We start from the raw sequence: 57,671 nt of genomic DNA, 5'->3' as shown, positions 1-57,671 counted from the left end.
TTTATTATGCATTACCATGGTTGTGGAAATTGTATATTTACTGGGCGTTTTTTTGAAGAAAGACAACCTGCTTTTTATAGGGATTATGTTGCTGACCTTATGTGCTACCGCCGGAATCCTGTACATTGGTCTGGAAAGCATAAATGTTTTGCAGCGGGATCTGAACACGAAACAAAGCTATATGTTGTTTCTTACCCCAAGGAGCAGTTATCAGATCCTTGGAGCCAAGATTTTGGAAAATGGAATTTCTATTTTGCTGACAGGAGTATTTTTTGCAGTTCTGGCAGTGATTGATATAGCCGTAGGCAATTATAAAGAACTTTGGGATATGTTGTACAGGTTCCTGGATATGAATATGAATATATCCATTGATCCCTGGATGATCGCTTTTAACTTCTTCTCAGCTTTGGCCGGCTGGATCACATGTATTGTAAGTGCGGATTTAGCTGTGATCTTATCTGCCAGTGTGCTTGCTGGTAAGAAGGCTAGTGGAATCATAGCCTTTATTATTTTCATTATCCTGACCACCATTCTGGGAATGGGTATGGATATGCTTCCGGAACTGAATAGTATAGAACTTACCTTTGCTCTTGATATAGCGGTATCTTTCCTGGCTGCTGCGATTTTTTATCTGATCAGCGGCTGGATTATGGATAAGAAGCTAAGCGTATAGAAAAAGTAAATTCATAAAAAATCAATAAAAGAAATCAGCAAAAGAAATATCAGTACATTCAGTAAAAGTAAAGTAAAAGCAAAATTAGTAAAAGTAATATCAGTTAAGCTCTTTCTGTGATAAAATCAGAATCATGGAAAGGGCTTTTATGTATACTTGAGCTGAGACAGAAATGATGTGTAGAAAAGAGGTATGAGATGGAGCATCTGCGCTGCGTGGTGGAGAGAATTACATATCAGAATGAAAATAACGGCTATACAGTGCTGAAATGTGCAGTGAAGGATTACAGTGATCTGGTCACAGTGGTTGGCGCTATGCCGGATACTCACGTAGGTTCGGTTCTTTCACTGGAAGGTATGTGGAAAGTGGATGCCAGATATGGGAGACAGTTTTCTGTAGAAAAATTTGAAGAAACACTTCCGGCAACGGTTTACGGGATTGAGAAATATCTTGGTTCCGGACTGGTGAAAGGGGTTGGCCCAAAGTTCGCAAAAAAGATCGTTGAAACATTCGGAAAAGAAACTTTAAATGTGATTGAGGACACACCAGAGGAATTGCTGAAAATACCAGGGATTGGGAAAGTGCGTGTAGACAGGATCACAACAAGCTGGCAGGAACAGAAAGAGATTAAGAACATTATGCTGTTTCTTCAAAGCCATGAAGTGAGCACTTCCCATGCCACAAAGATTTTTAAAACCTACGGAAGTGAAAGCATCGCCATTGTAAAAGAAAATCCATATCGCCTGGCTGACGATATCTGGGGGATCGGGTTTAAAACAGCAGATTCCATTGCACAGAAGATGGGTATTGATAAGGGGAAATTTGTCCGTCTGCGCAGCGGTATTTTTTACACTCTTAATAAGCTGGCAGAGGCAGGGCATTGCTATGCGACAAGAGAGCAGCTGATCAGCAAAGCAGGAGAACTTCTGGAGGTAGAAGAACCGGAGCTGGAGATCACTTTGGATGAAATGCTGCGTACCAACGATGTGATCCGGGACCAGGCCGAGGAACAGGAAGCTATCTATTTGCCGCCTTATTATTTTGCTGAAAGCGGATGTGCCAGAAGACTGATCCGTCTGATGAAGGCTGATGCCGCAAAGCGAGAAGATCCGGAACGGATTTTATCCAAGGTGGCGGATGCATCAAAAATCACCTATGATGAGACCCAATGGCTGGCAGTTAAAACGGCGATTTCTTCTAAAGTAATGGTGCTGACAGGAGGGCCAGGCACAGGCAAGACCACTACAACACTGGGGATCATTTCAGCATATCAACAGGCTGGCTGTAAGATCATTCTGGCTGCACCTACAGGACGAGCTGCAAAAAGAATGAGCGAGGCTGCCGGCATGGAGGCAAAGACCATTCACAGGCTGTTAGAATATAAACCGCCGGAAGGGTATCAGAAGAATGAGGAGCACCCTCTTGAGGGAGATGTGCTGATCCTGGATGAGTGCTCCATGATCGACATTATGCTGATGTACAATCTTTTAAAAGCATTGCCGGAACAGATGTCATTGATCCTGATTGGAGATACAGATCAGCTGCCCAGTGTTGGTGCTGGAAATGTACTTCGGGATATTATAGCTTCCCAAAGGGTTCCTGTGGTGCGTCTTACACAGATTTTCAGGCAGGCACAGGGGAGCCGGATCATTATGAATGCTCATCGGATCAACCGGGGGGAGTCGATTGATATGCGTGGCGGGAAGGAGTCAGATTTTTTCTTTGCTTCAAAGACAACCAATCAGGAAGTTGTGGATACCATTGTCCAGTATTGCAAAATGAATCTGCCTAGGTATTACCATGTAGATCCATTTACAGATATTCAGGTGCTGACACCTATGCAGCGGGGAGAATGCGGGGCGGTTCATTTAAACCAGGTGCTGCAGGAGGCTATGAATCCATCCAGGATCTTTTTGCGGCGAGGTGGGACACAATATCGGCTTAAGGATAAGGTGATGCAGATTCGTAACGATTACGATAAAGAAGTATTTAACGGGGATATTGGCACCATTACCAAGGTGGATATGGAAGAGCGGGAACTGACGGTTCTTTTTGACGATCGTGAAGTGGTTTATGATGTGACAGAACTGGAGGAGCTTTCCCTTGCCTATGCAGTAACCATTCACAAGGCACAGGGAAGTGAGTATCCTATTGTGGTTATGCCGTTTACTATGAGCCATTTTGTGATGCTGCAAAGAAATCTCCTTTATACAGGTGTGACCAGGGCAAAAAAGATCCTGGTGCTGGTGGGGGAGAAAAAAGCTGTATATTATGCTATCAAAAATGAAACCACTGCAGGGCGGAATACATGTCTGGCCAGGCGGCTGCAGGAAAACAGCAGGGAATCCAAAGAAGCACAGTTTGCAGATAAAACTTCCAAAGAAAAAATGATCGTTTATAAAGGTGGTATTCAACCTTCCATGATATGTGAGACACCAACGGTCTATGAAGGGGATTTGTGGAAACGCCTTTCTCAATCCAAATTCAGAAGCAGTTTTTCCTTAAAGGCGAACGACAGGAATTATGTGTCAGAAAAAGGGATGGCTAAGGTACGGGAACATGCAATTGATTTTATAAGTAAAAGACTGGCACCTGCCAATCTGCCAAATGATGGCAGGCAGACCCCTATGCGAGGTCATCCGGTGTTTGTTGCTCAGCATGCAACGGCTACCTGCTGCAGAGGATGTCTGGAAAAATGGCATCGTATTCCAAAAGGAAGAGAACTGACGTGGGAGGAGCAGGAGTATGTGGTGGATGTGATCATGGAATGGATCAGCAGGGAAATGAAAAAATAAAAATTGCAGTTTATTAGTCTATAATGTATAATAAAGATGACTGCTCACTGAGGGGAGAATCATTGTAAAAGTGAGCAGTCATCTTTATAAGATATATAAAGCGATATAATATATTATATAATGTTTTATATATCTCAAAATTGTGAGGAGGGTACCGAAAGAAAAGGGTTTATGACAGGAAACAAAAGTATGGTAAACGGGAAACCAAAAATAAATCAGGATGCGATGGAAGGACTGAATGAAACACAGGAACTTAAAATCTTTTACCAGAGGATCATGGGGATCCGGGAAGAGACAGCAGTGCAGGAGCTGGCAGAGCATTCAGAATTATTAAAACTGAAAGCAAAAACAATACTGTTAAAAGAGAATGACAAGGTGGATAGGATCCATTTTCTGTATAAGGCAGGCGGAATCGTGAAAGCTTACTATGATACCCGCAAAGGGAAAAAACAGATCCATTGCTTTGCATACCTTCCAGGTGAGCCGTTGGTAGGAATCATGAATATAGACAAAAATATGACTTCTTTTGTGACCACTGAACTGGTAACAGACTGTGAGATTGTGAGCGCTTCAGCCGATGATATCTATCGGCTGTCAAGAGAAAGTGTAGACGTAGCATTGGCCTGTACACGGATGCAGGGGATTTCCTCCATAAGAGAATTTGAATATGAAAAGATGATACTTTCCTATAATCCATTGGAAAGATATGAATATTTTGTTGAAACATATCCGGAAATTGTGGATAAAGTAAGCAAAAAAGAAATAGCATCCTATCTGAATATGACTCCCGAAAGTTTGAGCAGAGTATTGAAGAAATATAAGGAATTGCACGGGTGATACGATGAAATAACAATTGGGGAAGAGGATGCTCGACTTGAATTTTGTTATTTGGTATGATTTGTATTATTCATAATGCATGAAAAGCTCTTCTGTGATAAAATGAGATCACAGAAAGGGCTTTTTTAGATGTGAGCGGTCAAACGGAGGTGGCTGATGTATAAGTCAAGAAATGATGAGTTATATCATGTTTTGAAAGAAAAAGGTTATCCTGAGGACTTTTGCAGGGAAATTGCATATAAACAGATGAATACCGATTATACGGCAACGAGAATGCTAGGCTATTTGTATCGGATTACAAATCCCCGTCCTGAAGATGTTGTGGATGAAATGCTGGCGATCTTAAGTGACCGCAATGCGATCATTCAGAAAAAAGAACTGGAACATGCACAGGCTACAATTAATCAGGTATATCGGAATGGCCTGTAGATTTTTTTATATGGAAGATAATGGAAATGGTTAGAAATATTATGAGGAATCTATATATTCAACAGCGAAGGAGGTATTAGGGATAAATTTGCGGGTATTTTATCAGAAGTAGTCAGTATTTTACCCTATGCACAAAGTGTAAAAGCTGATGTGGAAATTCACGAGATAAAAAAGTAAAGGAGTAAAAGGAATATGAACAGTATTTTTCACAGAGTAAGTATCAGAAAATATCAGGATAAAGAAATAGAGCAGGAAAAGATTGAGAAGCTGTTAAGGGCGGCTATGGCGGCACCATCTGCACATAATCAGCAACCATGGGAGTATTATGTTGTCAGCAATAAGAACATTATTGAGCAACTGTCACAGGCTTCCCCTTATACAAAATGTGCAAAAGATGCACCAGTGGTATTTGTTCCATGTTATCGGTCAGAGGGGGCTGCACCGGAGTATTTTCATATTGATATGAGTGCTTCTGTGGAAAACCTGCTGTTAGAAGCAGATGAGCTTGGACTTGGGGCTGTATGGATGGGAATTGCACCAGGCACAGACCGGATGGATACTGTAAGAAAAATCCTGAATCTTCCGGAAAATCTGAATGCCTTTGCGATTGTGCCCTGTGGCTATCCGGCAGAAGAAAGAAAACAGCAGGATCGTTACGAGGAAAGCAGGGTTCACTATATCCGATAAATCCAACTGCTGTGCGAAAAGGTTTTTTCTATGATCTGTGGCGTATCAGCGGGAAAAAGATTTCTATACAGAAAATAAAAGAACAGGATGACAAAAGAAGAAAATGGGTTGTGTATATTTTGTAAGGCATGGACAGACTGTGTGGAATGTAGAAAATAAAATATGCGGTGCTACAGATATAGCGCTTACAGAACTGGGACATCAGCAGGCGATAGAAACAGGGGAAATGCTTCTGGAGCAGGGCATCCAGGCAGATGAGATCCTGTATTCGCCTTTGATCCGTGCAGCAGAGACTGCCCGGCATATCTCAGAGATCACCGGCATTCCAGGAAGGATGGAGCCAAGGCTGAAGGAACAGAATTATGGCAAATGGGAATCAACGGCCCGTGATGGTCTGGCATTTAGAAAAGCCAAGGAAGATTTCTGCTGCAGATATGAAGGCGGAGAGTCAATGCTCCAGCTGGCACAGAGGATTTACAATCTTTTGGATGAGATTAAAGAAGAAGCTGACAGGAAGACATATATCTTGGTTGCACACAATGGGATTGCACGAGTGGTAAACTCCTATTTTTATGAGATGACCAATCAGGAATATGCAGCATTTGGAGTGAAAAATTGTGCTGTTGTCAGATACGATTTCTGATATGGTTATGGCAGGCGCTGCAGAATAGGGGCAGGGCAGGAGAGAACCAGATACATAGGTGGGAACCAGATACATGGGCAGGAACCGGATACATAGGTGGGAACCAGATACATGGGCAGAAGGCGGATACGTTTTCCTTGCTTTCCATAGGCAGAAGGTCTATACTAAACAGATAACTATGCATTGAAATGGGAGGTTTCAAATGAAAATTGCAGTAACTTATGACAATGGAAACATTTTTCAGCATTTTGGAAAAACGGAGTATTTTAAGGTATACGAGACAGAGGATCAGAAAGTAGTATCCAGTGAAGTGATCAGTTCCAATGGGAAAGGACATGGGGCACTTGCAGTGCTTCTTGAAGAACAGGGCGTGAATGTACTGATCTGTGGCGGCCTTGGAGGTGGAGCACAGACTGCTCTTGCAGAAGCAGGGATCGAAGTTTGCTCAGGTGCCAGCGGAGATGCTGACCAGGCAGTAGAAAGCTATCTGAAGGGAGAACTGGCATCTGCAGGTGTCAACTGTGACCATCATCACGGGGAAGGCCATTCTTGTGGAGATCATGAAGAAGGTCATTCCTGTGGAGGCCATGAAGAAGGCCATTCCTGCGGTGGATGCAGCAGCTGTGGCTCACAGCCTACGATTACAGGTAAAAATGTGGGAAAAACCTGCAGAACGCATTACAGAGGAACCTTTAATGATGGTACACAGTTTGATTCTTCTTATGACCGGGGAGAACCTTTGGAATTTACATGTGGAGCGGGCCAGATGATCAAAGGCTTTGATGCAGCAGTGGCTGACATGGAAGTTGGAGAGATCGTAGATGTACACCTGATGCCGGAAGAAGCTTACGGTATGCCTAATCCTGATGCTGTTTTTACAGTTGAGATCGCACAGCTTCCAGGTTCAGAGGATCTGACCGTAGGCCAGCAGGTATATCTGTCTAATCAGTACGGTCAGCCATTTCCTGTAAAAGTAACAGCAAAGGACGAGACAAATATTACTTTGGATGCCAATCATGAAATGGCAGGCAAAGAATTGAACTTCAGGATCGAATTAGTAGAAGTAAAATAATTTTCGGAATTAAATTAGTAGAAGTAGAATGATTTTCAGAATCGAATTAGCAGAAGCAAAATAATGAGGTATTTTGCATCGTAACTATGAGGGTGATGAACGGTTATGATCATTCTTGGTGATATACTACAAAAATTCAGGAGGATTAAATCATGGTATACAAGAAGGAAAATATGACCACTTCGGTGCGGAGCAATTTAAAAGGCGGCGAAGGAGATATTTCTTTTATTAATTTTGCAGACTGTACTGACTTTAAGAACTGTCGTCTGCTGTCTCAGATGACGATTCCGGTAGGAGGAAGCATTGGAGAGCATACCCATATTAATGAATCTGAGTATTACATTATAACTGAAGGAACCGGTATGGCAGTAGATAATGGAGTTGAGAAAGCAGTGGAAAAAGGTGATCTGGTGGTAACAGCCCATGGAGAATCCCACAAGCTTGTAAATACCGGAGATATTCCCATGAAGGTAATTGCGATTATCATTACATATTAATCATGTTCATTATGAAAAGTCCCATCCGTCAGGCTATGGAGCCATCCGGATGGGACTTTTCTGATAGAGTAGAGAAGAAATATCAGCCAATCGGCTCGAAATCAATTGCACCATGCTTGCAAAGCGGACAGATGAAGTCTTCCGGAAGCTCATCTCCTTCGTAGATGTAGCCGCAAACTTTACAAACAAAGCCTTTTTTGCCCTCTGTCTCAGGCTGAGGTTTTACATGTTTCTGATAATAAGTATAAGTCATAGTATCCTGATCACTCATAACACGGGCTTCAGTTACCTGACAGATGAACATTCCGTGAGTGCCAAGATCCACGTATTGCTCTACTTTCAAGGACATAAAAGCATTAATATATTTATCCAGGAAAACAAGACCATTGTCTGAGCGACAGATTTTCTGTCCTGCAAATTTGTCCACGCTTCGCCCTGTCTGGAATCCAAACTGCTGGAAAACAGAGAATGGTGCATCCACAGACAGGCAGTTTACATTCATGACGCCGGTCTGTTTGATAATATGGTGGGAATAATTTTCTTTATTAATATTTACAGCCACACGGTTGGGGGTATCTGTAAGCTGTGTGACAGTATTGACGATCAGGCCGTTATCCTTTTTACCGTCATTGGATGTAACTACATACAGACCGTAGCCGATACGGAATAAAGCAGTCAGGTCATTTTTGTTGGCAAGCTGGTCATTCTGGGCAATATATTCCTTGCAAAGCTCAGCTGCCATAGCTTCCAGCTGATCCATATTTTCCTGATTTACTGCAGACAGGATCTTTACTGTAGTATCCAGCCAGTTGATCTTTTTGCATCCGGAAAGAAGCTCTTTCATCACCTTTGCTGCCAGAGGAGCCCAAGAACCATTCTCGATCAGACCAACAGTACGGTTCTGGAAATTATGCTCAGCCAGGCGGGTAAGATAGTCATGCATAAATGGATAAACACTGGCATTATAGGTGGTAGTTGCAAGAACCAGTTTGCTGTAGCGAAAAGCGTCAGACAGAGCCAGAGACATGTCGTCTCTTGCAAGATCATAAACCACAACCTTGGGACAGCCTTTGCTTTTCAGTTTGTCTGTCAGGATTTCAACTGCCTTTTTGGTATGACCATAAACAGAAGTGTAAGCGATCACAATTCCTTCTTCTTCAGGGGTATAGGAGGACCATTTGTCATAAAGACTGATATAATGACCAAGATCCTGGGAAAGAACCGGGCCGTGAAGAGGACAGATCACCTGTATATCCAAAGTTGCGGCAACCTTCAGAAGAGACTGAACCTGCGGGCCATATTTGCCTACGATCCCAATAAAATATCTTCTTGCTTCATCATCCCAGTCCTCATCCACATCCAGGGCGCCGAATTTGCCAAAGCCATCTGCCGAGAATAGAACCTTGTCTGTGCTGTCATAAGTTACCATTACTTCCGGCCAGTGAACCATAGGAGCAAAAACAAAAGTAAGATTATGAGAACCAAGGCAAAGAGTGCCTCCGTTTTTCACTTCCAGCTTCTGACCGTCCAGATCCAGGTCAAAGAAGTTCTTGATCATGGTGAAAGTTTTCGCATTTGCAACTACGGTAGTATCTGGATAAACTTTCAGAAAATTTGCTACATTTGCAGCGTGGTCCGGTTCCATATGCTGGACGATCAGGTAATCAGGCTTCCGGTTGTTCAGTACTTGCTGAAGATGATCCAGCCATTCATGGGTGAAATTAGCATCTACAGTATCCATAACTGCAATTTTGTCGTCAAGGATCACATAGGAATTATATGCCATTCCATTAGGAACAGCATACTGTCCTTCAAAAAGATCTACCTGATGATCATTTACGCCAACATATTTAATGCTATCTGTGATTTTCATGCTTTTGCCCTCACTTTTATTTCTTGATTTATATTTATGTGCCTTAAAAATTTTATGAGTTTCTGTTTTTTATGTTTCCTGATGATGAAAGTATACCCTGAAACAGGAAAAAAAGCTGTTGCAAATGCAACAAAATCTATATTTTTTTATAAAAAAGAATGATATACTGTAACCAGGGAGGAATATCATGGAACATATTACACTTTTTACAAAAATTTCACCAGAGGAGCAGGAGTTGATGCGGGTTTGCTTCTGTGCAAGGGAAACAACCTATCAGAATAATGAAACCATCATGGAATATTCTTCTGTTATGAAAAAGATTGGGCTGATGATGGAGGGACAGGCGCTTTTGTACTGTTGCGACGCAGATGGGAATGAATATATTATAGATGAATTGAAGAAGGACAGTGTTTTTGGGGAACCTTTTCTATTATCCGGGGATTCACAGCATTATTATGTGCGCGCCCAAAAAATGGCACGGGTAATGTTTATTGATTATGAACATGTGATCAAGCGATGCGAAAAAGCCTGCTGGCATCACAGCCAGATGGTCAGCAATCTGCTTCAGATGACTGCCCTGCATGCCGGGCAGCAGACAAACCGGATTTATATGCTTTCCAGATCGACTACACAGAAGAAGCTTCTTGCTTATCTGAACTGCATAGCCGCTGAAAAGCATAAAAAAGATATTACAATATCAATGTCCTATACAACTCTGGCCCAGTATCTGGGAGTGGACAGAAGTGCTATGATGCGTGAGCTGAAAAGCCTGGAGGATCAGAAGATCCTGCACAGGGAAGGGCGCATCATCCATCTGCTGACAGAATAAGCGCTCCTGTTCCTTGGCACAGAGCATTAAAAGGACGTATTTATATATTTTTACTGGATTACTTTTTTGATGGCATCATAAAGCTCATCATAAGTCTCAAAAGCAGGAATGTCCGGGTATTCAGCCTTAATAGCATCTGTGCTCTTAAACAGGAAGCCTGCTTTGCTGGCCTGGATCATGCCCAGATCATTATGGCTGTCTCCGCTGGCAATAGTGTCATAGCCGATAGACTGAAGGGCTTTTACAGTAGTATATTTTGATTTTTCGCAGCGCATTTTAAAATCAAGGATCTCACCATCAGGGGCAACTACCAGAGAGTTGCAGAAAATGGTAGGATATCCCAGCTTTTTCATTAAAGGTCCTGCAAACTGGGAAAAAGTATCACTGATAATGATCACCTGGGTCAGTTCTCTTAACTTGTCCAGAAATTCTTTTGCTCCGGGAAGCGGATCGATCTTTGCGATGGTTTCCTGGATCTCTTTCAGGCCAAGGCCATGCTCTTTCAGAATCCCAATACGATATTTCATAAGCTTATCATAATCCGGCTCATCTCTGGTGGTGCGCTCTAATTCAGGAATGCCGGTCTCTTTGGCAAATGCGATCCAGATTTCCGGTACTAATACACCTTCCAGATCTAAACATACGATTTCCATTTTTCCTCCGTTCTGAAGGGGCTGTAGTGTGTCAGTCCCATCCTTGTAAGTATTTTATTAAAACATCCTTATTATAGCGAAAAAAGACAGAATCCGCTATATAAAATTGTAGTTGGTTCATTTTAGGTCCGAAGTGGTTCTGAAAAAAATATGAAGAATAACTAGATGAATTATGATAGAATAAAAACAGTTAAAAGGAAAAATCCTGTAATTTTGGGAAACGACCTAAAAGTGCACATGTTCAGTAGAAATATGCTATACTTGTTTTAGATTAATTTTTATGAACGTATGATGGAGGAGAGAAAATGGCTGAGGTGGAGAATGGCAAGGATTTAATTAGTGTATTATGGAGTGGAGCAGATATACTTCGTTCCAAGATGGATGCAAATGAGTATAAGAATTATCTTTTGGGCATTGTATTTTATAAATATTTATCGGATTCATTTCTTATCAAAGTATATGATCTGATTTGCGATGCCCGTCCACAAACATTAAAGGAAGCATTGGATGCTTATGTAGAAGAATTAAAAGGAGAAGATGCAGAAGAACTGAAAAAAGAAATGCAAGATCAGTACCATTACGTGATTGAACCTGAACTTACATATACTTATTTTGCCGATGCAGCCAGAAACAATTCGTTTAATCGTGAACAGCTTCAGAAGGCATTTAATAATATTGAGCAGAGTGATCAGATATTTGCAGATTTGTTCGCTGATATTGATTTGTATTCCAACCGCCTGGGAACAGGAGATCAAAAACAAAGTGATACGGTTGCCAGCCTGATTAAGGAAATTGATAAGGCAGATTTGCTTAATTCAGATGCAGAAATATTAGGAAATGCTTATGAATTTCTGATTGGACAATTCGCCTCTGAAACAGGAAAAAAAGCCGGAGAATTTTATACACCGCAGGCAGTATCAAAAATATTAACTAAAATTGCCATTGCGGGACAGGAAGATAAAACCGGATTGTCTGTATATGATCCTTGTATGGGATCCGGTTCACTGCTTTTGAATGCAAAGAAGTATTCATCCGCACCTGGATACATTAAATATTACGGGCAGGAAATGAATACATCCACATATAATCTGGCAAGGATGAACATGTTTTTACATGGGGTTGATCCGAATAACCAGCATTTGAATAATGGAGATACTCTTGATGGAGATTGGCCTACAGATGAGGAAACTGATTTCAATATGGTTCTTATGAATCCTCCATATTCAGCAAATTGGAGTGCAACAGCTGGCTTTTTACAGGATGAAAGATTCAGTGATTACGGTGTATTGGCACCAAAATCAAAAGCAGATTATGCATTTTTGCTTCATGGATTGTATCATTTGAAAAGTAATGGGACAATGGCGATTGTTCTGCCCCATGGAGTCCTTTTTCGTGGTGCGGCAGAAGGCAAAATCAGAGAAAAACTGCTTCGTTCCGGAAATATATATGCCGTGATCGGATTGCCTGCAAATCTGTTTTATAATACATCAATTCCTACCTGTATCATTGTGCTGAAAAAACACAGAGACGGCAGGGATGTATTGTTTATAGATGCTTCTAAGAAATTTAATAAAGGCAAGAAGCAAAATGAAATGACCGATGAGCATATTAATGCTGTGATTGATTTATATAGTCAAAGAAAAACAGTAGAAAAAGAGGCTTATCTTGCCAGCTTTGAGGATATTGAAAAGAATGATTTTAACCTTAATATTCCCCGGTATGTTGATAATTTTGAAAAAGAAGAAGAGGTTGATTTATCCGCACTCTTATCAGATATGAAAAAGACTGATGATGAACTGGAACAGGTGCAGGGAGAGTTTGTGTCACTTCTTAAAGAATTGACGTCAACCGATGAAACAACAATGTCGCTGTTGAATGATTTGATCGAGAAGATGGGGGTATAATTATGGGAAAACCTAAGATCAGATTTAAAGGTTATACCGATGAGTGGGAACAGCGTAAGTTGGGTGAAGTAGCACAATGCCTAGATTCCGAACGAATTCCAATAAACGCTGAAGAAAGAGAAAAAATTCCTGGAGAAATTCCATATTATGGAGCTGGTAATATACAAGGGTATATAAATAAGTTTTTATTTGATGAGGAACTCGTTTTATTATTGGAAGATGGAGATGCATTTGATGATTTTAGAACAAAGGAAATTGCCCAGTATATATGTGGAAAAACGTGGGTAAATAATCATGCACATGTGTTGCGTCCGTTGGGAAGTGCATATTTTTTATATAGCATTTTAGCACATAAAGATATACGAAATTGGGTTCAGTTAGCAGGTTCAAGCAGGAAAAAACTTGTTCAAAAATCCATGCTTAATATAGAATTAATTATGCCAAAACTCAAAGAACAGCAGAAAATAGGCAACTATTTTAGAAATCTCGACCACCTCATCACTCTTCACCAGCGAAAGTATGAGAAAACTCAGAAATTAAAAAAATACATGTTGCAAAAAATGTTTCCTCAAAATGGGAGAAAAGTTCCGGAAATACGATTTTCTGGCTTTACTGAAGAGTGGGAACAGCGTAAGTTAGATGATGTAGTTGAATTTCTTGATACAATGCGAAAACCTTTAGAAGGTGCAAAACGCATTCCTGGTCCTTATCCATATTATGGAGCCTCTGGAATTGTTGATTATGTAGATGGATATTTGTTCGATGAAGAGTTGATATTGTTAAGTGAAGATGGTGCCAATATTACCGACAGAAATTATCCGGTATGCTTTCTAGCAAGCGGAAAATACTGGGTAAATAACCATGCTCATGTTCTTCGTACAAAGCAAGAAAATGAAAATAATTTTATTTGCAATTCATTAGAACGAAAAGACTATACACAATACAATACAGGAATGGCAATGCCAAAACTTAATAAGGAAACATGTAAAAAAATCCCTATTTCATGCCCTAGATTTGAAGAACAGAAAAAAATTGGAGACTATTTCAGAAGCCTCGACCACTTCATCACTCTTCACCAGCAGAAGTGCGATGAATTACGAAATGTTAAGAAATTTATGCTGCAAAACATGTTTATATAGAAAACTATGATTATCATATTGAGATTGAGACAAGAATAAATAATCCTAATGAGAGAGGCGTTTTTGGCAGCAAAACAGGAGGACTTACGATATGCTTAAACGAAAGCCTATAGTTAGGCATGTTAAAGACATAGAAAGAGTGAGGCGATCAATGGCAATAGTTTCGTGGAATGAGGATGATTTGTTTTATTTATGTTCGATGATTGAGTTTGTAGCAAGAAAAACATGTAATAAAAGAAAAGATATTGTGGCAAAAATGTCAGATAAAGCGTTAGAACATCAATGGAAAGTAGCAGGAGTAAATCACTGTCTTTCATTTGAACAGGTATGTGATGAATGGATTGAGGAATATGGAATAGAAGAAGGTGAATTTGATAATGTTGCAGCTTGCAGATATAGCGTTCCAACTGTAACTTCCATAGGACGTGTATACCAAACATTAATTTTGGATGTTATGGGATTATACGAAAATGTAATTGAAGCAATAAAAAAAGTTTTTGGCTCGTTTATTAGTGATGAGATATCTAATTTTAATTCAAATGTGTATTATAGCAATCCGGATTATATAAAATGCTCATATGAAGCAGGAATGCTATTAGACTAAAAATTTATCATTATTATGTTACCAATATGTACTTACAGTGTTTTATGATTACAGAAGTTCAGCATAATGAGGAGATTTTGAATGAGTGAGCAGAAAAGGAAAATTGGATTTACAGTTGCATGTGTAAATGAATTTGCCAATAAGCATGATTTGAGTATTCAAGAGGCATTTCAATACCTTTTCCAATTTAAAGGTATAGCTTTTATTAAGGAAAACTATGATGTGGAGCATACTTTGGATTTTGAAACAATATTAGAAGATTTAGGGATTTTATGTAGGAAAAACGGAGGTACATTATGAGATTGTACCATGGGAGTAATATAGCGATTGATAATATAAATCTGGCAATGTGTAGACCATATAAGGATTTTGGACAGGGATTTTATTTGACAGATATTGAAGAACAAGCAAAAAAAATGGCGGCAAGAGTAGCCAGAATTTATGGAAAAACGCCGATTATAAATGTTTATGAGATAGATGATGATTTTAAAGCTTTAGATAATCTCAGGATCAAAGATTTCGGTATACAGACAACAGAAGAATGGGCAAGGTTTGTAATGAATAACAGAAGCAGGGACTTCATAGATGTAAAAGATATTTTGTGTAACAAAGATAATAAGTATGATATTGTTATAGGCCCTGTTGCAGACGATAATATGGCATTATTGTTTCGGCAATATGAAAATGAAATTATTGATTTTGAAACACTGTTAAAGGGAATGATTTATAAAAGAACTTCTTCTCAGTATTCTTTTCATACGGAAAGAAGTGTGGCATTTTTGCGAAAGGTGGCGAGTAAAGTTGTCTAAAAAGGATCAGTTGGTGGAATATGCTGTACAGGATATTGTTGACATGATTAGCATCGATCAAAATATAGAATATGATGAGGCTATGAATAAATTTTATAATTCTGAAGTCTTTGTAAAGCTTCTGGATAAGGAAACGGGATTGTATTTGGAAAGCCCTGAATACGTGTACGATTTATTTAAAGATGAAATGAATTTTGGACACATTATCCAGGCGGAAATTTAATAAAATAATGCGATTACTGATTTTCAGTGAGAGTGTTTGAATTAGTAGTTTTGAGGCTCAAACGATTGGGAACAGCGTAAGTTCTCGGATGTGGTAGACATTGGAAGCGGAATGGACTACAAACATCTTGAAGAAGGCGATATTCCAGTATATGGAACAGGTGGATACATGCTCAGTGTAAATAAAGCGCTTTCAGATGATAAGGATGCCGTTGGCATTGGACGAAAGGGTACAATAGATAAGCCATACATTTTAAAAGCACCATTTTGGACCGTAGATACGCTATTTTATTGTATTCCGAAGGAAAACTACGACTTGGATTTTACAAGCTGTATTTTTCAAAATGTTGATTGGAAGAAAAAGGATGAATCCACAGGTGTACCAAGCCTTTCTAAAGTAATAATAAATAATGTTGAAACAGCAACACCAACATTTGATGAACAGAAGAAAATTGGAAATTATTTTAGAAGTTTCGACCGCCTTATCACTCTTCACCAGTGTAAGTTATATTTTTTTCATGGAAAAAGAAAATTCTCTTGGGAACAGCGTAAGTTCGGAGAAATAGTAGAAAAATATGAAGATCCGGTAGAAACTCCAACAGAAGGTTATACGAGACTTGGAATTAGAAGTCATGCTAAAGGAACATTTCATAGTTATGTTGAAAAGGGAAAAGAACTTGAGACAGCTAAAATGTTTCGAGTAGCAGCGGACAAATTCATTGTGAACATTACATTTGGATGGGAACATGCAGTAGCAATTACTGATGAAAATGATGCTGGAAAGCTTGTTTCTCATAGGTTTCCACAATATAGCTTCAACGCAGGGATGGTTCCAAAATTTTTTAGGTATCTGATTCTTGATGAAAACTTTAAACATCATTTGGAATTATCCTCACCAGGAGGAGCCGGAAGGAACAGGGTTTTGAAATTAAGCGATATGCTTGAATACAAAATGAATTTTCCATCTGAAGCAGAGCAGAAAAAAATAGCTGCGTATTTTGATGATTTGGACAACCTCATCACTCTTCACCAGCGCCAGCTGAATAACTTAAAAAAACTGAAAAAAATATGCCTTAAAAAGATGATGTACGAGAATAATACAAAGGAGAAGGAAATTATGCCAGAATTAGAATCAATGATAGAGCAAAAACTGATTGAACAATTAATTTACGGCGATTCTCAATGGACATACAGGGGGGATTTAAAAACGGAAGCTGATTTGTGGGCGAATTTCCGATATATCCTTGAGCAGAATAACAAAGAAAGACTGGATGGAGAAAGTCTGTCAGATTCTGAATTCGAGCAGGTAAAGAACCAGTTGCAATTTTCTTCATTTTATAAAGCCGGGGAGTGGCTGGTTGGTGAAAACGGAAAGGTGCAGGTTCATGTGCAGCGTGATACGAAAAGGCTGCATCTGGTCGTAATGAATCATGAGCATATAGCCGGTGGCAGCAGTGTATACGAAGTAATCAATCAGTACGAGGCACTGAAAACGGATGAGGAGACTACAGGTCCGGGGAGAGACCGCAGATTTGACGTAACATTGATGATCAATGGTTTGCCTATGATACATATTGAATTGAAAAATAAGCAGCATTCCTATAAGGATGGTTTCAGACAGATAAAGAAATACATTGGCGAGGGAAAGTTTACTGGGATTTTCTCAGCAGTTCAGATGTTTGTAGTCAGCAATGGGGTAGACACCAAGTATTTTGCTGCGGCCAGTGATACAGAATTAAAACCTGAATTTATGAGTGGCTGGGTGGATAAAGACAATAATCCGGTGTCAGATTATCTTGAGTTTGCAAAAAGCGTGCTCCGAATTCCGGAAGCACATGAAATGATTGCAAAATATACAGTCTTGGATGAAGATGCGAAAAGGCTGATATTACTTCGACCGTATCAGATTCATGCGATTGAATCCATACGTGAAGCATCTAAGGAAAGCAAGTCAGGATTTGTATGGCATACTACAGGTTCCGGAAAAACCTTAACATCCTATAAAGCCACAAGAAATCTGTTGATGGATATTCCATCTATTGATAAAGCAATATTTCTGATTGACCGTAAAGATTTGGACATGCAGACAACGATGGCATTTCAGGCGTATGCAAATAATGATTTGATAGATGTTGATGCAACAGAAAATGTAAATGATCTCAAAAAGAAACTGAAATCAGATGATCGCCAGGTTATTGTTACGACGATTCAGAAAATGCAGATTCTGATCAGCAAGAGATTGCAGGAGGGAACAGCAGAATATAGAAAAATCAGGAATCTGAAGATTGCTTTTGTAGTAGATGAATGTCACAGAGCGGTTGCACCAAAAACAAAAAGAGAAATAGAACGATTTTTTGGAAGGTCCTTATGGTATGGCTTTACCGGAACTCCCAGATTTGCAGAAAATCCATACCCACAGATGGGAGATTTACCTAGAACAACGGTAGAACTGTATGGCAACTGTCTTCATAGATATACGATACAAAATGCAATTCACGATAATGCTGTGCTGGGATTTCAAGTAGAGCACAATGGACCTAAAAATATTGAAGATGAGACAGACAGCAATGCATATGATAATGAAGCGCATATGTTAAAGGTTTTGGATATTATTTTGAACAAATCTTTTTATAAGCTGGGATTTCAAAATGGAAAAGGGCAGACTTATGAAGGAATGCTTACTACAAGCTCTATTCAGATTGCACAGAAATATTATGATTTACTGACAAAGGTCAAAAACGGTGAAACATCTCTTACAATTGATGAGAAAATGAAACAGGTGCTTCCTGATTTTCCTAAATTTGCCATCACATATTCTGTGACAGAAAATGATGAAAGTTCACATGTTAATCAGCAGAAGATGCAGAAGTCGCTGGATGATTATAACAAAATGTTTAATACAAAATATGATCTGTCCCAGATCCAGGCATATAATGGCAATTTGAATAAACGCTTGGCAAGAAAGGATGCAAAGTTCAAAAGCAGAAATGAACAGCTGGATCTGGTTATTGTGGTAGACCGGCTTCTGACTGGGTTTGATGCGCCATGTATGTCCACTATATTCATAGACCGGCAGCCTATGGGACCACATGATTTGATTCAGGCGTTTTCAAGAACAAATCGTATTTTTGACAAAAATAAAACATATGGGCAGATTGTTACTTTCCAGGCACCAAAGCTTTTCAAAAAATGCGTGGATGATGCAGTAAGGCTGTATTCTGCTGGAAGTACCGAAAAAGCAATTATGTCAGAATGGAATGAGATTGAACCTGCATTTCGGAAAGCACTTTCTGCACTTAGAGTTTGTGCCAGGACACCTTCGGAGATTGCAAATATGTCTTTGAAAGAAAAGAAAATTTTTGCGAAAATTTTTCAGTCATTTGACAGCCTGTTTGCACAGTTAAAGTCATTTACAAGATATGATGACAGCATGCTTGAAAAATATGGCATAACAGAAGCTGAATATGATGATTATGCAGGGCATTACAAAAATGTGATAGAAGAGATCGCTGATGATAAGTCAGATACTCAATCAGAGAATGCGGAAGATGCAGGAGTGGATCAGGATTATGAACTTATGGCATACAGCAGCACGAAAATTGATTATGAGTATATTATCAACCTGATTCAGAATATTGTGAATCCGTCAGAAGATGAGGGGAATATAACACCTGAAGAAAGACAAAAGAAGATTGATGAAGTAAAACAGTATGTGGAAGAACTGCGTAAGGATAATGTGAAGATAGCAGATCTTATGTCAGACTTGATTGCGGAAATTGAGAAGGATGATACAAAATATAGAGGACAGTCAATTCTCAATATTGTAGAAAATATGAAGCACGATTGTGTGAATAAAGTTATTTCGGATTTTTGTGTAACCTGGTATGCATCAAAAAATGATGTTTTGTATGCTGCGGTCCATTATAGAAACGGAGTAATTCCAAATGAAAATGAGATAAAGGCCACCTGTAATTATGCAGGTTACAAAGAAGAACAGGAAAAGCCATTGCCAAAATTTAAATATTATAACCGAATGATGGCAGAATTGAGAAAAGTTCTTGATGAAGAAATAGAACCTCTTATGAGAACTGCCTGAAGTGGACTTAATTATATACATGTATGTATCAGCGTAAGCAATTAAAAGGAAAAGGAGAATGCTTATGCTTAGTGATACAGGAAATTCAATGCTTTTTTGCGAATATTATGCACAGTGGGTTGAGGTATATAAAAGAGGTGCAATCAGAGAAGCAACTATGGCAAAATATTTGATGACCCAGAAATGGGTGGAAAAACTGGCTCCAAAGGTGAAGGTGTCTGAACTGACGCGGACAAAATATCAGCAGCTTCTGAATGATTATGCAAAAGAGCATGAAAGACAGACAACTCTGGATTTTCATCATCAGCTGAAAGGTGCAATTCTTGATGCGGTTGATGAAGGAATGATTGAGAGAGATCCAACCAGAAAAGCAATTATTAAAGGAAAAACACCAAGGGCAAAAAAGATAAAATATCTGAATCAATTTGAACTGCATACACTGATTGCTGATCTTGATATCAAAGAAGAACCTAATTGGGACTGGTTTATACTTCTGGTTGCAAAGACAGGAATGCGTTTTTCGGAGGCTTTGGCAATTACACCCTCAGATTTCGATTTTGCCAGACAAACATTGTCAATCAGCAAAACATGGGATTATAAAGGTGATGGAGGTTTTTTGCCAACTAAAAATAAATCATCGGTAAGAAAGATTCAGATTGATTGGCAGATTGTGGTGAAATTTGCAGAATTGACAAAGGGATTACCAGAAAATAAACCGATTTTCATTGATGAAACCAAAATTTATAATTCTACGGTGAATGATGTGTTGGCAAGACATTGCAAGAGATGTGGCATTTCAGAGATTTCCATACATGGACTTCGGCATACCCATGCATCATTGTTGCTGTTTGCAGGAGTATCAATTGCCAGTGTTGCACGAAGACTTGGACATGCCAGTATGACCACAACACAGAAAACGTATCTGCATATTATTCAGGAATTGGAGAATAAAGATGTAGATTTGGTAATGAGGACTTTGTCAGGGTTATAAAATTAAATTAGGTATAATATGCTTACGCTGATTTTGAAATTGATATGAAAAAATGAAACCAAGAAAGAATGAAACCAATGAATCAAAGTGAAACACAATGGGATAAGCTTCTAAAAATAAAAACCACAGGCAGGGATGATGCACATTCCGACCAGTACAGGTATCCTTATGAACCGACTGCATATACGGTGTTGGAGCGTCTGGCGAACAGTGGATTGATCAGGAAAAATAACATGCTGCTGGATTATGGTACCGGCAAGGGAAGGGTATGCTTTTTTCTTTCCTATCAGACCAGATGCAGGTCCATCGGCGTGGAATATGATGAGCGCATCTGTCAGGAAGCAGAGGAAAACAAAGCGTCAGCAGTATCGGGCAGCCGTATTTCTTTCGTACTGGGCAGTGCCGAGAATTATGAAGTACCGGTGGAAGTAGACAGATGCTATTTTTTTAATCCTTTTGCTGTGGAGATTTTACGGCCTGTTCTTGCAAGGATATATGAATCATATTACAGGAATCCAAGAAGCATGCTGCTGTTTTTCTATTATCCATCAGAAGAATACGTCAGTTTTCTGATGACGCAGGAGCAGTTGATGTTCTATGATGAAATTGATACCAGGGATTTGTTCCCAGGGGAAGATAGCAGGGAAAAAATTCTGATATTTGAAGTGATCTGATATGGCTGACATAGATGTGGATAATCCGCATGACAGAAATGTAGGGAAAGAATTGCGCACCAATGATTATGGGCGAAATGCGGTTATGTAACGATTGTTGGCGAAATGCGGTTATGTAACGATTGTTGGTGAAATGTGGCCATGTAATGATTGTTAGTGAAATGTGGTCATGTAATGATTGTTGGCGAAATGCGGCTATGTAATATTATGGGCAAAATGTGGCTATGTATTGCAGGTAAAATGCGGCTGGCGGTTGCCGAGTGAACAAGAATATGTTATATTACAATTAAATGTAGTTTGTTAAGAGTAATTTGTAAGTGCAGTTAATTTGAAACTAATAAAAATGAAAAGTGGGAGTGGTGAAATGTACAAAGAAGAATATGAGCGCTGGCTGGCAGCAGATCTGGAAGATGCGGATCTGAAACCGGAATTATCAAAGATCAATGGAAATGACGAAGAGATCAAAGAGCGTTTTGCAGTAGCACTGAAGTTTGGAACTGCCGGACTTCGAGGCGTGCTGGGCGCAGGTACCAACCGGATGAATATTTATGTGGTACGTCAGGCTACACAGGGACTTGCCAACTGGGTAAAGACACAGGGCGGTTCCCAGACAGTTGCCATCAGCTATGACAGCCGTATTAAGAGCGATGTTTTTGCCAAAACAGCAGCTGGCGTGCTGGCAGCCAATGGTATTAAAGTGCGGATTTATGATGCACTGATGCCTGTACCGGCTCTTTCATTTGCAACCAGATATTATGAGTGTAATGCAGGAGTTATGGTAACTGCATCTCACAATCCTGCGAAATATAACGGATATAAGGCATACGGTCCTGATGGATGTCAGATGACCGATGATGCTGCAGCGATCGTGTACGAAGAGATCCAGAAGACAGATGTGCTTACCGGTGCAAAATACATGTCTTTTGCAGAGGGCGTAGAGGAAGGTCTGATCCGTTTTGTAGGAGATGACTGTAAGAAAGCTCTTTATGAAGCAATTGAGTCCCGTCAGGTAAGACCAGGTCTTTGCAGCACTGCAGGCCTGAAGCTGGTGTACAGCCCGCTGAATGGCTCCGGACTGGTACCTGTTACACAGGTTTTGAAAGATATCGGCATTACAGATATTACTATCGTACCGGATCAGGAATACCCGAATGGTTATTTTACAACCTGCAGTTATCCTAATCCTGAGATTTTTGCAGCCCTTGAGCAGGGTCTGAATCTGGCAGAGAAGACAGGCGCTGATCTGATGCTTGCCACAGATCCGGATGCTGACCGTGTGGGTATCGCCATGAAGTGCCCGGATGGTTCTTATGAGCTGGTAAGCGGAAATGAAGTAGGAGTTCTTCTTCTTGATTATATTTGTGCAGGACGTATTGAGAAAGGCACTATGCCGAAGAATCCGGTAGCTGTGAAGTCTATTGTTTCCACACCTCTTGCAGATGCAGTAGCTGCCCATTATGGTGTAGAGATGCGTAACGTACTGACAGGCTTCAAGTGGATCGGCGATCAGATCGCACAGCTGGAAGAGGCAGGAGAAGTAGACCGCTTTATCTTTGGATTCGAGGAGAGTTATGGATATCTGGCAGGACCTTATGTAAGAGATAAGGATGCTGTGATCGGTTCCATGCTGATCTGTGAGATGGCTGCATATTACAGAAGTATCGGAAGTTCCCTGAAGCAGAGACTTGAGGAAATTTATGCAGAGTATGGCCGTTACCTGAATAAGGTTGACAGCTTTGAGTTCCCAGGACTTAGCGGTATGGATACTATGGCAGGAATCATGCAGAAGCTTCGTCAGGATCCGCCGGCAGAGATCGCAGGCTATAAGGTAGTCAGCGTTGCAGACTATGAGAAGCCAGAGGAGACAGGGCTTCCGGCAGCGAACGTACTGATCTATAAACTGGAAAATAATGAGACAGTTATCGTTCGTCCGTCAGGAACAGAGCCAAAGATCAAGATTTATTACACAACTCTTGGAAAAGATCTGGAAGAGGCGCAGGCAGAGAAGGATAAGCTTGCAAAAGCATTGGAGCCCATTCTTGCCTGAGTAAGCAGAGTATAAATAGATACGTGGCCTTTTGCGCCATCCACATAACCATATATGAAATAATGATCCCCTGTGCAGAATTTGGACAGACTTATGTCTGAGCCGATTCTGTATAGGGGATTTTTGCGCTATAGCCCAAACCTATTCCTGATTATCTTATTTCGGTATAATCAAATGCATAAAAAATATTGACTTGATATGAAAAATAGGATAATCTTCAGAAATAGAAAAACAACGCATAAAAGTGGCTTGATAAGGAGGATACACTATGAATCCAAGAATTGTTTATCCGGATATATTTAACATAAATATAGCAAGAATTCTCCTTCCTCTGCAGGTGGGAGGTGAACTGCGAAAAAACAAAAAGAACACTTGTTCTGTGGCGCAATCCGTGGTATAATAGAGTCAGTCGAAAATACAAATTGTTAGAAAAAGGACTGATTTGTATGGGAAAAACAGATCATAATGCGCATTCAGTATATCAGCTGGGAGTAAATCCCCCAGCCGATATAGCCTCCGGCAGGATTGCAGAGGTGCGCAGGAGAAGTATGTCATGCAATTGCATGACGCGCACCTCGCAGCAAGAATGCCGAGGCATTCTTGAACGGGTGTATTATCATCTGATCATGGTAGTGAAATATCGATGAAAAGTGATTGATAATCCAATTTCAGAAAGAGCAAAAGAGATATGGGAATATATTGTTCCACGGTAGGGAAAAGTTCTGGAAGAATGGAGTCAGAGTTTCTGCCTACTGACAGCTGGAGGTGCTCCGGTAGAAGTAATCCGTCAATGTATTGAAAGCCAGGGAGAGAAAAAGTATTGAACATAGCATATCGTTTCCGAATTTATCCGACAGAAGAACAGAAGATACTTTTGGGCAAAACATTTGGCTGTTGTCGTTTCCTATACAATCAGATGCTTAATGATAGAATCCAGGAGTATGAAAAGACAAAGAAAATGTTAAAAAATACACCGGCCATGTATAAAAAGGAATATCCATTTTTGAAAGAAGTCGATTCGCTGGCGCTGGCAAATGTCCAGCTTCATCTGGAAAAGGCATATAATAAATTTTTTCGGGAACCTAAGATTGGATTTCCAAGGTTCAAGTCAAAGCATCATTCCAGAAACAGCTATACAACAAATGTGGTCAATGGAAATATCCTGGTGGAAAGTAAGCGAATCCGACTTCCTAAATTAAAATGGATTGCCATGAAAAAACACAGGAAGCCAGCAGAAGACCTTCGTCTGAAATCAGTGACAATCAGTATGGAACCATCCGGAAAATACTTTGCAAGTCTGTTGTATGAAGGATACAGATGTGAAAACCAAGCAGCTGAACCAGATTACAGTACTGCAAAGATACTTGGAATTGATTATGCAATGCAGGGAATGGCAGTATTTTCAGAAAAGATTGAGACGGGAGAAGCAGGTTTTTTCAGAAAAAATGAAAAAAGGCTGGCGAGGGAGCAACGAAAGTTGTCAAGATGCGTACGAGGAAGCCATAATTATGAACTGCAAAAAAAGAAAGTTGCCAGATGTCATGAAAAGATACGAAATCAGCGAAGAGATTATCTGCACAAACTTAGTCGAAAGATCGCAGACAGTTATGATGCAGTCGCAGTGGAAGATATCGATATGAAAGCAATGGGGCAGTGTCTGCATTTCGGAAAAAGCGTACAGGATAATGGATATGGAATGTTCAGGGAAATGTTAGACTATAAACTGGCGTGGAAAGGAAAGAAAATGGTAAAGGTAGACCGTTTCTTTCCTTCCAGTAAAAAATGCTGTAAATGTGGAAGGATAAAGAAAGAACTGAAATTATCCGAAAGAGTCTATCGCTGTGCGTGTGGAAATGAGATGGATAGAGATCGTAATGCAGCAATCAACATCCGAGAAGAGGCAAGAAGGATGTTGATTGCATAAACTGTCCGTATCCGGACAATAGAAAAATAAGAAAATATGCCCGTGTCCGGGCAAAAGAATCGCGGGGCACGCGAGGATAGCTTGTAGATACTTGGCTCAGTAGAGCCATTGAGCAAGAAGCCCCCACTTCAAAATTAGAGATTTAAGTGGTGGGAGTATGTCACTCCGCAAAATAATCAATCTGCATTGCATGACGTACATCCTGCATAGTTCTGGCAGCTGCTTTTCTCGCTTCCTCGCTGCCCTTTTTCAGGATCTCATAAACCTCCGGTATTCTCTGCTCCCAGGCCTTTCTGCGCTCTCTGATTGGTGCAAGTTCAGCCTGCACTACATTGTTCAGGAATTTCTTCACCTTTACATCTCCAAGCCCGCCTCTCTGATAATGGGCTTTCAACTCATCCATACAGCTGTATTCAGGCAAAAATTCCTGGAAATGCTCCGGTCTGCAGAATGCATCCAGATAGATAAATACTGGATTTCCCTCAACCTTACCCGGATCCTGCACCCGAAGATGATTCGGATCAGTAAACATAGACATGATCTTCTTCTTGATCTCTTCCGGCTCATCTGAAAGATAAATACAGTTCCCAAGAGATTTACTCATCTTAGCCTTTCCGTCAATACCCGGAAGTCTGAGGCATGCTGCATTATCCGGAAGGATGATCTCCGGCTCTGTCAGGGTCTCTCCGTATACAGTGTTAAACTTATGCACGATCTCCTTACACTGCTCCAGCATTGGAAGCTGATCCTCGCCTACCGGAACTGCAGTAGCATGAAATGCCGTAATATCTGCAGTCTGACTTACCGGATATGCCAGAAAACCTGCCGGAATGCTTGTCTCAAAATCACGCATTTTGATCTCTGCTTTTACGGTAGGATTCCGCTGCAGTCTGGATACAGTTACAAGATTCATATAATAAAAGGTAAGCTCTGCCAGCTCCGGAATGGTAGACTGTATAAAGATGGTGGATTTCTCCGGATCAAGCCCGCATGCCAGATAATCAAGTGCTACCTGGATAATATTCTGCCGTACCTTTTCCGGATGCTCTGCATTGTCTGTCAACGCCTGCGCATCTGCGATCATAATATATACTTTATCATAATCTCCTGAATTCTGAAGGGCAACTCTCCCTCTAAGTGAACCTACATAATGTCCTACATGAAGTCTGCCTGTAGGTCTGTCTCCTGTTAAAATGATCTTTTCCATTTGTCCTGTCTCCAATCCTCTTATCTGTCGTTTCTCACTAATCATCTGCAAGTACCATAGCCGAAAATCTTTATCCTCAGCCTTATTTTATTCCTGTATCAGATATACTTCTGTGTAGTACACACCCTTGCTTTCCCCTTCTGCATGGCTTCCTACATAAATATCAATGCAATTCTCCTTGATCGCACCACCGCAGTCTTCTGCCACATATACCTGTCCGTCGATCACAACCTTGGAGCCATATGGGATCTGGGTAGGATCCACAGCAATGGTACGGTTGGTCACTGCAGTAACACCGGTAGATGTGATCCCATTGGACCATGGACCACAGCAGATACTGCATGGACAATAATGTGTGATACGAAAAGTGCCAAGAGACTTCAGTGATGCATCTGCTGATACGGAAATAGGAGTGCCTACCTGTACGCCATCTGCGGCGGCACCGCTGCCATTGACAGATGTCACACCGTCAACAGCCTCAGCGAAAACACCTTCTCCTGCACTTTTGTGGATGCTTCCTGCCTGGATGTCTCCGTTCGAAGTAGAAGTATCTGCTTTTGCCGTAAGGCTTTCATCCTCATAACCTTCCAGCACATTGGTAGGTATATATCCTGTACTGGATGTGCCTTCCTCATTTTCAAAAATGATCCGGCTCCAGATTCCATCTACAATGCCGGTTCTGGTAATCTGATCCTCTTCCAGGACTTCACCTGTTACTTCACCGTCTTTTCTTCCCGGAAAATCAAGAACATCACAGTCCCTGGCAACAGTAACCGTGTCATTCACCTCTTCCAGTGCTGTACCCTGGCCAAGCTGTGTATCTGAAACAAAGCCACTGATCTGTTCTCCTGTATCGGATGTGTATTCTACCTTGCTCCAGCCATTATCACATACTGCAACCCGTTCCAGCTCTGTACCAAAGACAGCCGTATCAAGCACATCTCCTGTCTCTCCTGGCTTGGAATGTATCTGGGCACTCTTGGATGTAATATATAAATCCTCTGCATCCGCCAGCGCTGTCACAGTGCCTCCTGCCCCGTCATCCAATAAAAAGCGCTGCAGTGCTTTATCTTCCTGTTTGTATTTATCAACAATCCCAGCATAATCCAGTACCTGAGCTGAAACAGGGATGGGTGTTAAAAGAGCTGTACATAAGCCAGCCAGAAATATTTTTCTTTTCATGGTCAGTCTCCTCTCTGTCAAGAAACCCATAAGCTTGTCTTCTGTCCCTACTCTGCCTTATCATAGCACAGAACAGTGTCTCATTCAATTTTCTGACCCATGTTCACAGAATTTTTATAAAATCAGCTGCTTTCTCCATCATTTTCCAGAACCTGAATGGCCCTCTGAAGCTGATTATCCTCTTCATGGCTGTAATCACTTTTGTTCAAAAGATTGGAATCCAGCTTCTCTTCTACATCCGGGGTGATCCCTGTCTTATGGATATTATTGCCTTTTGGAGTATAATATTTGGAAACTGTAAGCTTCACTGCACTTCCATCCGAAAGAGTACGTATGGACTGTACGATCCCCTTTCCATAGGTAGTAGTGCCCACAATTGTTCCGATCCCGTAATCCTTAACTGCCCCTGCAAAAATCTCGGATGCGCTGGCGCTGTTTTCATTAACAAGCACTGCCAGGGGGATATCAAGGGCATTTTTCCCGTCACAGGTTTCTTCTTCCCGGTTTCCGTTTTTATCCTCAGTATAAACGATCAGGCCTTCCGGAAGGATCTGCCTTAAGATATCACAGACAGAATCCAGCAGTCCCCCTGGATTATCCCGAAGATCTACGATCATCTTCTCCATACCCTGATCCTTCAGATCCTGAAATGCGGTTGTATATTGTTCCTCAGTAACCCCTTTAAATTCTGTGATCCGGATATATCCAATCTTAGGCTCCAGCATCTCATGAAAAACAGATGGCAGTTCCACATCTGTAATAGGGACTGTAATGGTAAGAGGCTCATCTGCATTTTCTCTGTGCACCGTAAGGATAACATTCTCGGCATCACTGTCCCGGATCATGGACGCCACTTCAGAAACAGAGCTTTCTGTAATATCCTGTCCGTCAACAGCACTGACCACATCCCCTTCCTTAAGACCTGCTGCTTCGCCTGGTCCTCCCTCATAGCACTGAACGATCTGCACGCCTCCTTCTTTATTCTCCTGCATCACAACGCCGATCCCTACATAGGACCCCTGAGAACTGGTATTTTCCTCCTGATATTCCTTTGCTGTATAGTATCTGGAATAAGGATCCCCAAGGCCATAGATCAATCCTGCATATAGCCCTTCTGCCAGTTCGTCTTCATCCTTATCCTCAAGATAATAAGTATCGATCAGTTCTTCCAGGTACTCCAGCTTCTGGACCCTGGCACTATCAGAAAGCACTGTCCCATCTGCTGGTACCTGTGCATATTTGTATCCTGCATATCCTCCTGCTGCCACTGCAACTGTAAAAGCTGTACCAAAGGCTGCACCTTTCCAGAAATTATTATCTGCCATCATTCCTCCTGCAAAAGAGGGATTGACGCATCTGCATCAATCCCACATTCTAATACCTTATACTTTCAAATGCTTTCTGGTTGTCCAGAAGCTTCCCAAAAGACCGATCCCGATCCCCAGTGCCAGACCGATGGGCAGAAGTGTCATGTAGATCCTGCCTACTGGTATGAACTCAACCACGCCCATAAGTACATTAAACCTGGTCAGTACATAAGTAACTGCACTATTATAAGCAAAATACAGGATCACAAGGGGAATAGCCGCTCCTATCACTCCAAGCACCATACCTTCCAGAAGGAACGGTGCACGTACAAAAGCATCTGTGGCTCCGATATATTTCATGATCCCGATCTCATCCTTACGCACAGTTATACCTACGGACACTGTATTGCTGATCAAAAATACAGAGATCAGAAGAAGGATCACAATGATCACAATGGAAATACCGGATACCAGCTTGTTAATGGAACCAAGCGTCTTGGCTGCCTGCTCAGACTGACTAACCTCTCTTACGTGATCCAAAGTCTGGATATACGCTACGATCACTGCCTGTTTGGAAATGTCCTTCAGATATACCTGGTAGTTGGAGGAATTCACCAGCGGATTGTCATCCTTAAATCCGTCAGCTACATCTGTATCTCCAAAATATTCTTTCTTCATCTTTTCCCAGGCATCATCTGCAGACTCATACTGAATCTGTGCTACTTCAGGACGTTCCTGGATCAACGCACCGATCTGCTGGATCTGCTCATCCGTAGTCCCTTCATCAAAAAATACTGTGATAGGAACCTCCTCTTCCACCTTATGTGCAATATTATTCACATTATTCACAATAGAATAAAAAACACCAAACAATAGTATACAGGCGGACATGGTAAGAACTGATGCAATGGAAAACATCATATTTCTTTTAATATTTTTTACACCCTGCTTCAGGGTATACCAGATCGTACTAGGCCTCATGATATTCTCCCTCTTTCTCGTCACTGATGATCACGCCATTATGCATGGTAACTACCCTTTTCTTCATGGCATTGACGATCTCTTTGTTGTGGGTAACTACCAGTACGGTTGTGCCTCTCTCATTGATCTCTTCCAGAAGCTTCATGATCTCCTCAGAGGTCTTAGGGTCAAGATTACCGGTTGGCTCATCTGCCAGGAGAATATCCGGACGGTTTACGATCGCTCTTGCAAGAGCCACTCTCTGCTGCTCTCCGCCGGACAGTTCGTCTGGAAATGCCTTATATTTCCCTGCAAGCCCTACCTCCTGCAAAACCTCCGGCACTCTTTTACGGATCACTCTGGTAGGACGGTTGATCACACGCTGTGCAAAAGCAACATTCTCATAAACATCCCTGTCCTTTAAAAGACGGAAATCCTGGAACACAACTCCCAGCTTCCTGCGGTATTTGGCTACTCTGCGGTGCTTCATCCCTTCCAGACGTTCTCCGCTTACAATGATCTCACCTGAAGTAGAATCCAGTTCCTTCAGTAAAAGTTTGATCAGTGTGGACTTCCCGGAGCCGCTGCTCCCTACCACAAATACAAATTCCCCTTTATCAACATGCAGGTTGGCATGATTCACAGCCGGAAGACCCTGCCCATAAGACTTGGTTACATCCATTAAATCGATCATAATGGTCTCCTTTGTTATGCGTAACTTTTATGTAACATTATTGTAATATATCTTTTATTAAATTGCAACTGCTATTTTCCGGTAATTTATTATACATGCACCCTTTTCCAAAAGCAAGGCATTTCACAGCTTCTACATAAAAAAGCACCCGGTTTTCCGAGTGCCTTCTTCTTATTATTTTCGGCCAGCTCCTACTTTTTCCATCAGTGCATCCTGTAATACCTGAGAAAAATTCAACCCCATACTTGTTGCTGATTCATTCAGCCACTCTGGAATCGTAAGAGTTTTCTTCACAGCCCTGTTGTTATGGAGCTTGCGATATTCAAGTGTATCACATGCAACGTAATTAATAAATTCCTTTCCTTCCAATGTGATATCGTCTTGTACTGACGGTTCAGGAATTGCCTTTCCTTCTCTCTCATAATCATATAAAGTAAATGCCAATGCATCCTCTGCCATAATCAATGCATCTTTCATATCATCGCCACATGTATAGCAGCTTTCCAAATCCGGAAAGTTCACTGAAAATCGTCCGCTCTCCTCCGGTGTAAATACAGCCGGATATGCATATTTTGCCATGTTGCACCTCCCAATCTTTCCTGTGCTATTCTTTTATATTTTGCTATGCCAGGTCTTATTTAATCCCCGCATCCCTTAATATTCTGTTTGCTGTGCCAGTTGGTATTTCTTTTCCGCCATGTCGTGGGATCATGAATGTTTTGCCTGTTATCTCACTATACCACTTGTCATGTTCTTTACCATGCTCTGCCAAGTGGCAGTGGTTCTTCTTTAACAATTTGATTGGCTCTGATGTTTTCATCTTTTTTCTCCTTCCATAGTTATATTATAGCACGTATTTACACGTGTGCCAATATGATTCACACATATTTACACGTATTTTTTTAAGAAGTACATAAGGAAGACATCAAAGTGCCATAAGAAAATTGTCTACCGCTGAAAAAACGGTAGACAATTGGTATTTCCTTCTGAAAATTACTGAAAGCCACATAAATGCCGGCATTAGTACTCCAGCGTTTCCATGTATTTCATATATCTTACAACCATAAGAGCAATCTTAAAGGTAATGGCATCTTCAAATACACGAAGATCCAGTCCTGTACTCTTCTGCAGCTTATCCAGTCGGTATACAAGAGTATTCCTGTGGATATAAAGCTGTCTGGATGTTTCTGACACATTCAGGCTGTTCTCAAAGAATTTATCAATGGTAGTCAGTGTCTCTTCATCAAAATCATCCGGTGACTTACCGCCAAAGATCTCCTTAATGAACATCTTGCACAGTGGAATCGGGAGCTGATAGATCAGACGTCCGATACCCAGAGAGCTGTATGCGATAACATCCTTCTCCGGGAAGAAAATCTTACCTACATCCAAAGCCATACGTGCTTCCTTGTAGGATCGTGACACTTCCTTAAGCTCCTTCACAATGGTACCGTATGCAACATGTACTCCGTCTTCTCTGGAAAGTCCAAGTGTGTCCAGGATCGTCTGGGCCAGCTTATCCATAGTCTCATAGCCTTCGCCCTCTTCCAGTTCCTTTACAATGATCACACTCTTCTCATCTACGGCCGTGATAAAATCTTTGCTCTTACCACCAAAAATACTCTTAATGCTCTCTACAGAACTATGCTCTCTCTCCTGTGGAAGTTCGATCAGCATAACCACGCGGCGCACATCAGCATCGATGTGAAGCTTCTTGGCACGATTGTAAATATCTACAAGAAGAAGATTATCAAGAAGAAGATTCTTGATAAAACTGTCTTTGTCAAAACGCTCCTTATAAGCTACGATCAGACTCTGAAGCTGAAATGCTGCCAGCTTCCCGACCATATACGTATCCTCGTCCTCTCCATGAGCTACAAGGATATACTCCAGCTGATAGTCATCATTCACTTTGAAATACTGATAACCTCTCACAAGCTGACTCTCTGCCGGCGAATCAACAAATGCCTGAACATCCCCTGCCTGGATCTCGAAATCAGTACATGTGGATGCAAGTGTCTTGCCATCTGTATCCATCACACAAAACTGTGTCCTGGATATCTCTTTAAGTCCCTCGAGGGTATTCTGTAATACCTGGCTTGATATCATTCTATTCAATCCCTTCTCATGTAAAAGTGTTTTAAGTTATTTTAATACAAAATAACCAAAAAAGAAAGAGGAAATCAGAAAAAATTTACAAATTTTTATTCAAAACTTCTCACTTTTTCTCTATAAAACCTTCCCCATGTACTTCCCGTACATCACATACGATCACAAAAGCATCTGGGTCTATCATATCCACTTTTTCTTTTAATGTAACGATTTCCTTTTTATTGACTACGCAAAACAGCATCAGCTTGTCCTGTCCGGAATACATTCCTACTCCTTTCAGGCCGGTAACACCGCGATCCATTTCATTGATGATCATATGGGAAACCTGATCCGCTTTCTCTGTGATAATATAAGCTCCCTTTGAAAATTTCAAACCTTCGATCATGCCATCCGTCACTTTTGTAACAAGATAAACTGCAATAATAGCATAAAGAGCCTTGTATACGCCAAAAACATACATGCCCACCACAACTACCAGGCCATCAATAAACTGCATGATCTGGGCAATAGAATAATGCTTAAGCTTCCGCTGGATCAGGGCAGCCATCATATCTGTTCCGCCGGTAGTCCCCTGTCCAAGGAAAACAAGTCCAATGCCTACTCCCTGAATCACACCACCATATACCGCAGCAAGCAGAAGATCATTTCCCGCCAGGTTAAAGTCAGGAATACAGCCTGGCAGCACCGCCAACCAGAAAGAAAGACACAACTCTCCTACCAGTGCTTTTTTTACAAACTGAAAGCCTCCGATCCTCATTCCTAAAAAGAACAGCGGAATGTTTAATGCCATGTTAGTGATCCATAAGGGAATTCCGCTAGGAACAAGGCTTTCTGTCCACTCTTTGACAATGATGGCTACTCCTGAAAAACCACCTGTAACCATTCCTGCCTTATCAAACGCAGATATTACAGCAACTGCCATCAGGCAGGTACCTACAATGATCAGCAGATAATCCATATATTTGAGTTTTTTCCCCCAAGGACTCATCTTCATTCCTCCAATTCCAATTGTTTTGTGAGATAGCGGCCTACAATTCTGGAAAAATCAGTAATATCCCGGATATAAGCAAAATCCTTACCAAAGATCTTCTTTTCTGTAGCCAGATCCTTCTCTTCGCCTGCAAATACTCCCAGCACGCTCACCCCTGCGTTTCTCAGCCTGCGGACTTCCCCGGCAGTATCATTCACTGCATATTGTCCCATATACGGCTTAGGATTCTTTGCATTTGGACGGTTTACAATTACATCATAAGGTCGTCCATCGCTTAAAATGATCATAATCTTTTTTTCTTCCCTACGGCCCAAAAGCCCATAACCGGCTGCTTTAATGGCCAATCCATCCCTGTTGTTGGAAGATGTTACATAATTGAATATATTTTCACTTGCACTGTCAGGGTCATCATACTCCCGCAGCCTGTGTAAAATCGTATAGTCCCAGAATGTACAATAGCTCATCACACGGTGAGGGATCTTCACATTTCCCAGTGCTTTACTGATCATATATGCCTGTAATGCCACATGGCCCTGCCGATTCATCTGGGAACCACTGGCATCGATCAGTACATCTACAACAAAATCCGTTTGATCCCCCTGTTGCTCTTTTTTGAAAAGAAGTGCATCCCTGCTTCTGCCGATCCTCCATAATCTGGCAGGCAGGATCTGCCCCCTGTCAGACAGGATCTCCTGGTTTTCACTTCGCAAAATCAAGGATTTACGCAGCATTTCTGTAAGCTGGGCAACATTCCTCTTTACAACTCTGTGTTTATCATGATACAGCCACACATTTTTGTTTTTCAGGCGTACTGCATATTCGTACTGATAATTCCGCATAACCGGATTTTTCAGGATCCCTTCTGTAAAATACAGACTGCAGTCTCCGTGGATCCCTTTGCACATCAACTGGTTTATTTTCTTTTCTTCATTTTCTTTCAGATAAGTTTTCCCAAAATTAAGTTCCACATACCTGTGAGCCTTTTCCAATGCTTCAGGAGGAAGGATTTTGATCTTATGCCTGGTCTGTCTTTGCTCTTCCATTTCCTCGGTAACCTGGGAATCCTCCATTCCGGCTATCTGATCAGCCAGCTGCTGTGCATAGTCTTCCAGGCTTTCCTCATAAAGTTCTTCATCAAGAAGGTCTTTCCAGTCAAACTCTGACAGTTCCTCCATTGTGACAGCCATCACCTGTTCAAAACTGCCCTTTTCTTTTTCAAAGTCAGGCTCACATGCCTTATTGTATAACCGGTCAATAGCAAATGCCAATGCTTCTGTATCTTGGGAATTGCCTGCTTCCTTCACCAGATCCATGTACTTTTTCATGGAGGAAAGCACTGGTGCTTCTTTTTTGTGCTCCAGCCTGTCCAGCCTTTTTCTCAGAACCATAAGCCTGAGCATTTCCGGGATATTTCCAGTACCCGGGATCACCAGATACTCCTGATCAAGGATATCCAGGATAGCCTCTCTTTGCATGTTTCGAATACCTGGACGTTCCAGGCAGATTCTGTCTCCAATGGCTTCCTCTATACAAAGCTGTGCCATTTTCGTAAGAAGCTGTTCATCTGCCCCCAAATACAGCTTCTTCAGCAGATAAAGCCCCAGATATTTTTTATCATAAAATTTTGCAAGTGCCCCCTGCTTGATCCCATCATAAAGGGCCAGCGGTCTGGAACGCCTGTATAAAGAAATATCCGGCTTCATTTCCTGGGCATAGTCACCACTGACTGTCCATAAAAGATTCCGGATACGGTTCTCCATTTCCAGCTGGATCTCAGAACCCTCCCCTTCAGAAAAGCCTGAGATCTCATTTGTATGTTCAATCCTTGACGGATGCTTATTCATAAACATCTTCCTTTGTCCAGTCCCTGGGGATCCTGGTATTTACAACATCCTCTACGATCTCTTTTTCAAAAATGTCAAATGTTTTATTTACGATTCCCATCTGCACAGCCTGCCATGGAGAAAGTCCGGTTTTTATGATCTTCACTGCTCCCAAAAGGCCTCGCAAATCCAGTGACTTGGTAGAAATCTCACTGTTGGCAGTTTTCAGCTGAAGATCAAGAAAAAGACCGATAAACTGGTCTACAGCTGCCTTCTTTGCATCCGGGAACATTTCCCTGAAAATAAATCCCAGGGTTTCCTCATTCTGGGGAGGCATATCGATCACCATAAATCTGGAAACCAGGGCTTCATTTAATTCTCTGGTACCTGCATATCCGTAATTCATGGTTCCAATAAATCTGGCTGCCGGATGAAGATCAATCTTATCGTACCCTGGCACATCAATGGATCTTCGGTAATCCAGAGTAGCATGCAGCACGGAAACAGCATCATTTTTCGCCATATTGATCTCATCCAGGATACCAAAGCCCCCATGCTGGGCACACCGGTAAATACTGCCCTTCCGAAGTTTTACCTGATTGTCCTCAAAAGTATCTGTACCGATCAGATCTCCACTGTTGGTATTCACATGAAAAGATACATTGTAGATCGGTCTGCCGAAAATATAGGCAAGATTCTCTGCCAGTATATTTTTACCAGTGGCCTTAGGCCCTGTGAGAAGAAGATTTTCCCCCTGGAGAAGGGCAGCCATGGCCATTTCCAAGGTTTCTTTTCCATAGAAATGGATTGCAGGCTGCTGCACACGCCCAACAGCATCTGCAGCAACCGTGTATTCTTTTCTGAATTCCAAAATTTCTTTGATCAGGTCTTCGGAAACAGCCTGTTCTCTTAAAAAATCAAATTCATTCATATAAGTATCCAACCTTTTGCTCCCGGATCAGACTTCAAAAATAAGGTCTCCGTAAGAAGGCATTGGCCACATCTCTTTATCTACGATCATTTCCAATTCATCAACCGGCTTCCGTAATTCGTCCATCGCAGGTACGATCTTTTCCCTGAAGAAAACAGCCCGTTCCCGTCCTTCCGGGTAAGACTCTACCTGGGAAACCAGCTTGCCTAACTTATTCATGGCACTGTTGGTTGTTTTTAAAAGCTTGCTGGTCTTTTTCAGAAGATCTGCCTGTACGCTTACGTCTGTGATCCCTGCTGCCTTTACAGAATTAATGGAATCAGCAAGCACCGTCGTATACCTGATCACTGCCGGGATGATCTGTTTGGTAACAATATCGATCATGGTCTTGGCCTCGATATTAATCGCTTTAGCATAAATCTCATACTGGATCTCTGCACGGGATTCCAGCTCTGTTCTGGTAAATACCCGGAAATTCTCAAACAGCTTTATGGATTTCTCTGTAGTCAGTGCAGGAATGGCATCTACCATGGACGGAAGGATAGGAAGGCCTCTTCGTTTTGCTTCTGCTTCCCATTCCGGTGCATAGCCATTGCCGCTAAATACGATTCTCTGGTGATCAGTAGCGTATTCTTTGATCAAATCATGCACTGCAAGTTCTAAATCTTCTGCAGATTCCAGTCTATCACATGCCTCTTTAAAAGCCTCAGCTGCAATAGTATTCAATACAACATTGCAGGAGGAAATCGAATCTCTGGAACCAACCATACGAAACTCAAACTTATTACCTGTAAATGCAAAAGGTGAAGTACGGTTCCTGTCTGTTGCATCCTTCATGAAGTCCGGAAGTGTACTTACACCGGTATTCATCTTTTCCCCGCTCTTACTGTGAGTAGCAGTTCCTGTACTGATCAGCTGATCCAGCACATCCTCAAGCTGTTCTCCAAGGAAAACAGAAATCACTGCCGGCGGAGCCTCATGGCCGCCAAGTCTCTGGTCATTTCCCACATCTGCTGCTGACTCCCGAAGAAGATCTGCATGCTCATCAACTGCTTTCAGAATACAGGTAAGTACAAGAAGGAACTGAACATTCTCATGAGGAGTTTTGCCTGGATCCAGCAGATTGATCCCGTCATCGGTAGTCAAAGACCAGTTATTATGCTTTCCGGAACCATTCACGCCTGCAAATGGTTTCTCATGGAGAAGACAGCGCATCCCCTGACGGCTTGCCACTTTCTTCAGGATACGCATCATGATCTGATTATGATCTGCCGCAATATTTACAGGCGCATAAATAGGTGCAAGCTCATGCTGTGCAGGAGCAACTTCATTATGCTGTGTCTTAGCAGAAACGCCCAGCTTCCAACATTCTTCATTTACTTCTTTCATATAGGCAGATACTCTCTGGCGGATGGTTCCCAGATAATGGTCATCCATCTCCTGGCCTTTCGGAGGCATGGCACCAAATAAAGTCCTGCCTGTATAAACAAGATCCTTTCTCTGTTTAAACTTTTCTTTATCGATCAGAAAATACTCCTGCTCTGCACCTACAGAGGGAGTCACCTTCTTAGATGTATGATTACCGAAAAGACGGATCAGACGCAGTGCCTGTGTATTCACTGCCTCCATGGAACGAAGAAGAGGAGTCTTCTGGTCAAGAGCCTCTCCTGTATAGGAGCAGAAAGCGGTAGGGATACATAAGGTACCGCCTGCTGCATCATGGCGTACAAAAGCCGGTGAGGTACAGTCCCATGTAGTGTAGCCTCTTGCTTCAAAGGTAGCTCTAAGACCTCCGGATGGAAAAGAAGAGGCATCTGGTTCTCCTTTGATCAGTTCTTTACCGGAAAAGCTCATCAGCACCTTACCATTCTCCATAGGTGCTGTAATAAATGCATCATGCTTCTCTGCGGTTACACCTGTCAGTGGCTGGAACCAGTGGCTGTAATGGGTTGCCCCTTTCTCGATAGCCCACTCCTTCATCTCATGTGCTACCACATCAGCCACTTCCATAGACAGCTCTTTGCCTTCTTCTATGGTCTTTTTCAGTTCCTTATAAACCTTCTTGGGCAGTCTCTCCTGCATAACGGAATCATTAAATACATCACATCCAAAAATATCCGTCACTTTCACAAAATCTTCCATTAATAATCTCCTCTCCACTAATCACACATTTCTGTCTATGGGTATTTCACAGTTGTCCGTAACTGTTCAGTACCCTTTTCTCAGATCCTCAAGAATTCTTGGAACCTGTCAGATATAGGTTCAATGCTCTGTGCAGATTCCGGATCTCAACCTCCTTGTGATCTCCGCCGTATTCCCCGTCCAGCGTCCATGCCACAGCCTCATCTGACTGAATCCGGATCCTGCTTGTCTTAAAGGTATAGATCAGGTCTGAATTATCCTTACCGGACATCAGTCCTGCAATGATCTCCTGCATATCCATCGGATTCTTAGGCGTGGTGATCAAGGTCACCTCAAACAGGCCGTCATTCATATCCACATTTTTGCCGGTCAGATTCTTAAATCCTCCAACGGATCTGGAATTAGTGATCATCCCATACATAAAATCATCTTCAAAGATTTCATCCTCTGTTGTTACTTTCATATGGTAAGACTGAATATCAAACAGACGTTTGACCCCCTCCAGCAGATATGCCAGATGTCCCAGAATATTCTTCAGATCCTGGTCAGTCTCATAGGCCACATCCGTAAAAAGTCCAAATGCGGCAATATAAGTAAATGTCTGTTTATTAAACTTCCCGATATCACAGCGGTACACATTCTCTTCCATGATCATCTCTGCTGCAGCTACCATATTTTTGGGAATAAACAGGCTTCCTGCAAAATCATTGGTGCTTCCTGCCGGAATATATCCTACCGGAACCTTGCTTCCTGTCTCAACCAGTCCTGCAACCACCTCATCCAGTGTGCCATCGCCGCCGCTGCATACCACAAGATCCACCTTGTCTGCATACTTCCTGGTCATTTCATATGCATCTTTGGGGTATTGCGTCGCACGGATGACCACTTCATAACCACCCTTGTTAAAAATATCCACAATATCCATTAAAGCGGTTTTGATCTTGCCTTTTCCGGATTTTGGATTAAATACAAAAAAAAGTTTCTTCTCCAAGTTCAGGCCCTCTTTTTACATATTTTCTACATATTCATGTTATAATATAAAAAAAAGAGGGGAAAAAGTCAATCTTTTTGCCCTCTTTTTTGCTTTGCCCAATCTGCTATACGTTACGTACAGCATCTTTCATAGATTTCACATACTCCTTTACGTAAGGCACGCAGTCCTTTCCATACCTGGCACACAGCTTGACGATGGCAGAACCTACGATCGCACCGTCAGACTGTTCTGCCATTTTAGCTGCCTGCTGCGGCGTACTGATCCCAAAGCCTACCGCACAGGGAATCTGTTTTTCTGCTTTTACCAGCTGCACCATTGCCCCGATATCTGTGGTGATCTGGCTTCTTGTGCCGGTCACTCCAAGAGAAGATACGCAATATACAAAGCCTTCCGCCTCTTTTGCGATCATTGCGATCCTTTCGTGGGAAGTAGGTGCAATCAAGGAGATCAGATCTATTCCATATGCTTTGCACACGCTGTCAAATTCTTCCTTTTCTTCAAATGGTACATCCGGAAGGATCAGTCCGTCCATTCCGACTTCAGACGCTTTTTTGATAAATCTTTCAGTTCCATAGGAAAAAACCACATTTGCATAAGTCATAAACACCATAGGAATCCTGGTTTTCTTACGAATCCGAACCACCATATCAAAAACCTTGTCTGTTGTTACGCCTCCGCCTAATGCTCTTACATTGGCAGCCTGGATCACAGGCCCTTCTGCTGTTGGATCAGAAAATGGGATCCCAAGCTCGATCAAATCTGCCCCTGCCTCTTCCATTGCATATACGATCTGCTCTGTTACATCAAGGGATGGATCCCCGCAGGTAACAAAGGGAATAAATGCTTTTCCTTTACCAAATGCTGCTGCTATATTCTTATTCATGGATATCCTCCCCTCTGTATCTGGCAATTGCTGCACAATCCTTATCTCCACGTCCTGAAATCGTGATCACTACACACTGGTCTTTTCTCATGTCCGGTATGATCTTTCTTGCATAGGCCACTGCATGGGCACTTTCAATGGCGGGGATGATGCCCTCGATCCTGGAAAGATATTCAAAAGCATCCACTGCTTCATCATCTGTTACAGATACATACTGTGCTCTTCCTGTATCATACAGGTGGGCATGCTCAGGTCCGATCCCCGGATAATCCAGTCCAGCGGAAATGGAATACACCGGAGCGATCTGTCCATATTCATCCTGGCAGAAATATGACTTCATTCCATGGAAGATCCCCAGTTTTCCTGTTGCAATGGTAGCTGCAGTCTCTGCAGTATGGATACCCCGGCCTGCTGCCTCGCAGCCGATCAGCTGTACTTCCTTATCTTCAATAAAATGGTAAAAGGTACCGATTGCATTGGAGCCGCCGCCTACGCAGGCAAGCACAGCATCCGGAAGCTTTCCTTCCTTTTCCAGCATCTGCTCCTTAATTTCTTTGGAGATCACAGCCTGGAAATCACGTACAATGGTAGGGAAAGGATGGGGTCCCATTACAGAGCCAAGTACATAATGGGTATCTGCGATCCGGTTCGTCCACTCTCTCATGGTTTCAGAAACTGCATCCTTTAAGGTTGCTGTGCCGGAAGTTACAGGATGTACCTTTGCTCCCAGAAGCTTCATTTTGTATACATTTAATGCCTGTCTTTTGGTATCTTCCTCCCCCATGAAGACTTCACATTCCATCCCCATCAAGGCGGCTACAGTAGCTGTGGCCACTCCATGCTGCCCTGCACCTGTTTCTGCGATCACACGGGTTTTTCCCATTTTCTTTGCAAGAAGCACCTGCCCCAGCACATTGTTGATCTTGTGGGCTCCTGTATGGTTCAGATCCTCTCTTTTCAGATAAACCTTTGCACCACCCAGATCTTCTGTCATATGTGCTGCATAATAAAGTCTGGATGGACGGCCTGCATATTCATTAAAAAGCTCTGTTAATTCCCTGTTAAATTCCGGGTCATTCTTGTAATGCTCATAGGCCTCTTCCAGCTCCAGTACTGCATTCATCAGTGTTTCCGGAATGTACTGGCCTCCATGTATTCCAAATCTGCCTTTAGACATATTTCTTATCCTCCTGCTTGTATTTCAAAAGTTTTTGCCATTTTATAGCTTTCTCACCAGTTCTACTGCCTGTCTGATCTTTTCAGGATCTTTTTTTCCATTTGTTTCCACACTGCTGCTAAGATCCACAGCCCAGGGGCTTAAGTAATGCACAGCTTTTTCCAGGTTATCCACTCCAAGTCCTCCTGCAAGAAAATAAGGTCTGGAAATCCCCCCTGCCAGCATCCAGTCAAAGGTTTTCCCAGTGCCTCCGCTACCCTGATCCAGAAGGATATAATCTGCGCTGCTTGCTTTTGCCTTGGCAATATCTTCTTCCGTTTTTACAGAAAAAGCTTTAATCACCTTTTTTCCTGTCTCATCCTGCAGCTGCCGGATATAGGCTTCCTCTTCCTGCCCGTGAAGCTGTGCCATCTGGATCACCTTCTGATCTAAAAGGTCAGCCACCAGCACAAATGGTGCATTTACAAACACTCCAACTGCACAGATAGAAGGATCCAGCTGACGAATCAGCTTCTTTAACTCATCAGAAGTAATCGATCTTCTGCTTTTAGGGTATTCAACAATGAATCCGGCAAAATCAGGCTTGCAGCTGTTTACTGCCTGTATATCTTCCATAGTTCTTAAACCACAAATCTTTACTTTTGGCATAAGGGGCCCCCGTTTAAGTGTTCCAGTGCCTTTCTTTTATCCGGACTGCGCATCAGCGTTTCGCCGATCAATACAGCCTGAATATCATTTTCCCGAAGCCTGTGAATATCTTCGGAGGTACGGATCCCGCTTTCCGATACAAAAACAGCATCAACAGGTGCGATTTTCCGAAGCCGGATACTGTTCCCTGTATCCACCTGAAAGGTTTTCAGATCCCTGTTATTTACTCCAATGATCTTAGCCCCGCAATCCAAAGCACGCAGAACTTCTTTTTCATCGTGAGCTTCCACCAAAGCATCCATATGAAGCTCCTTTGTCAGCTGATAAAAGTTACGCAGCTTAACATCATCAAGAAGAGAACAGATCAAAAGCACTGCACTGGCTCCCAGTGCCTTTGCCTGATAGATCATATATTCATCCACTGTAAAATCCTTGCGAAGTACCGGTATGTTTATTTCTTCTGCGATTTTTTCAAGGTAACCGTTTTGTCCCATAAAATAGAAAGGCTCTGTAAGGCAGGAAACAGCACTTGCCCCTGCTGCCTCATATTCCTTTGCAATATCAAGCCAGGGAAACTCCGGGGCGATCAGCCCTTTAGATGGAGAAGCTTTTTTCACTTCACAGATATAAGACATTCCCTGTACTTTAAGTGCCTGTAAAAAACCAGGTTTTTCTTTATTTTCTGTTGTATGCTCTGCCCTATTACGCATCTCTTCCAGAGAACACTGTTTCTTTTCTTCCCGGATCCGCTCCTTTGTTTTTTCACCGATTTTCTCTAAAATATTCATAATTCCCAGTCTCTTTTCAATGATTAGTTTCGTATATAAATTCTCCCAGCTTCTTTACAGCAGCGCCGCTGTCGATCAGGCTTTCGGCCATCCTTACACCTTCTTCTATGGTTTTGGCCTTTCCGGTAATATACAGGGATGCACCTGCATTTAAGCATACTGCCTGACGCTTGGGCCCTTTTTCCCTGCCCTCCAGAATATCTCTGGTGATCTGTGCATTTTCCTCAGGAGTCCCCCCTGCCAGTTCTTCCTTCGCACAGCTGTTATACCCGAACTGCTCCGGCTGGATCTGATAAGACTGGAACCATCCATCACGGATCTCGCAGACAGTTGTAGGCGCACTCATGGAAATCTCGTCCAGCTTATCCTGTCCGTATACCACCATACCTTTTACAACACCCAGCTTAGCCATAACCTGTGCCAAAGGTTCAACCAATGTTTCATCATAAACGCCCATCAGTTCCATATTTGCACCTGCAGGATTGCTTAAAGGGCCAAGAATATTAAATACTGTGCGGATTCCCAATTCCTTTCGGATCGGTGCCACATACTTCATTGCAAAATGATAATTCTGTGCAAACAGGAAGCAGATATTGATCTTTTTCAGGATCCTTGCACTTTCTTCCGGCGAAACTGTGATCTTTACCCCTAATGCTTCCAGCACATCCGCTGCACCGGATTTGGAAGAAGCTGCCCGGTTTCCGTGTTTTGCCACTGGCACACCGCCTGCTGCGATCACCAGAGCTGAGGTAGTGGAAATATTAAAGGAGTTGGCACCGTCTCCACCAGTTCCTACGATCTCCAGTACATCCATATCATGGAGAAGCTTTACGCAATGAGCACGCATGCCTGCTGCCGATGCAGTGATCTCGTCAATGGTCTCTCCTTTCAGAGACAGGGCTGTAAGATATGCTGACATCTGTACAGGTGTTGCCTCTCCGCTCATGATCTCATTCATTACCGTTTCTGCTTCCTTATAAGTAAGATCCTCTTTTTTTGATAATTTGATAATCGCTTCTTTGATCATGGTTCATCCTCCTCGTTTTTTTGTCTGATGCTGTCCAGAAAATCTTGTTTTTATCTGATGCTGTCCAAAAAGTTTTCAATCATCTTTTTCCCATCCGGTGTCATCACAGATTCCGGATGAAACTGCACCCCAAACACAGGGTATTTTGTATGCTCCACAGCCATTACTTCCCCATCTTCAGACTTGGCAGTAACCCTTAATTCTTCTGGAAGGGTTTCTTCTTTTGCTGCCAGGGAGTGGTATCTGGCTGCCTTAAATACTTCAGGAAGTCCTGCGAACAAACGGTTCTCACAGGTCTGGATAATCTCTTTTTGTTTCCCATGCATCAATTCTTTTGCATAGGTTACAGTTCCTCCAAAGGCCTGACAAATGGCCTGATGCCCCAGACAAACACCCAGGATCGGGATTTTTCTTCCACAAGTACGGATCACCTCCACACATACTCCTGCATCCTCCGGTCTTCCGGGCCCCGGGGAAAGAACAATGGCCTCAGGCTTCATTTTCATGATTTCATCTACTGTGCATTCATCATTTCTGATCACCTTGATATCACTGTTTACAGAGCCGATCAGCTGGTATAAATTATAAGAAAAGCTGTCATAATTATCGATCAACAGGATCATTGGATTCCCTCCTCTGCCTGGGCAAGTGCACGAACCACCGCTTTTGCCTTATTTTTACATTCCATAAATTCCTTTTCAGGTACACTGTCTGCTACGATTCCTGCGCCGGACCGGATACAGATCTCGCCATTCTTTTTATACACAAGACGGATGGCAATACATACATCCAGATTTCCTGTAAAGTCCATGTATCCGATAGCGCCTCCGTATATACCACGTTTGCTTTTTTCCAGTTCATCAATGATCTGACAGGCACGGAATTTAGGTGCACCGGAAAGAGTTCCTGCCGGAAGGATGGCATCCACTGCATCCACTGCATCTTTGTCATCCCGGATCTGCCCGATCACAGTAGACCCCAGATGCATCACACAGGAATACCGCTCTACATCCAGATATTTTTCCACCTGCACAGTTCCGATCTTACTGATCTTTCCGATATCGTTTCTTCCCAGATCCACCAGCATATTATGCTCAGCCAGTTCCTTTTCATCTTTCAGAAGTTCTGCCTCCAATGCCAGGTCTTCTTCCCTGTCCTTTCCTCTTGGCCTGGTTCCGGCTAACGGGAAAGTACTAAGCTTGCCCTGATCCAGCTTCACCAGAGTTTCCGGAGATGCACCTGCGATTTCAATGTCGTCACTGGAAAAATAGAACATATAAGGAGATGGATTGGTTGCCCGCAGCACACGATAAGTATCAAACAGACTTCCTTCTGCCTTTGCCCTCATAGGATTGGACAGCACCACCTGGAAAATATCTCCTTCTTTAATATACTGCTTTGCTCTTTCTACGATCTGACAATATTCTTTTTCCGGAAGTTCAGGCTGGATTTCTGACAGCAAATGAATAGGAGGAAATTCCATTTTATCTTCCTTTTTGATCAGATCTGCCATGTCCTGCAGCTTCTTTTGGGCTTCCTGGTAAGAAATATCTATATTTTCCGTTTTTACCCCTGTGATAAGAAGCAGCTTTTGTCTGTAATGATCAAAGGCGATCACCTGGTCAAAAAGCATCAGATCCATATCCCTGAAATCCTGCTGTCCTTTAGATCCCAGCTTCAGTTTCGGTTCACTGTATCGGATATAGTCATAAGAAAAATATCCAACCAGGCCGCCGGTAAATGTAGGAAAGCCTTCTACTTTAGGACTTTTGTACTGATCCAGTACCTGCCGCAGGGTTTCTCCAGGATGAGTTACATGACAGATCTTCTCTTCCTGCTTTCCGTTTTCTCCGGTATGCCGGATCTTCATTTCACCCTCACTGCAGGTAATTTCCATCACCGGGTCATATCCAAGAAATGAATATCTGCCCCATGCTTCACTTTGGCTTGCACTTTCCAGAAGATAGCAGTGATGGCTTGCTTTTTTCAACATGCGCATCACTTCCACAGGTGTATACTTATCGGAAAATAATTCCCTGCATACCGGAATCCTTTTGTAGTCTCCCTGTGATGCCAGTTGTTTTACAGTTTCTAATGATGGATACATAGGAACACCTCCTGATCAGTTTTTGAATATGTGAATATCATCTGACAGCTCTGTCTGAAAGTATGTTTTCAGATATTTATGTAAATAAAAAACGCCCTTGACAGAATCTGCTTCTGTCAAGGACGAGTATCATTCACCCGCGGTGCCACCTTGATTTACGGACGGACCGTACACTTTGAGGAATACTATCATATTCCTGGCAACTGACGTATGCCTTCACGTCACAGAATACTTGGCCATTAATAAATGCCTTTCCCTGTGCCCTCTGCGGTCCATTTAACAGCCTGCATTCCACCCGGCTCTCACCTTCCCGGACTCTCTGTGCGCGCTGAGCTGTTTTTATCTCCGCTTCAACGGTTTATCTTGTTAAATTATTTTTTATAAATTACCATGATTTTGTTTCATTGTCAAGCATTTTGTTTCATTTTTCATTTAATTTTTACAACGGCTTTCACAAGATCTGTCTTGTTATGCACAGCTTCATCATAAGCATCCTGAATGTGCTCCAGATCAAACTCATGAGTAACAATACTCTTAACATTGATAGCACCGCTGGATACAGCTGCAATTGCTTTCGGATAAATATTCTTATAACGGAATACGGACTTGATAGTAATTTCCTTATCCATGATCTGTGCAAAATTAAAGCTGATCTCTTCCTGTGCGGAAATACCTACCAACGTAATAGTGCCACCTCTTCTTACAATAAACGGAGTCTGTGCTATGGTTACTGGTGAACCAGCAGTCTCAAATACCACATCAGCACCACGGCCATTTGTAAGCTCACGGATCTTTGCCAGTGCATCCTCCTTGCCACTGTTTATAACTGCAGTGGCACCAAGCTCCATAGCCTTATCCAGACGTGCCTGCACCAGATCTGCAACGATGATCTTACCGGCGCCGTGTGCCTTACATGCAAGCAGTGTTACAAGTCCGATACATCCTGATCCCAGGATCACTACAGTGTCTCCTGTCCCTACTGCCCCCTGCTCTGCCGCATAAAATCCTACAGATAATGGCTCGATCAATGCGCCTTCCTTTGTAGAAACGTTATCAGGAAGCTTAAAGCACATATCCTCAGGAAATGCCATATATTCTTCATTACATCCCTGTACTGGTGGCGTTGCAAGAAAAACCACATCCGGACATAGATTATAATGGCCAGATTTACAGAATTCACATTTTCCGCAGGTGATACCCGGTTCAAGTGCCACCTTGTCTCCTACTTTCAGGCTGGTAACATCCTTACCGATTTTTGCAATGGTTCCTGCACATTCATGTCCAAGCATGTAATCCTGGGAAAGATCTACCTTGTAAGCACCACAGCAGCCATTATGGTAATAATGTACATCAGATCCACAGATTCCCACATACTCTAGCGATACAAGAACTTCTTTATCTCCGATCTCCGGTACTGGAATCTCTTTTACAATCATCTTGTCTGTGCCTCTCATAAAAGCACCTTTCTGCATCATTTTTACATGACTCATATGTAAAACCCCCTTTTGCTTTTTAATAAAAGTATAGTATTGGCTTGCACTTATGTCAATAGTTTTATATAAGTTTTTTCTGTTTATAAGATTATTTTCGTATTCCATCTTAATATCTAAGTATTTTCGTATTCTTTTATAATTATTTTAATAAAAGTTTTTATTTAAGTTCTGGATTTTAAATATTATAAATGGTATAATGATGAAAATACAAAAGATCTGATTTGCCTATGGCTGCATAACTATGGACACAGGATCTGTTGTTAAAAAAGGAGTAAAACAATGGACGAATACCTGGCAAAATCAAAAACCTCCGGGGATATTTACCGATTATTATATTATGGAGCATCCTGTTCCAGGCAGGAGATTTCCCAGACTCTAGATATCAGTCTTCCCACCACTACCCGCTGTCTGAACAGCCTGTGCAATGCAGGGCTTGTAAAAAGTGCAGGAGAATCCCAGTCTACAGGTGGAAGAAAGGCAACCCTTTATGAATACGTTCCTCAAGCAAGATATGCAGCCGGAATTGACATCACTAGGAACCATCTTTCCATTGTTCTGGTAGATCTTGGCCTGAACATTCTGGATACCAGACGTCTGCGTATTCCCTTTGAAGCAAACGACCAGTATTTTTCAACTCTTGCCCGGGAATACGAAGATATGATCTCCCAGAATCTTCCTGACCGTTCCTGTCTTCTTGGCACCGGGATCTCTGTACCAGTACTGTTAGGGGATGACCACAAAACTATCAATTACGCTACCGTAATCCCTCTTCCATTTAATATTTACAGTATTTTATCCAGCTATATCCATGAGCCTTTTCTTTTTTTCAATGACTCCAATTCTGCAGGGCTTGCAGAAAGCTGGCGTGGGCATTATACCAGTTCCCTGATCTATCTTTCCCTTTCCAGCAGCGTAGGCGGTGCTTATATAAATGGACGGACTTTATACATAGGGGATCACAACCGGGGATGTGAATTTGGTCACATGGCCCTTATCCCTCATGGTAAGAAATGTTACTGTGGCAGTTATGGCTGTCTTGACGCTTATTGTACAGCAAACGCCCTTACAGATTTTACAGATGGGAATTTAAAAGAATTTTTTGATATCCTGAAAACAGGTAATAATCAGGGAATCCGAAATGTTTTCGACAGCTACCTGGACTATCTGGCTATTGCCGTAAATAATCTTAGAATGTGCTTTGACTGTAATATTATCCTTGGTGGTAATGTAGGTGCTTATATGGCTGATTACCTGGATCTGTTCCGCAAAAAAGCCATAAAGCTGAATCCTTTTGAAAATGATGGAAGCTTTATCCATGCCTGCCATTATCGTACAGAAGCATCAGCTGTAGGCGCAGCCATTTATTATATTGACCAGTTTGTAAAAAACTTCCCATATGAAATGCAAGGATGATACCAGTGTCAAAAGGCCTTTCATCCACATGAGCTTACTCATAAGTGGATGAAAGACCTTGGAACACTGGTATCCTATAAAGCAAAAAAACTGCAGATACACATGATCTGCAGTTCTCGTATAGTAGCGAGAGGGGGATTTGAACCCTCGACACCACGGGTATGAACCGTGTGCTCTAGCCAACTGAGCTATCTCGCCATATAAAATTGTTGGTGAATCACAAGTAGCGAGAGGGGGATTTGAACCCTCGACACCACGGGTATGAACCGTGTGCTCTAGCCAACTGAGCTATCTCGCCATATATTCATAAGTATGGGGCCTATAGGGCTCGAACCTATGACCCTCTGCTTGTAAGGCAGATGCTCTCCCAGCTGAGCTAAGACCCCATGTATCAAGCTGTAAAAAAGTATTCATCCCTGTCACAACTTGCTTTGCTATTATACTATCATATCCGTCACTTTGTCAACAACTTTTTTAAATTTTTTGAGTTTTTAAAATAATAAAAAAAATATAATTTTTCCAAAAAACCATTTGACAACCACTCATTTATATGGTAACATATGTCTTGTCCTTGAGACAAACAATAACAAATGCGATAGTGGCGTAGTTGGTAACGCGCGACCTTGCCAAGGTCGAGACCGCGGGTTCGAGCCCCGTCTATCGCTCTTGATGCCGGAAGATTTTTCTTCCGGTTTTTTTGTTTAGAATCTTCCAGTCAATTGCTGCATCCTGCGGAGCGTTTTTATACAAGGAAACATTATGGAGTAATTTCCTGTTACATAAAATAACAGCAAAACTTCCTGCTATACGCTAAGAAGTCCTGCTGTCTTATTACTATATTTATAGCTCTGCTTTCTTTAAAATCAATTAATGGTGGAACAGACGGATTCCGGTAAATGCCATAACCATTCCATAGCTGTCACAGGTAGCGATCACATCTGCATCTCTTACAGATCCACCAGGCTGTGCAATATACTTCACACCACTTTTATGTGCACGCTCAATATTGTCGCTGAATGGGAAGAATGCATCAGAACCAAGTGTTACATCTGTCATCTGATCCAGCCATGCACGTTTCTCCTGGGCTGTAAAAATCTCCGGTTTCTGTGTAAAGGTTTTCTCCCACTTACCGTCAGCCAGAACATCCATGTATTCCTCACCAATATACACATCAATGGCATTGTCTCGTTCTGCTCTTGAAATTTCCTTTTTAAAAGGCAGGTTCAGCACCTTCGGACTCTGACGAAGGAACCAGTTATCAGCCTTCTGTCCTGCCAGTCTTGTACAATGCACACGGGACTGCTGTCCTGCACCAACACCAATAGCCTGTCCGTCTTTTACGTAGCATACAGAATTGGACTGAGTATACTTCAAGACGATAAGAGCCACTTTCATATCTCTTTTTGCTTCTTCTGAAAGATCTTTCTTAGCAGTCACAATATTGGAGATCAGCTGATCGTCAATAGCCAGCTCCTGTCTTCCCTGTTCAAAAGTAACACCATATACCTGCTTATGTTCTACAGGTGCAGGCACAAAGTCCGGATCGATCTGGATCACATTGTAGTTGCCTTTTTTCTTCTGCTGAAGGATCTCCAATGCCTCCTGTGTATATCCAGGTGCGATCACACCGTCAGATACCTCTCTCTTGATCAAAAGGGCTGTATCTTTATCACACACATCAGAAAGGGAAATGAAATCTCCAAAGGATGACATACGGTCTGCACCTCTTGCTCTTGCATATGCACATGCCAGCGGTGAAAAGTTCTTCCAATCCATATCGTCTACCCAGTAGATCTTTGCAAGAGTCTCTGTCAGCGGAAGGCCAATGGAAGCCCCTGCAGGTGAAACATGCTTGAAAGATGTGGCAGCTGGGAGACCGGTAGCTTTCTTCAGATCGCATACCAGCTGCCATCCGTTAAATGCATCCAGAAAATTAATGTATCCAGGTCTTCCTGAAAGAACCTTGATTGGAAGTTCTGATCCATCCTCCATGTAAATCCTGGAAGGTTTCTGATTTGGGTTGCATCCATATTTTAACTCTAATTCTTTCATTATTGTCTCCTCCTTCTTCTGATTACTGATTCTTGTTTACGATCTTTGATACATAGCTGCCTGTTGCAATATCAATGTACCTTACAAACAGAGATACTTTGTTGTCAGGATTCAGGCTGTTCCACAACAACTCTGCAAATGCATCCATATCATCCGGGATGGCTACCAGCTTAGGCTCTCCTTCGAAGCTTGGAAGCGGATTCCCGTCGCACTTGTATGTGTGGATAAAATGTCCTTCTCCTGCTTTTGCATTTGAATAGGCAAAGGTATATCTGTTGCAAGAAGATGGATCCCCATTATTGCTTTTCAAAATAGACATTGCATAGCTGTAGGAACCATTTTCCACATGCATAACACCGGAAATACGAGGCGTATAGTTTGGTCCATCTGGCTCAAATTCTCTGCTGCGAAGGGACTGTTCAAATGTAAGCTGATGATCCATTCCCTCATAGATGGTATCTGTCTGATCACCATTTGTAACAATCGTCTTATTGCCCAGAACACGTACCGGAGCATAAATGATCAAACTTGGATCAACCAGTTTGGAAGGGTCAAAGGCCTGTGTACGGATCCCCTCTCCTTCTTCTACAAAAATACGGTTTCTGCTGTTTTCACTTCTGCCCATGATAAAATATGCTGTTACAGCCTTTGTTCCATCTGCAGACCGTCCGATCACGATCCCTCTGCCAGGATAAGAATTTTCTTTCAGTTCTTTTTCCAGTGACAACATTTCCATAATCTTTGCTCCTTTGCTTTACCTTTTCTCTTTTTTGTGTACAAAAAACCTGGGAAGCCCTCTTACCAGGCTGCCCAGGCGGTCGACATTTTCATATACTGCACTCCCTGTAGGTTTGCCCTACGATCCGCCAGTTGTGCAGCTCTTTTTTACTATACAATAGATTTTTCCTATTTTCAAGCCCCCAAAAATATTTGGTGTTGAAAAACCTATTCACGCGCCAAGTCTCGCGGCTACTCGACTTGAACCGCCTGAATGCGAGCCTGTATATCAGCCTTCATCTGCTCCCAGGCCTGAGGATTATCCACATAATATTTAGGGCATTCTTTCCCTGTTACATCATAATGCCGGATCACTGCATCCTGATCCAGTCCAAAACGCACACAAAGCCAGGCTGCCAGTTTTACGCAAGATTCATAAGTGGTATCATTAAACTTCCCGGTCTCGTCTGGATGGCAGCACTCAATAGACAAAGTGTCTACGTTCCTGGAATTGGTGGCATAGGACATCTCAAAAGATGGAATACACTGGATCACCTCGCCCTCCAGTCCAATCACAAAATGGCTGCTTACCTTTGTCTCATGGGTCCAGGACAGATTCTCAAAATAATCCCTGTTGTCCTGTGCAGAGGCTCCCGGATTAGCTGTATAATGAATGGCAATATAATTAACCTGTGCAATGGGCAGCTGCGGCCTGGAATACTCATTAGGGGTAAGCAGCTGCACATCAATATACGGTGCTCCCTGTTCCTGCCACTGCTGAGGGCCATCGGAAGTACCCTCTGCACTGGATGCATTCTGACTGGTCATTTCCTCTGACTGATCTGCTGTATACTTTCTGTTGATCAGCCAGATCATGCAGACAAGGATCAGCAGTAAAAGGCTGCACGCAAGGATCAGCCGCCGGTTACGCTGCCGTATCCGCTGCCTTTTTCCAGGTATTGTTCTTTTCTCTTTATGTAAATCAGGCCGCCTTGGAAAAGACGGCCTGGGAGATTTATCTGTCATATTTATTTATCATCTACACTGTAGTTCGGTGCTTCCTTTGTGATGTGGATATCATGAGGATGAGACTCTTTCAGAGATGCAGCGGAGATCTTAACAAATCTGCCGGTTGTCTTCAGTATCTCAATATTCTCAGCACCACAGTATCCCATACCTGAACGAAGGCCGCCCATTAACTGGAATACAGTATCCTCCAAATGACCCTTGTATGCTACACGGCCCTCAACACCTTCAGGAACAAGCTTCTTGGCATTCTCCTGGAAATAACGATCCTTGCTGCCGTTCTCCATAGCTGCAATAGATCCCATACCGCGATATACCTTGTACTTTCTTCCCTGATATAATTCAAATGTTCCCGGACTCTCATCGCATCCTGCGAACATGCTTCCCATCATACACACATTAGCACCTGCTGCGATCGCCTTAGTAATATCACCGGAATACTTAATACCACCATCTGCAATGATAGGGATATCATAACGGCTTGCCACTTCGTAGCAGTCCATAACTGCTGTGATCTGCGGAACACCAATACCAGCAACCACACGGGTAGTACAAATAGATCCAGGTCCGATACCAACTTTAACAGCATCCACTCCTGCATCGATCAGAGCCTTTGTAGCTGCTCCTGTAGCTACATTCCCTGCGATCACCTGAAGCTCCGGATATGCTGCCTTGATCTCCCGAACAGCACGGAGGATATTCTCAGAATGGCCGTGGGCTGAATCGATCACGATCACATCTACGTTAGCTGCAACCAGTGCCTCTACACGTGCAAGTACATTAGCTGTAATACCTACAGCTGCACCACAGAGCAGACGTCCCTGGGAATCCTTCGCTGCCAGCGGATATTTGATCTGCTTCTCAATATCCTTAATAGTGATCAGTCCCTTTAAGTTGAAGTCATCATCAACAATGGGAAGCTTCTCTTTACGGGACTTGGCAAGAATCTTCTTTGCATCTTCAAGAGTGATCCCTTCTTTTGCAGTGATCAGTCCTTCAGAAGTCATGCATTCTTTAATCTTCTTGGAAAAGTCTGTCTCAAACTTAAGGTCACGGTTGGTAATGATACCTACCAGCTTTCTGCCTTCTGTGATCGGAACACCTGAAATACGGAATTTTGCCATCAGGTCGTTGGCATCCTTCAATGTGTGCTCTGGGGACAAATAGAATGGGTCTGTGATAACGCCGTTCTCGGAACGCTTAACTTTATCTACCTCATCAGCCTGCGCCTCGATAGACATATTCTTGTGAATAATACCAATACCACCCTGTCTGGCCATGGCAATCGCCATTCTGTGCTCTGTAACGGTATCCATACCTGCACTCATCAGCGGTATGTTTAATTTTACTTTCTTGGTCAGATACGTGGTTACATCAACCTGATTCGGAATTACCTTTGAATACGCCGGAACTAAAAGAACATCGTCAAATGTAATGCCCTCTCCAATGATAGTACCCATTGCATTTCCTCCCTTGTTAAATGTTTTGTGTTTTATTTTTTATGTATTGTTCCATAGTTTAGCAAAAAAAATAATCAGTGTCAATACCGGGTTAGCCTTAAAAGTTCTTAGCATGACACACTGGGTCAGGCCGGAAAAACCTTGCCATGACACACTGGGTCAGGCCAAAAAGACCTTGTCACAACCTGTTTACTCAGTCCAGAAAGACCTTGCTTGGCGCACTGCTCCGAATCGCCTGGATCATCTTCTCATCCGGCTCCAGGATCACTTTGCAGGACTCTCCATTATCTCTGATGATCATGGCAAAACGCTTGTGCTCAGCATTTCCAGAAGAAAAATCGTACACCTTCATCTTCTGGTTATTGTTGTAATAATCCATCCTGTGGGAGGTAAGGGGAGCTACCAGATCTGCATTCTTAATATCCAGATTTTTAACTCTTTTTCTCTTGGATTTGGCCATGATCTTGTCAATGTCCAGTTCACCGTTCACATAAAGATACTCATACTCCAGGTCTGTCCTTGGAAACAGTATAAAATACCCTGCCAGACCAAGAACCAGTGCCAGAAGCAGAGCAAAGGGTGTGATAAACAAACCTGCCACAACAAAAAGTGCCGTAAATCCTATCACTGCGATCCGGACTGCAGAATCCGCTGCTGTGCGCTCTTTCTTTACCAGATGCTCCTGATATAAGTCACTCATAACATCTTCTCCTATTTCTTTTTTTGTTTTTAATTTTTGTAATTGTCAGAAAGCTCAATTCAAGTGAGCAGCTTCCAGTACATCTTCTACTATTCCTGACATTTTTTTCAGTATATCACAAAACAGGGCCAGCGTCTATGACGCCGACCCCAATTTATACTTTCTTTATGATGTGCCTCTTTATAATGTGGCTGGGATTACATCATACCCATTCCCTGTCCGCCAGCCGGTACTGCCGGTGCATCTTCTTTGATGTTTGCAACAACAGACTCTGTTGTAAGCAGTGTAGATGCAACGCTTGTAGCGTTCTGAAGGGCACTTCTGGTAACTTTTGCAGGATCAAGGATACCTGCACTAACCATATCCACATATTTTTCATTCAGAGCATCAAAACCAATTCCTGGCTCAGACTCTTTTACTTTATTGATGATCACGGATCCCTCAAGTCCTGCATTTGCAGAAATACGGAACAGAGGAGCCTCCAGTGCTTTCAGGATGATGTTGGCACCGGTCTTCTCATCTCCCTCAAGAGATGCAGCCAGCTCACCAACCTCTTTGGTAGCATGGATGTAAGCAGAACCGCCACCTGCGATAATGCCTTCCTCAACAGCTGCTCTTGTAGCTGCCAGGGCGTCTTCCATACGAAGTTTTGCTTCTTTCATCTCTGTCTCAGTTGCAGCACCAACACGGATCACAGCTACACCGCCAGACAGTTTTGCAAGTCTTTCCTGAAGCTTCTCTCTGTCGAAATCAGATTTTGTCTCCTCAATCTGAGCACGGATCTGTGCAACACGGTTTGCAATATCTTCTTTCTTTCCAAGACCGTCAACGATAACGGTATTCTCTTTTGCAACTTTAACGGATTTTGCACGGCCTAACTGAGCCATTGTAGCATCCTTCAGTTCCAGACCAACCTCATCAGAGATCACTGTACCGCCTGTAAGGATTGCAATATCCTGAAGCATTTCTTTTCTTCTGTCACCATAGCCAGGAGCTTTAACAGCCACTACCTGGAAGGTTCCTCTTAATTTGTTTACGATCAGAGTAGTAAGAGCCTCACCCTCAACATCCTCTGCAATGATCAGAAGCTTTGCTCCAGCCTGAACGATCTGCTCCAGAAGCGGAAGAACTTCCTGGATATTGCTGATCTTCTTATCTGTGATCAGGATATATGGATCTTCCAGTGTTGCTTCCATTTTCTCCATATCTGTGGACATATATGCTGAAATATATCCACGGTCAAACTGCATACCTTCTACCAGGTCAAGCTCTGTATGCATAGTCTTGGATTCTTCTACAGTGATAACACCATCATTGGAAACCTTCTCCATAGCATCAGCTACCAGCTTACCAACCTCTTCATCACTTGCAGAAATTGCTGCTACATTTGCGATCTGGGATTTGCCGCTTACTTTCTGGCTCATCTTCTTGATTGCTTCTACAGCAACATCTGTAGCTTTCTTCATACCTTTTCTCATAATGATCGGGTTTGCACCTGCTGCCAGGTTTCTCATTCCCTCATGTACCATTGCCTGAGCAAGTACTGTAGCAGTTGTAGTACCATCACCTGCAACATCGTTGGTTTTGGATGCTACTTCTTTAATCAGCTGTGCACCCATATTTTCAAATGCATCCTCAAGCTCAATCTCTTTCGCAATGGTAACACCATCGTTAGTGATCAGCGGAGCACCGAACTGTTTATCAAGAACTACGTTTCTTCCTTTCGGTCCAAGTGTTACTCTTACTGCATCAGCTAATTTATTCACACCAGCTTCAAGTGCTGCTCTGGCTTCTGCGCCATATTTAATCTCTTTTGCCATGATCATCAATCCTCCTGTTTTTATTTAATAACAGCTAAAATATCGCCCTGTTTTACAACAATATATTCTTCGTTTTCAAGTTTCACTTCTGTTCCTGCATATTTGGAGTAGATAACCTTATCTCCTACAGCAACTTCCATTTTTACTTCTTTGCCATCAACAACGCCGCCAGGACCTACAGCAATAACCTCTGCCTGCTGTGGTTTTTCCTGTGCCTGACCAGGAAGAACAATACCGGACTTTGTAGTTTCTTCTGCTTCTAACTGTTTTAATACAACCCTGTCACCTAATGGTACTAACTTCATGATTTATGTCCTCCTTTATTATTGCAATGCTCTTCATTTCTAATTTGCTAGCACTCAATTAATATGAGTGCTAATCACTGTCCCTATATTATTGAATTTATCGCTTTTCTGCAACTCTTTTCACGCTTATAGATTACAGTGTATTCTTTTAAAATCTTATTTATTCTTTATTTTTCTCTTGTTTTCTAATTTTTTTATTTTTATAAAAAAATGATGTAAACATAGCAGCAAGAGAAACAGCCAGCAAGCCAAGCCAGAATCCTACAGGTACAGTATACACAAAGCCCATCATTGCGATGCATTTTTAGCAATAA

At 42.2% G+C, this 57,671-nt stretch carries 52 protein-coding genes, 4 tRNA genes, 2 pseudogenes and 1 riboswitch (1 of these 59 running past the window's edge); of the genes and pseudogenes, 25 read left to right on the top strand and 33 right to left on the bottom strand.

The features are described 5' to 3' along the window. The 8 genes from OCV61_RS07910 to OCV61_RS07875 all read left to right on the top strand — a co-directional run. A protein-coding gene (locus tag OCV61_RS07910; RefSeq protein WP_158421365.1) for a hypothetical protein crosses the window boundary here: on the top strand, window positions 1–673 show its 3' portion. It extends 53 nt beyond the left edge of the window; only the last 673 of its 726 coding nucleotides appear in the window; its start codon lies beyond the left edge, outside the window; its stop codon occupies window positions 671–673. 197 nt (window positions 674–870) lie between these two features. Next, window positions 871–3,468, top strand: coding sequence for an SF1B family DNA helicase RecD2 (gene recD2, locus OCV61_RS07905; protein WP_158421364.1), 2,598 nt, complete (start codon window positions 871–873; stop codon window positions 3,466–3,468). 171 nt (window positions 3,469–3,639) lie between these two features. Then, complete coding sequence (locus OCV61_RS07900) at window positions 3,640–4,305, top strand: Crp/Fnr family transcriptional regulator (RefSeq protein WP_158421363.1); 666 nt, start codon at window positions 3,640–3,642, stop codon at window positions 4,303–4,305. Window positions 4,306–4,461: 156 nt separating this feature from the next. Then, entirely contained in the window at window positions 4,462–4,734 is a 273-nt protein-coding gene (locus OCV61_RS07895) for a hypothetical protein (protein WP_158421362.1), read from the top strand. A 192-nt stretch (window positions 4,735–4,926) separates the two neighbouring features. Continuing rightward, window positions 4,927–5,421 (top strand): nitroreductase family protein, encoded by a 495-nt coding sequence (locus tag OCV61_RS07890; protein WP_158421361.1) that lies wholly within the window; start codon window positions 4,927–4,929, stop codon window positions 5,419–5,421. A 103-nt stretch (window positions 5,422–5,524) separates the two neighbouring features. After that, window positions 5,525–6,064 (top strand): histidine phosphatase family protein, encoded by a 540-nt coding sequence (locus tag OCV61_RS07885; RefSeq protein ID WP_158421360.1) that lies wholly within the window; start codon window positions 5,525–5,527, stop codon window positions 6,062–6,064. Between the two features lie 202 nt (window positions 6,065–6,266). Beyond that, window positions 6,267–7,136, top strand: a complete 870-nt coding sequence (locus OCV61_RS07880) for an FKBP-type peptidyl-prolyl cis-trans isomerase (protein WP_158421359.1) — start codon at window positions 6,267–6,269, stop codon at window positions 7,134–7,136. A 152-nt stretch (window positions 7,137–7,288) separates the two neighbouring features. Further along, entirely contained in the window at window positions 7,289–7,633 is a 345-nt protein-coding gene (locus OCV61_RS07875; RefSeq protein ID WP_158421358.1) for a cupin domain-containing protein, read from the top strand. A gap of 82 nt (window positions 7,634–7,715) precedes the next feature. Here the strand turns inward: OCV61_RS07875 and OCV61_RS07870 are convergent, their stop codons facing one another. Next, window positions 7,716–9,506 carry a flavin reductase gene (locus OCV61_RS07870; RefSeq protein WP_158421357.1) on the bottom strand — a complete coding sequence of 597 codons (1,791 nt, stop codon included), beginning with the start codon at window positions 9,504–9,506 and terminating at the stop codon, window positions 7,716–7,718. A gap of 187 nt (window positions 9,507–9,693) precedes the next feature. Here OCV61_RS07870 and OCV61_RS07865 point away from each other — a divergent pair, with 187 nt between their 5' ends. Next, entirely contained in the window at window positions 9,694–10,335 is a 642-nt protein-coding gene (locus OCV61_RS07865; protein WP_158421356.1) for a Crp/Fnr family transcriptional regulator, read from the top strand. A 50-nt stretch (window positions 10,336–10,385) separates the two neighbouring features. Here the strand turns inward: OCV61_RS07865 and thrH are convergent, their stop codons facing one another. Next, window positions 10,386–10,988, bottom strand: coding sequence for a bifunctional phosphoserine phosphatase/homoserine phosphotransferase ThrH (thrH, locus tag OCV61_RS07860; RefSeq protein WP_158421355.1), 603 nt, complete (start codon window positions 10,986–10,988; stop codon window positions 10,386–10,388). 305 nt (window positions 10,989–11,293) lie between these two features. Between thrH and OCV61_RS07855 the strand changes: the two genes are divergently transcribed. The 14 genes and pseudogenes from OCV61_RS07855 (at window position 11,294) to OCV61_RS07790 (ending at window position 25,398) form a co-directional block, all read left to right on the top strand. Beyond that, window positions 11,294–12,892, top strand: coding sequence for a type I restriction-modification system subunit M (locus OCV61_RS07855; protein WP_158421354.1), 1,599 nt, complete (start codon window positions 11,294–11,296; stop codon window positions 12,890–12,892). Window positions 12,893–12,894: 2 nt separating this feature from the next. Continuing rightward, window positions 12,895–14,031: a restriction endonuclease subunit S gene (locus OCV61_RS07850; RefSeq protein WP_158421353.1), complete on the top strand. Its 1,137-nt coding sequence runs from the start codon at window positions 12,895–12,897 to the stop codon at window positions 14,029–14,031. 91 nt (window positions 14,032–14,122) lie between these two features. Further along, window positions 14,123–14,635 carry a hypothetical protein gene (locus tag OCV61_RS07845; protein ID WP_330382904.1) on the top strand — a complete coding sequence of 171 codons (513 nt, stop codon included), beginning with the start codon at window positions 14,123–14,125 and terminating at the stop codon, window positions 14,633–14,635. A gap of 81 nt (window positions 14,636–14,716) precedes the next feature. Then, on the top strand, window positions 14,717–14,935 hold the full coding sequence (locus tag OCV61_RS07840; protein WP_158421352.1) for a DUF3791 domain-containing protein: 219 nt from the start codon (window positions 14,717–14,719) through the stop codon (window positions 14,933–14,935). Continuing rightward, the gene (locus OCV61_RS07835; RefSeq protein ID WP_158421351.1) at window positions 14,932–15,444 is read left to right on the top strand and encodes a DUF3990 domain-containing protein; all 513 of its coding nucleotides are present in this window, start codon (window positions 14,932–14,934) and stop codon (window positions 15,442–15,444) included. The genes OCV61_RS07840 and OCV61_RS07835 overlap by 4 nt, the downstream gene beginning before the upstream one ends. Beyond that, window positions 15,437–15,667, top strand: a complete 231-nt coding sequence (locus OCV61_RS07830) for a hypothetical protein (RefSeq protein WP_158421350.1) — start codon at window positions 15,437–15,439, stop codon at window positions 15,665–15,667. The genes OCV61_RS07835 and OCV61_RS07830 overlap by 8 nt, the downstream gene beginning before the upstream one ends. Before the next feature lie 75 nt (window positions 15,668–15,742). After that, window positions 15,743–16,153 (top strand): annotated as a pseudogene (locus OCV61_RS07825) (restriction endonuclease subunit S); the annotation flags it as partial. Between the two features lie 204 nt (window positions 16,154–16,357). Beyond that, window positions 16,358–19,762 carry a type I restriction endonuclease subunit R, EcoR124 family gene (locus OCV61_RS07820; RefSeq protein WP_317258458.1) on the top strand — a complete coding sequence of 1,135 codons (3,405 nt, stop codon included), beginning with the start codon at window positions 16,358–16,360 and terminating at the stop codon, window positions 19,760–19,762. Window positions 19,763–19,826: 64 nt separating this feature from the next. After that, window positions 19,827–20,753 carry a site-specific integrase gene (locus OCV61_RS07815; protein WP_158421348.1) on the top strand — a complete coding sequence of 309 codons (927 nt, stop codon included), beginning with the start codon at window positions 19,827–19,829 and terminating at the stop codon, window positions 20,751–20,753. A 77-nt stretch (window positions 20,754–20,830) separates the two neighbouring features. Continuing rightward, window positions 20,831–21,427 carry a class I SAM-dependent methyltransferase gene (locus OCV61_RS07810; protein ID WP_158421347.1) on the top strand — a complete coding sequence of 199 codons (597 nt, stop codon included), beginning with the start codon at window positions 20,831–20,833 and terminating at the stop codon, window positions 21,425–21,427. A gap of 364 nt (window positions 21,428–21,791) precedes the next feature. Then, complete coding sequence (locus OCV61_RS07805; protein ID WP_158421346.1) at window positions 21,792–23,474, top strand: phospho-sugar mutase; 1,683 nt, start codon at window positions 21,792–21,794, stop codon at window positions 23,472–23,474. A gap of 268 nt (window positions 23,475–23,742) precedes the next feature. After that, the gene (locus OCV61_RS07800) at window positions 23,743–23,874 is read left to right on the top strand and encodes a hypothetical protein (protein ID WP_262582741.1); all 132 of its coding nucleotides are present in this window, start codon (window positions 23,743–23,745) and stop codon (window positions 23,872–23,874) included. 163 nt (window positions 23,875–24,037) lie between these two features. Next, window positions 24,038–24,298: pseudogene (locus OCV61_RS07795) on the top strand (transposase). Next, complete coding sequence (locus OCV61_RS07790; protein WP_158421345.1) at window positions 24,295–25,398, top strand: RNA-guided endonuclease TnpB family protein; 1,104 nt, start codon at window positions 24,295–24,297, stop codon at window positions 25,396–25,398. The pseudogene OCV61_RS07795 and the gene OCV61_RS07790 overlap by 4 nt, the downstream one beginning before the upstream one ends. A 160-nt stretch (window positions 25,399–25,558) precedes the next feature. Here the strand turns inward: OCV61_RS07790 and trpS are convergent, their stop codons facing one another. From trpS to OCV61_RS07685, 21 genes are all read right to left on the bottom strand, one after another. After that, window positions 25,559–26,605 carry a tryptophan--tRNA ligase gene (gene trpS / locus OCV61_RS07785; protein ID WP_158421344.1) on the bottom strand — a complete coding sequence of 349 codons (1,047 nt, stop codon included), beginning with the start codon at window positions 26,603–26,605 and terminating at the stop codon, window positions 25,559–25,561. 87 nt (window positions 26,606–26,692) lie between these two features. Beyond that, complete coding sequence (locus OCV61_RS07780; protein ID WP_158421343.1) at window positions 26,693–27,787, bottom strand: 3D domain-containing protein; 1,095 nt, start codon at window positions 27,785–27,787, stop codon at window positions 26,693–26,695. Window positions 27,788–27,909: 122 nt separating this feature from the next. Then, entirely contained in the window at window positions 27,910–29,115 is a 1,206-nt protein-coding gene (locus OCV61_RS07775) for a S41 family peptidase (protein ID WP_317258457.1), read from the bottom strand. Between the two features lie 54 nt (window positions 29,116–29,169). Beyond that, window positions 29,170–30,075 (bottom strand): permease-like cell division protein FtsX, encoded by a 906-nt coding sequence (gene ftsX, locus OCV61_RS07770; protein ID WP_158421341.1) that lies wholly within the window; start codon window positions 30,073–30,075, stop codon window positions 29,170–29,172. Further along, window positions 30,065–30,748, bottom strand: coding sequence for a cell division ATP-binding protein FtsE (gene ftsE / locus OCV61_RS07765; protein ID WP_158421340.1), 684 nt, complete (start codon window positions 30,746–30,748; stop codon window positions 30,065–30,067). Before ftsE ends, ftsX begins: the two co-directional genes overlap by 11 nt. Window positions 30,749–30,922: 174 nt before the next feature. Beyond that, entirely contained in the window at window positions 30,923–31,327 is a 405-nt protein-coding gene (locus OCV61_RS07760) for a type II toxin-antitoxin system HicB family antitoxin (RefSeq protein ID WP_158421339.1), read from the bottom strand. Window positions 31,328–31,382: 55 nt separating this feature from the next. After that, window positions 31,383–31,568 carry a type II toxin-antitoxin system HicA family toxin gene (locus OCV61_RS07755; RefSeq protein ID WP_158421338.1) on the bottom strand — a complete coding sequence of 62 codons (186 nt, stop codon included), beginning with the start codon at window positions 31,566–31,568 and terminating at the stop codon, window positions 31,383–31,385. Window positions 31,569–31,768: 200 nt separating this feature from the next. Further along, on the bottom strand, window positions 31,769–32,857 hold the full coding sequence (locus tag OCV61_RS07750; RefSeq protein ID WP_158421374.1) for a PucR family transcriptional regulator: 1,089 nt from the start codon (window positions 32,855–32,857) through the stop codon (window positions 31,769–31,771). A gap of 109 nt (window positions 32,858–32,966) precedes the next feature. Next, window positions 32,967–33,848, bottom strand: coding sequence for a YitT family protein (locus OCV61_RS07745; RefSeq protein ID WP_330382903.1), 882 nt, complete (start codon window positions 33,846–33,848; stop codon window positions 32,967–32,969). A gap of 2 nt (window positions 33,849–33,850) precedes the next feature. Next, entirely contained in the window at window positions 33,851–35,695 is a 1,845-nt protein-coding gene (locus OCV61_RS07740) for a cobaltochelatase CobT-related protein (protein WP_158421336.1), read from the bottom strand. Next, the gene (locus OCV61_RS07735; protein ID WP_158421335.1) at window positions 35,688–36,605 is read right to left on the bottom strand and encodes an AAA family ATPase; all 918 of its coding nucleotides are present in this window, start codon (window positions 36,603–36,605) and stop codon (window positions 35,688–35,690) included. The genes OCV61_RS07740 and OCV61_RS07735 overlap by 8 nt, the downstream gene beginning before the upstream one ends. Window positions 36,606–36,632: 27 nt before the next feature. Then, window positions 36,633–38,747 (bottom strand): glutamine synthetase III family protein, encoded by a 2,115-nt coding sequence (locus OCV61_RS07730; protein ID WP_158421334.1) that lies wholly within the window; start codon window positions 38,745–38,747, stop codon window positions 36,633–36,635. 88 nt (window positions 38,748–38,835) lie between these two features. Further along, window positions 38,836–39,738, bottom strand: coding sequence for a diacylglycerol/lipid kinase family protein (locus OCV61_RS07725; RefSeq protein WP_158421333.1), 903 nt, complete (start codon window positions 39,736–39,738; stop codon window positions 38,836–38,838). A gap of 106 nt (window positions 39,739–39,844) precedes the next feature. Next, window positions 39,845–40,624 carry a tryptophan synthase subunit alpha gene (gene trpA, locus OCV61_RS07720; protein WP_158421332.1) on the bottom strand — a complete coding sequence of 260 codons (780 nt, stop codon included), beginning with the start codon at window positions 40,622–40,624 and terminating at the stop codon, window positions 39,845–39,847. Beyond that, window positions 40,617–41,801 (bottom strand): tryptophan synthase subunit beta, encoded by a 1,185-nt coding sequence (trpB, locus tag OCV61_RS07715; RefSeq protein ID WP_158421331.1) that lies wholly within the window; start codon window positions 41,799–41,801, stop codon window positions 40,617–40,619. The genes trpA and trpB overlap by 8 nt, the downstream gene beginning before the upstream one ends. 42 nt (window positions 41,802–41,843) lie before the next feature. Next, entirely contained in the window at window positions 41,844–42,449 is a 606-nt protein-coding gene (locus OCV61_RS07710) for a phosphoribosylanthranilate isomerase (RefSeq protein WP_158421330.1), read from the bottom strand. Continuing rightward, window positions 42,437–43,237 (bottom strand): indole-3-glycerol phosphate synthase TrpC, encoded by an 801-nt coding sequence (trpC, locus tag OCV61_RS07705; protein ID WP_158421329.1) that lies wholly within the window; start codon window positions 43,235–43,237, stop codon window positions 42,437–42,439. Before trpC ends, OCV61_RS07710 begins: the two co-directional genes overlap by 13 nt. Window positions 43,238–43,253: 16 nt before the next feature. After that, window positions 43,254–44,264: an anthranilate phosphoribosyltransferase gene (gene trpD, locus OCV61_RS07700; protein ID WP_158421328.1), complete on the bottom strand. Its 1,011-nt coding sequence runs from the start codon at window positions 44,262–44,264 to the stop codon at window positions 43,254–43,256. 50 nt (window positions 44,265–44,314) lie between these two features. Beyond that, window positions 44,315–44,887, bottom strand: a complete 573-nt coding sequence (locus tag OCV61_RS07695) for an anthranilate synthase component II (RefSeq protein ID WP_158421327.1) — start codon at window positions 44,885–44,887, stop codon at window positions 44,315–44,317. Continuing rightward, entirely contained in the window at window positions 44,884–46,371 is a 1,488-nt protein-coding gene (gene trpE / locus OCV61_RS07690; protein ID WP_158421326.1) for an anthranilate synthase component I, read from the bottom strand. Before trpE ends, OCV61_RS07695 begins: the two co-directional genes overlap by 4 nt. Window positions 46,372–46,799: 428 nt before the next feature. Beyond that, window positions 46,800–47,861 (bottom strand): NAD(P)-dependent alcohol dehydrogenase, encoded by a 1,062-nt coding sequence (locus OCV61_RS07685; protein ID WP_330382902.1) that lies wholly within the window; start codon window positions 47,859–47,861, stop codon window positions 46,800–46,802. Window positions 47,862–48,143: 282 nt separating this feature from the next. On the opposite strand from OCV61_RS07685, the gene OCV61_RS07680 reads away from it, so the two are divergent. After that, entirely contained in the window at window positions 48,144–49,277 is a 1,134-nt protein-coding gene (locus tag OCV61_RS07680; RefSeq protein WP_158421325.1) for an ROK family transcriptional regulator, read from the top strand. A gap of 124 nt (window positions 49,278–49,401) precedes the next feature. Here the strand turns inward: OCV61_RS07680 and OCV61_RS07675 are convergent. From OCV61_RS07675 to OCV61_RS07665, 3 genes are all read right to left on the bottom strand, one after another. Further along, window positions 49,402–49,475 (bottom strand) — tRNA-Met (locus OCV61_RS07675). 26 nt (window positions 49,476–49,501) lie between these two features. Continuing rightward, a tRNA-Met gene (locus OCV61_RS07670) sits at window positions 49,502–49,575 on the bottom strand. Window positions 49,576–49,590: 15 nt separating this feature from the next. Beyond that, window positions 49,591–49,663: transfer RNA gene (locus OCV61_RS07665), tRNA-Val, on the bottom strand. 206 nt (window positions 49,664–49,869) lie between these two features. Between OCV61_RS07665 and OCV61_RS07660 the strand changes: the two genes are divergently transcribed. Next, window positions 49,870–49,942 (top strand) — tRNA-Gly (locus OCV61_RS07660). A 202-nt stretch (window positions 49,943–50,144) separates the two neighbouring features. On the opposite strand, the gene OCV61_RS07655 is transcribed toward OCV61_RS07660, so the two are convergent. The 7 genes from OCV61_RS07655 to OCV61_RS07625 form a co-directional block, all read right to left on the bottom strand. Continuing rightward, window positions 50,145–51,329, bottom strand: coding sequence for a phosphoribosylaminoimidazolecarboxamide formyltransferase (locus OCV61_RS07655; RefSeq protein WP_158421324.1), 1,185 nt, complete (start codon window positions 51,327–51,329; stop codon window positions 50,145–50,147). 22 nt (window positions 51,330–51,351) lie between these two features. Beyond that, on the bottom strand, window positions 51,352–52,065 hold the full coding sequence (locus OCV61_RS07650) for an IMP cyclohydrolase (protein WP_158421323.1): 714 nt from the start codon (window positions 52,063–52,065) through the stop codon (window positions 51,352–51,354). Window positions 52,066–52,130: 65 nt separating this feature from the next. After that, window positions 52,131–52,213: riboswitch (ZMP/ZTP riboswitch) on the bottom strand. Between the two features lie 85 nt (window positions 52,214–52,298). After that, on the bottom strand, window positions 52,299–53,072 hold the full coding sequence (locus OCV61_RS07645) for a peptidoglycan recognition protein family protein (RefSeq protein ID WP_158421322.1): 774 nt from the start codon (window positions 53,070–53,072) through the stop codon (window positions 52,299–52,301). Between the two features lie 2 nt (window positions 53,073–53,074). After that, window positions 53,075–54,532: an IMP dehydrogenase gene (guaB, locus tag OCV61_RS07640; protein ID WP_158421321.1), complete on the bottom strand. Its 1,458-nt coding sequence runs from the start codon at window positions 54,530–54,532 to the stop codon at window positions 53,075–53,077. Between the two features lie 193 nt (window positions 54,533–54,725). Further along, a complete protein-coding gene (locus tag OCV61_RS07635) occupies window positions 54,726–55,232 on the bottom strand; it encodes a DUF6106 family protein (RefSeq protein WP_158421320.1) in 507 nt (168 codons plus the stop codon). Window positions 55,233–55,429: 197 nt separating this feature from the next. Next, window positions 55,430–57,052 carry a chaperonin GroEL gene (groL, locus tag OCV61_RS07630; RefSeq protein WP_158421319.1) on the bottom strand — a complete coding sequence of 541 codons (1,623 nt, stop codon included), beginning with the start codon at window positions 57,050–57,052 and terminating at the stop codon, window positions 55,430–55,432. 20 nt (window positions 57,053–57,072) lie between these two features. Next, window positions 57,073–57,357, bottom strand: coding sequence for a co-chaperone GroES (locus OCV61_RS07625; protein ID WP_158421318.1), 285 nt, complete (start codon window positions 57,355–57,357; stop codon window positions 57,073–57,075). Window positions 57,358–57,671: the final 314 nt, after the last annotated feature.

The sequence above is a fragment of the Blautia ammoniilytica genome, assembly GCF_025566965.1.
Lineage (GTDB): Bacteria > Bacillota > Clostridia > Lachnospirales > Lachnospiraceae > Blautia_A > Blautia_A ammoniilytica.
This window is presented reverse-complemented; position numbering and strand designations above follow the sequence as displayed.

What these genes read in the sequence shown, in the direction of transcription:
- recD2 (WP_158421364.1), top strand. Translation starts at nt 871, where the DNA reads ATGGAGCATCTGCGCTGCGTGGTGGAGAGAATTACATATCAGAATGAA.
- OCV61_RS07900 (WP_158421363.1), top strand. Translation starts at nt 3,640, where the DNA reads ATGACAGGAAACAAAAGTATGGTAAACGGGAAACCAAAAATAAATCAG.
- OCV61_RS07895 (WP_158421362.1), top strand. Translation starts at nt 4,462, where the DNA reads ATGTATAAGTCAAGAAATGATGAGTTATATCATGTTTTGAAAGAAAAA.
- OCV61_RS07890 (WP_158421361.1), top strand. Translation starts at nt 4,927, where the DNA reads ATGAACAGTATTTTTCACAGAGTAAGTATCAGAAAATATCAGGATAAA.
- OCV61_RS07885 (WP_158421360.1), top strand. Translation starts at nt 5,525, where the DNA reads ATGGGTTGTGTATATTTTGTAAGGCATGGACAGACTGTGTGGAATGTA.
- OCV61_RS07880 (WP_158421359.1), top strand. Translation starts at nt 6,267, where the DNA reads ATGAAAATTGCAGTAACTTATGACAATGGAAACATTTTTCAGCATTTT.
- OCV61_RS07875 (WP_158421358.1), top strand. Translation starts at nt 7,289, where the DNA reads ATGGTATACAAGAAGGAAAATATGACCACTTCGGTGCGGAGCAATTTA.
- OCV61_RS07870 (WP_158421357.1), bottom strand. Translation starts at nt 9,506, where the DNA reads ATGAAAATCACAGATAGCATTAAATATGTTGGCGTAAATGATCATCAG.
- OCV61_RS07865 (WP_158421356.1), top strand. Translation starts at nt 9,694, where the DNA reads ATGGAACATATTACACTTTTTACAAAAATTTCACCAGAGGAGCAGGAG.
- thrH (WP_158421355.1), bottom strand. Translation starts at nt 10,988, where the DNA reads ATGGAAATCGTATGTTTAGATCTGGAAGGTGTATTAGTACCGGAAATC.
- OCV61_RS07855 (WP_158421354.1), top strand. Translation starts at nt 11,294, where the DNA reads ATGGCTGAGGTGGAGAATGGCAAGGATTTAATTAGTGTATTATGGAGT.
- OCV61_RS07850 (WP_158421353.1), top strand. Translation starts at nt 12,895, where the DNA reads ATGGGAAAACCTAAGATCAGATTTAAAGGTTATACCGATGAGTGGGAA.
- OCV61_RS07845 (WP_330382904.1), top strand. Translation starts at nt 14,123, where the DNA reads ATGCTTAAACGAAAGCCTATAGTTAGGCATGTTAAAGACATAGAAAGA.
- OCV61_RS07840 (WP_158421352.1), top strand. Translation starts at nt 14,717, where the DNA reads ATGAGTGAGCAGAAAAGGAAAATTGGATTTACAGTTGCATGTGTAAAT.
- OCV61_RS07835 (WP_158421351.1), top strand. Translation starts at nt 14,932, where the DNA reads ATGAGATTGTACCATGGGAGTAATATAGCGATTGATAATATAAATCTG.
- OCV61_RS07820 (WP_317258458.1), top strand. Translation starts at nt 16,358, where the DNA reads ATGTTTCGAGTAGCAGCGGACAAATTCATTGTGAACATTACATTTGGA.
- OCV61_RS07815 (WP_158421348.1), top strand. Translation starts at nt 19,827, where the DNA reads ATGCTTAGTGATACAGGAAATTCAATGCTTTTTTGCGAATATTATGCA.
- OCV61_RS07810 (WP_158421347.1), top strand. Translation starts at nt 20,831, where the DNA reads ATGAATCAAAGTGAAACACAATGGGATAAGCTTCTAAAAATAAAAACC.
- OCV61_RS07805 (WP_158421346.1), top strand. Translation starts at nt 21,792, where the DNA reads ATGTACAAAGAAGAATATGAGCGCTGGCTGGCAGCAGATCTGGAAGAT.
- OCV61_RS07800 (WP_262582741.1), top strand. Translation starts at nt 23,743, where the DNA reads ATGAATCCAAGAATTGTTTATCCGGATATATTTAACATAAATATAGCA.
- trpS (WP_158421344.1), bottom strand. Translation starts at nt 26,605, where the DNA reads ATGGAAAAGATCATTTTAACAGGAGACAGACCTACAGGCAGACTTCAT.
- OCV61_RS07780 (WP_158421343.1), bottom strand. Translation starts at nt 27,787, where the DNA reads ATGAAAAGAAAAATATTTCTGGCTGGCTTATGTACAGCTCTTTTAACA.
- OCV61_RS07775 (WP_317258457.1), bottom strand. Translation starts at nt 29,115, where the DNA reads ATGATGGCAGATAATAATTTCTGGAAAGGTGCAGCCTTTGGTACAGCT.
- ftsX (WP_158421341.1), bottom strand. Translation starts at nt 30,075, where the DNA reads ATGAGGCCTAGTACGATCTGGTATACCCTGAAGCAGGGTGTAAAAAAT.
- ftsE (WP_158421340.1), bottom strand. Translation starts at nt 30,748, where the DNA reads ATGATCGATTTAATGGATGTAACCAAGTCTTATGGGCAGGGTCTTCCG.
- OCV61_RS07760 (WP_158421339.1), bottom strand. Translation starts at nt 31,327, where the DNA reads ATGGCAAAATATGCATATCCGGCTGTATTTACACCGGAGGAGAGCGGA.
- OCV61_RS07755 (WP_158421338.1), bottom strand. Translation starts at nt 31,568, where the DNA reads ATGAAAACATCAGAGCCAATCAAATTGTTAAAGAAGAACCACTGCCAC.
- OCV61_RS07750 (WP_158421374.1), bottom strand. Translation starts at nt 32,857, where the DNA reads ATGATATCAAGCCAGGTATTACAGAATACCCTCGAGGGACTTAAAGAG.
- OCV61_RS07745 (WP_330382903.1), bottom strand. Translation starts at nt 33,848, where the DNA reads ATGAGTCCTTGGGGGAAAAAACTCAAATATATGGATTATCTGCTGATC.
- OCV61_RS07740 (WP_158421336.1), bottom strand. Translation starts at nt 35,695, where the DNA reads ATGAATAAGCATCCGTCAAGGATTGAACATACAAATGAGATCTCAGGC.
- OCV61_RS07735 (WP_158421335.1), bottom strand. Translation starts at nt 36,605, where the DNA reads ATGAATGAATTTGATTTTTTAAGAGAACAGGCTGTTTCCGAAGACCTG.
- OCV61_RS07730 (WP_158421334.1), bottom strand. Translation starts at nt 38,747, where the DNA reads ATGGAAGATTTTGTGAAAGTGACGGATATTTTTGGATGTGATGTATTT.
- trpA (WP_158421332.1), bottom strand. Translation starts at nt 40,624, where the DNA reads ATGAATAAGAATATAGCAGCAGCATTTGGTAAAGGAAAAGCATTTATT.
- trpB (WP_158421331.1), bottom strand. Translation starts at nt 41,801, where the DNA reads ATGTCTAAAGGCAGATTTGGAATACATGGAGGCCAGTACATTCCGGAA.
- OCV61_RS07710 (WP_158421330.1), bottom strand. Translation starts at nt 42,449, where the DNA reads ATGCCAAAAGTAAAGATTTGTGGTTTAAGAACTATGGAAGATATACAG.
- trpC (WP_158421329.1), bottom strand. Translation starts at nt 43,237, where the DNA reads ATGAATATTTTAGAGAAAATCGGTGAAAAAACAAAGGAGCGGATCCGG.
- trpD (WP_158421328.1), bottom strand. Translation starts at nt 44,264, where the DNA reads ATGATCAAAGAAGCGATTATCAAATTATCAAAAAAAGAGGATCTTACT.
- OCV61_RS07695 (WP_158421327.1), bottom strand. Translation starts at nt 44,887, where the DNA reads ATGATCCTGTTGATCGATAATTATGACAGCTTTTCTTATAATTTATAC.
- trpE (WP_158421326.1), bottom strand. Translation starts at nt 46,371, where the DNA reads ATGTATCCATCATTAGAAACTGTAAAACAACTGGCATCACAGGGAGAC.
- OCV61_RS07685 (WP_330382902.1), bottom strand. Translation starts at nt 47,861, where the DNA reads ATGAGTCATGTAAAAATGATGCAGAAAGGTGCTTTTATGAGAGGCACA.
- OCV61_RS07680 (WP_158421325.1), top strand. Translation starts at nt 48,144, where the DNA reads ATGGACGAATACCTGGCAAAATCAAAAACCTCCGGGGATATTTACCGA.
- OCV61_RS07655 (WP_158421324.1), bottom strand. Translation starts at nt 51,329, where the DNA reads ATGAAAGAATTAGAGTTAAAATATGGATGCAACCCAAATCAGAAACCT.
- OCV61_RS07650 (WP_158421323.1), bottom strand. Translation starts at nt 52,065, where the DNA reads ATGGAAATGTTGTCACTGGAAAAAGAACTGAAAGAAAATTCTTATCCT.
- OCV61_RS07645 (WP_158421322.1), bottom strand. Translation starts at nt 53,072, where the DNA reads ATGACAGATAAATCTCCCAGGCCGTCTTTTCCAAGGCGGCCTGATTTA.
- guaB (WP_158421321.1), bottom strand. Translation starts at nt 54,532, where the DNA reads ATGGGTACTATCATTGGAGAGGGCATTACATTTGACGATGTTCTTTTA.
- OCV61_RS07635 (WP_158421320.1), bottom strand. Translation starts at nt 55,232, where the DNA reads ATGAGTGACTTATATCAGGAGCATCTGGTAAAGAAAGAGCGCACAGCA.
- groL (WP_158421319.1), bottom strand. Translation starts at nt 57,052, where the DNA reads ATGGCAAAAGAGATTAAATATGGCGCAGAAGCCAGAGCAGCACTTGAA.
- OCV61_RS07625 (WP_158421318.1), bottom strand. Translation starts at nt 57,357, where the DNA reads ATGAAGTTAGTACCATTAGGTGACAGGGTTGTATTAAAACAGTTAGAA.